This is a genomic window from Mucilaginibacter sp. PPCGB 2223 (genome assembly GCF_001705515.1).
Lineage (GTDB): Bacteria > Bacteroidota > Bacteroidia > Sphingobacteriales > Sphingobacteriaceae > Mucilaginibacter.
Genome location: NZ_MDJS01000003.1, coordinates 173,015 through 230,685 on the forward strand (window position 1 = coordinate 173,015; position 57,671 = coordinate 230,685).

At 46.6% G+C, this 57,671-nt stretch carries 51 protein-coding genes (2 of these 51 running past the window's edge); 20 read left to right on the plus strand and 31 right to left on the minus strand.

Annotation, left to right across the window (positions count from 1 at the left end):
- Positions 1–52, plus strand: the end of a protein-coding gene (locus tag BEL04_RS15560) for an amino acid permease (protein ID WP_066005710.1). 1,505 nt of this gene lie to the left of the window's left edge; only the last 52 of its 1,557 coding nucleotides appear in the window; the start codon falls outside the window, past its left edge; its stop codon occupies positions 50–52.
- 84 nt (positions 53–136) lie between these two features.
- The gene (locus BEL04_RS15565; RefSeq protein WP_066005711.1) at positions 137–733 is read left to right on the plus strand and encodes a MarC family protein; all 597 of its coding nucleotides are present in this window, start codon (positions 137–139) and stop codon (positions 731–733) included.
- A gap of 26 nt (positions 734–759) precedes the next feature.
- Here BEL04_RS15565 and BEL04_RS15570 read toward each other — a convergent pair whose 3' ends face one another.
- From BEL04_RS15570 to guaA, 4 genes are read right to left on the minus strand one after another with little or no spacing between them, the layout of a single operon-like run.
- On the minus strand, positions 760–1,110 hold the full coding sequence (locus tag BEL04_RS15570; RefSeq protein WP_066005712.1) for a DKNYY domain-containing protein: 351 nt from the start codon (positions 1,108–1,110) through the stop codon (positions 760–762).
- 11 nt (positions 1,111–1,121) lie between these two features.
- On the minus strand, positions 1,122–2,285 hold the full coding sequence (locus BEL04_RS15575; protein WP_066005713.1) for an RsmB/NOP family class I SAM-dependent RNA methyltransferase: 1,164 nt from the start codon (positions 2,283–2,285) through the stop codon (positions 1,122–1,124).
- A complete protein-coding gene (locus BEL04_RS15580) occupies positions 2,282–3,526 on the minus strand; it encodes an ABC transporter substrate-binding protein (protein ID WP_139113067.1) in 1,245 nt (414 codons plus the stop codon). Before BEL04_RS15580 ends, BEL04_RS15575 begins: the two co-directional genes overlap by 4 nt.
- Positions 3,483–5,012, minus strand: coding sequence for a glutamine-hydrolyzing GMP synthase (guaA, locus tag BEL04_RS15585; RefSeq protein WP_066005715.1), 1,530 nt, complete (start codon positions 5,010–5,012; stop codon positions 3,483–3,485). Before guaA ends, BEL04_RS15580 begins: the two co-directional genes overlap by 44 nt.
- Before the next feature lie 694 nt (positions 5,013–5,706).
- Between guaA and BEL04_RS15590 the strand changes: the two genes are divergently transcribed.
- The 4 genes from BEL04_RS15590 to BEL04_RS15605 all read left to right on the plus strand — a co-directional run bounded on the left by BEL04_RS15590 (position 5,707) and on the right by BEL04_RS15605 (position 9,538).
- Positions 5,707–6,675, plus strand: coding sequence for a transposase (locus tag BEL04_RS15590; protein ID WP_066005364.1), 969 nt, complete (start codon positions 5,707–5,709; stop codon positions 6,673–6,675).
- A 280-nt stretch (positions 6,676–6,955) separates the two neighbouring features.
- Positions 6,956–8,203, plus strand: a complete 1,248-nt coding sequence (locus tag BEL04_RS15595) for a multidrug effflux MFS transporter (protein ID WP_066005716.1) — start codon at positions 6,956–6,958, stop codon at positions 8,201–8,203.
- 130 nt (positions 8,204–8,333) lie between these two features.
- On the plus strand, positions 8,334–8,861 hold the full coding sequence (locus BEL04_RS15600) for a hypothetical protein (protein ID WP_175404092.1): 528 nt from the start codon (positions 8,334–8,336) through the stop codon (positions 8,859–8,861).
- 128 nt (positions 8,862–8,989) lie between these two features.
- On the plus strand, positions 8,990–9,538 hold the full coding sequence (locus BEL04_RS15605) for a transposase (RefSeq protein WP_066005718.1): 549 nt from the start codon (positions 8,990–8,992) through the stop codon (positions 9,536–9,538).
- Positions 9,539–9,658: 120 nt separating this feature from the next.
- On the opposite strand, the gene BEL04_RS15610 is transcribed toward BEL04_RS15605, so the two are convergent.
- Positions 9,659–11,197 carry a glycoside hydrolase family 28 protein gene (locus BEL04_RS15610; RefSeq protein ID WP_066005719.1) on the minus strand — a complete coding sequence of 513 codons (1,539 nt, stop codon included), beginning with the start codon at positions 11,195–11,197 and terminating at the stop codon, positions 9,659–9,661.
- A gap of 326 nt (positions 11,198–11,523) precedes the next feature.
- On the opposite strand from BEL04_RS15610, the gene BEL04_RS15615 reads away from it, so the two are divergent.
- Positions 11,524–12,168 carry a CatB-related O-acetyltransferase gene (locus tag BEL04_RS15615; RefSeq protein WP_066005720.1) on the plus strand — a complete coding sequence of 215 codons (645 nt, stop codon included), beginning with the start codon at positions 11,524–11,526 and terminating at the stop codon, positions 12,166–12,168.
- 58 nt (positions 12,169–12,226) lie between these two features.
- A complete protein-coding gene (locus BEL04_RS24400; RefSeq protein WP_175404093.1) occupies positions 12,227–12,400 on the plus strand; it encodes a DUF6496 domain-containing protein in 174 nt (57 codons plus the stop codon).
- Between the two features lie 91 nt (positions 12,401–12,491).
- Here BEL04_RS24400 and BEL04_RS15625 read toward each other — a convergent pair whose 3' ends face one another.
- From BEL04_RS15625 to mgrA, 5 genes are all read right to left on the minus strand, one after another.
- Complete coding sequence (locus tag BEL04_RS15625; protein WP_066005722.1) at positions 12,492–14,423, minus strand: SPFH domain-containing protein; 1,932 nt, start codon at positions 14,421–14,423, stop codon at positions 12,492–12,494.
- Between the two features lie 280 nt (positions 14,424–14,703).
- Positions 14,704–15,240, minus strand: coding sequence for a DUF2911 domain-containing protein (locus BEL04_RS15630; protein ID WP_066005723.1), 537 nt, complete (start codon positions 15,238–15,240; stop codon positions 14,704–14,706).
- A gap of 30 nt (positions 15,241–15,270) precedes the next feature.
- Positions 15,271–17,364, minus strand: a complete 2,094-nt coding sequence (locus BEL04_RS15635; protein WP_066005724.1) for a M48 family metallopeptidase — start codon at positions 17,362–17,364, stop codon at positions 15,271–15,273.
- Positions 17,365–17,369: 5 nt separating this feature from the next.
- A complete protein-coding gene (locus BEL04_RS15640) occupies positions 17,370–18,386 on the minus strand; it encodes a Gfo/Idh/MocA family protein (protein WP_066005725.1) in 1,017 nt (338 codons plus the stop codon).
- Positions 18,387–18,436: 50 nt separating this feature from the next.
- On the minus strand, positions 18,437–19,432 hold the full coding sequence (gene mgrA, locus BEL04_RS15645; RefSeq protein WP_066005726.1) for an L-glyceraldehyde 3-phosphate reductase: 996 nt from the start codon (positions 19,430–19,432) through the stop codon (positions 18,437–18,439).
- 441 nt (positions 19,433–19,873) lie between these two features.
- On the opposite strand from mgrA, the gene BEL04_RS15650 reads away from it, so the two are divergent.
- The 5 genes from BEL04_RS15650 to smc all read left to right on the plus strand — a co-directional run bounded on the left by BEL04_RS15650 (position 19,874) and on the right by smc (position 26,280).
- On the plus strand, positions 19,874–20,734 hold the full coding sequence (locus BEL04_RS15650; RefSeq protein ID WP_066005727.1) for an RNA polymerase sigma factor RpoD/SigA: 861 nt from the start codon (positions 19,874–19,876) through the stop codon (positions 20,732–20,734).
- 49 nt (positions 20,735–20,783) lie between these two features.
- Positions 20,784–21,086 carry a hypothetical protein gene (locus BEL04_RS15655; RefSeq protein ID WP_066005728.1) on the plus strand — a complete coding sequence of 101 codons (303 nt, stop codon included), beginning with the start codon at positions 20,784–20,786 and terminating at the stop codon, positions 21,084–21,086.
- Positions 21,086–21,742 (plus strand): ATP-binding cassette domain-containing protein, encoded by a 657-nt coding sequence (locus BEL04_RS15660; RefSeq protein WP_066005729.1) that lies wholly within the window; start codon positions 21,086–21,088, stop codon positions 21,740–21,742. Before BEL04_RS15655 ends, BEL04_RS15660 begins: the two co-directional genes overlap by 1 nt.
- A 16-nt stretch (positions 21,743–21,758) precedes the next feature.
- A complete protein-coding gene (locus BEL04_RS15665; RefSeq protein WP_066005730.1) occupies positions 21,759–22,544 on the plus strand; it encodes a PhzF family phenazine biosynthesis protein in 786 nt (261 codons plus the stop codon).
- A gap of 196 nt (positions 22,545–22,740) precedes the next feature.
- Positions 22,741–26,280, plus strand: coding sequence for a chromosome segregation protein SMC (smc, locus tag BEL04_RS15670; RefSeq protein ID WP_066005731.1), 3,540 nt, complete (start codon positions 22,741–22,743; stop codon positions 26,278–26,280).
- Positions 26,281–26,366: 86 nt separating this feature from the next.
- Here the strand turns inward: smc and BEL04_RS15675 are convergent, their stop codons facing one another.
- The 4 genes from BEL04_RS15675 to BEL04_RS15690 all read right to left on the minus strand — a co-directional run bounded on the left by BEL04_RS15675 (position 26,367) and on the right by BEL04_RS15690 (position 30,708).
- Complete coding sequence (locus BEL04_RS15675) at positions 26,367–26,972, minus strand: HAD family hydrolase (protein ID WP_066005732.1); 606 nt, start codon at positions 26,970–26,972, stop codon at positions 26,367–26,369.
- Positions 26,973–27,293 (minus strand): hypothetical protein, encoded by a 321-nt coding sequence (locus tag BEL04_RS15680; RefSeq protein WP_066005733.1) that lies wholly within the window; start codon positions 27,291–27,293, stop codon positions 26,973–26,975. It lies immediately after the preceding gene.
- Positions 27,290–27,949: an ABC transporter ATP-binding protein gene (locus BEL04_RS15685; RefSeq protein WP_066005734.1), complete on the minus strand. Its 660-nt coding sequence runs from the start codon at positions 27,947–27,949 to the stop codon at positions 27,290–27,292. Before BEL04_RS15685 ends, BEL04_RS15680 begins: the two co-directional genes overlap by 4 nt.
- 188 nt (positions 27,950–28,137) lie before the next feature.
- Positions 28,138–30,708 carry a M1 family aminopeptidase gene (locus BEL04_RS15690; protein WP_066005735.1) on the minus strand — a complete coding sequence of 857 codons (2,571 nt, stop codon included), beginning with the start codon at positions 30,706–30,708 and terminating at the stop codon, positions 28,138–28,140.
- A gap of 479 nt (positions 30,709–31,187) precedes the next feature.
- On the opposite strand from BEL04_RS15690, the gene sucC reads away from it, so the two are divergent.
- From sucC to BEL04_RS15710, 5 genes are all read left to right on the plus strand, one after another.
- Entirely contained in the window at positions 31,188–32,381 is a 1,194-nt protein-coding gene (gene sucC / locus BEL04_RS15695; RefSeq protein WP_066005736.1) for an ADP-forming succinate--CoA ligase subunit beta, read from the plus strand.
- A gap of 140 nt (positions 32,382–32,521) precedes the next feature.
- On the plus strand, positions 32,522–33,088 hold the full coding sequence (locus BEL04_RS15700; protein ID WP_066005737.1) for a hypothetical protein: 567 nt from the start codon (positions 32,522–32,524) through the stop codon (positions 33,086–33,088).
- Positions 33,089–33,100: 12 nt separating this feature from the next.
- Positions 33,101–33,373 (plus strand): hypothetical protein, encoded by a 273-nt coding sequence (locus tag BEL04_RS15705; RefSeq protein ID WP_066005738.1) that lies wholly within the window; start codon positions 33,101–33,103, stop codon positions 33,371–33,373.
- 54 nt (positions 33,374–33,427) lie between these two features.
- Complete coding sequence (locus tag BEL04_RS24405) at positions 33,428–33,604, plus strand: hypothetical protein (RefSeq protein WP_175404094.1); 177 nt, start codon at positions 33,428–33,430, stop codon at positions 33,602–33,604.
- A gap of 72 nt (positions 33,605–33,676) precedes the next feature.
- Positions 33,677–34,228, plus strand: a complete 552-nt coding sequence (locus BEL04_RS15710) for a S9 family peptidase (RefSeq protein WP_066005739.1) — start codon at positions 33,677–33,679, stop codon at positions 34,226–34,228.
- A gap of 24 nt (positions 34,229–34,252) precedes the next feature.
- Here BEL04_RS15710 and BEL04_RS15715 read toward each other — a convergent pair whose 3' ends face one another.
- Positions 34,253–34,912 carry a hypothetical protein gene (locus BEL04_RS15715; protein WP_066005740.1) on the minus strand — a complete coding sequence of 220 codons (660 nt, stop codon included), beginning with the start codon at positions 34,910–34,912 and terminating at the stop codon, positions 34,253–34,255.
- Between the two features lie 327 nt (positions 34,913–35,239).
- Here BEL04_RS15715 and ligA point away from each other — a divergent pair, with 327 nt between their 5' ends.
- Both ligA and dapA read left to right on the plus strand, forming a co-directional pair.
- Positions 35,240–37,258: an NAD-dependent DNA ligase LigA gene (gene ligA, locus BEL04_RS15720; RefSeq protein ID WP_066005741.1), complete on the plus strand. Its 2,019-nt coding sequence runs from the start codon at positions 35,240–35,242 to the stop codon at positions 37,256–37,258.
- Positions 37,259–37,376: 118 nt separating this feature from the next.
- The gene (gene dapA, locus BEL04_RS15725) at positions 37,377–38,255 is read left to right on the plus strand and encodes a 4-hydroxy-tetrahydrodipicolinate synthase (RefSeq protein WP_066005742.1); all 879 of its coding nucleotides are present in this window, start codon (positions 37,377–37,379) and stop codon (positions 38,253–38,255) included.
- A gap of 61 nt (positions 38,256–38,316) precedes the next feature.
- On the opposite strand, the gene BEL04_RS15730 is transcribed toward dapA, so the two are convergent.
- The 16 genes from BEL04_RS15730 to BEL04_RS15805 all read right to left on the minus strand — a co-directional run.
- The gene (locus tag BEL04_RS15730; protein WP_066005743.1) at positions 38,317–38,493 is read right to left on the minus strand and encodes a histone H1; all 177 of its coding nucleotides are present in this window, start codon (positions 38,491–38,493) and stop codon (positions 38,317–38,319) included.
- 384 nt (positions 38,494–38,877) lie between these two features.
- Positions 38,878–40,119, minus strand: a complete 1,242-nt coding sequence (locus BEL04_RS15735; RefSeq protein WP_066005744.1) for an aminotransferase class I/II-fold pyridoxal phosphate-dependent enzyme — start codon at positions 40,117–40,119, stop codon at positions 38,878–38,880.
- A gap of 145 nt (positions 40,120–40,264) precedes the next feature.
- A complete protein-coding gene (gene ftsZ, locus BEL04_RS15740) occupies positions 40,265–41,881 on the minus strand; it encodes a cell division protein FtsZ (RefSeq protein WP_066005745.1) in 1,617 nt (538 codons plus the stop codon).
- 128 nt (positions 41,882–42,009) lie between these two features.
- Positions 42,010–43,350, minus strand: a complete 1,341-nt coding sequence (ftsA, locus tag BEL04_RS15745; RefSeq protein ID WP_066005746.1) for a cell division protein FtsA — start codon at positions 43,348–43,350, stop codon at positions 42,010–42,012.
- Position 43,351: 1 nt separating this feature from the next.
- A complete protein-coding gene (locus BEL04_RS15750; protein WP_066005747.1) occupies positions 43,352–44,218 on the minus strand; it encodes a cell division protein FtsQ/DivIB in 867 nt (288 codons plus the stop codon).
- Complete coding sequence (gene murC, locus BEL04_RS15755; protein WP_066005748.1) at positions 44,211–45,566, minus strand: UDP-N-acetylmuramate--L-alanine ligase; 1,356 nt, start codon at positions 45,564–45,566, stop codon at positions 44,211–44,213. Before murC ends, BEL04_RS15750 begins: the two co-directional genes overlap by 8 nt.
- Positions 45,567–45,616: 50 nt before the next feature.
- On the minus strand, positions 45,617–46,720 hold the full coding sequence (gene murG / locus BEL04_RS15760) for an undecaprenyldiphospho-muramoylpentapeptide beta-N-acetylglucosaminyltransferase (RefSeq protein WP_066005749.1): 1,104 nt from the start codon (positions 46,718–46,720) through the stop codon (positions 45,617–45,619).
- Between the two features lie 66 nt (positions 46,721–46,786).
- Entirely contained in the window at positions 46,787–47,947 is a 1,161-nt protein-coding gene (locus BEL04_RS15765; protein ID WP_066005750.1) for an FtsW/RodA/SpoVE family cell cycle protein, read from the minus strand.
- 94 nt (positions 47,948–48,041) lie between these two features.
- Entirely contained in the window at positions 48,042–49,433 is a 1,392-nt protein-coding gene (gene murD, locus BEL04_RS15770) for a UDP-N-acetylmuramoyl-L-alanine--D-glutamate ligase (protein ID WP_083227954.1), read from the minus strand.
- Positions 49,434–49,506: 73 nt separating this feature from the next.
- Positions 49,507–50,748 (minus strand): phospho-N-acetylmuramoyl-pentapeptide-transferase, encoded by a 1,242-nt coding sequence (gene mraY / locus BEL04_RS15775; RefSeq protein ID WP_066005751.1) that lies wholly within the window; start codon positions 50,746–50,748, stop codon positions 49,507–49,509.
- Between the two features lie 3 nt (positions 50,749–50,751).
- Positions 50,752–52,215 carry a UDP-N-acetylmuramoyl-L-alanyl-D-glutamate--2,6-diaminopimelate ligase gene (locus tag BEL04_RS15780; protein ID WP_066005752.1) on the minus strand — a complete coding sequence of 488 codons (1,464 nt, stop codon included), beginning with the start codon at positions 52,213–52,215 and terminating at the stop codon, positions 50,752–50,754.
- On the minus strand, positions 52,212–54,317 hold the full coding sequence (locus tag BEL04_RS15785; RefSeq protein ID WP_066005753.1) for a penicillin-binding protein: 2,106 nt from the start codon (positions 54,315–54,317) through the stop codon (positions 52,212–52,214). The genes BEL04_RS15780 and BEL04_RS15785 overlap by 4 nt, the downstream gene beginning before the upstream one ends.
- Positions 54,314–54,727 (minus strand): FtsL-like putative cell division protein, encoded by a 414-nt coding sequence (locus BEL04_RS15790; protein WP_066005754.1) that lies wholly within the window; start codon positions 54,725–54,727, stop codon positions 54,314–54,316. The genes BEL04_RS15785 and BEL04_RS15790 overlap by 4 nt, the downstream gene beginning before the upstream one ends.
- A complete protein-coding gene (rsmH, locus tag BEL04_RS15795) occupies positions 54,724–55,626 on the minus strand; it encodes a 16S rRNA (cytosine(1402)-N(4))-methyltransferase RsmH (protein WP_066006240.1) in 903 nt (300 codons plus the stop codon). The genes BEL04_RS15790 and rsmH overlap by 4 nt, the downstream gene beginning before the upstream one ends.
- Positions 55,619–56,083 (minus strand): division/cell wall cluster transcriptional repressor MraZ, encoded by a 465-nt coding sequence (mraZ, locus tag BEL04_RS15800; protein WP_066005755.1) that lies wholly within the window; start codon positions 56,081–56,083, stop codon positions 55,619–55,621. Before mraZ ends, rsmH begins: the two co-directional genes overlap by 8 nt.
- Before the next feature lie 258 nt (positions 56,084–56,341).
- Positions 56,342–57,671 carry the 3' portion of a glycoside hydrolase family 10 protein gene (locus tag BEL04_RS15805; protein WP_066005756.1) on the minus strand. 218 nt of this gene lie beyond the right edge of the window, so 1,330 of the gene's 1,548 nt are visible here — the last part of the coding sequence; its start codon lies off the right edge, out of view — the gene reads right to left on this strand; its stop codon occupies positions 56,342–56,344.

A 57,671-nucleotide genomic window follows, 5' to 3' on the forward strand; every position in this document is an offset into this window, starting at 1 on the left:
AGGTAAGACCGAAACCCCGAACGACCCGCCTAATCCACATTTTGTAGAATAATGAAATTCAAAATCCCGGAGCAACTATCCGGGATTTTTTTTGTTCATTATTTTGTAGCTTTAACCTAACCAAACCCTCAAACCTATGAGCGAATATTTTACTTTCGACCCCAGGGAGATACTTTCGGTAACGCTGATCCTGTTTGCCATCATTGATATCGTTGGTACCATACCTGTTATTATCGAACTGCAGCGCAAAGCGGGTTCGATAGCGGCCGAAAAGGCCTCACTTGCAGTAGTATTCCTGATGGTGGTATTCCTGTTCGTGGGTAAGGAATTGCTGGGTATTATCGGCATCGATATCCCTTCGTTTGCTATAGCCGGTTCGCTGGTCATCTTCTTTATTGCTTTGGAGATGATCTTAGGGCACAAATTCTTCAAAGAAGCAGAGGATGCGGAATCAGCCGAAACTACCTCGATGTCGATAGTCCCGCTCGCCTTTCCGCTCATCGCAGGCGCAGGTACCATGACCACCCTGCTTTCACTCAAATCGCAGTATCAGACGCAGAACATTTTGATCGGTATTTTTTTGAATACGCTGTTTGTATACCTGGTGCTCAAAAACACCTACCGTATCGAAAAACTCTTAGGTAAAACCGGGCTTGAAGTGTTACGCAAGGCCTTTGGTATTATCCTGCTGGCAATAGCTATCAAACTATTCAGGAGTAATACGCATTTGTAAAAAATCAAGAGTTAGAAGGTAAGATGCTATCTGCTTCTTACAAACCTTTTTTCAAAACCATAAGTCGCATATTTGTCTGTTGCTGAATCTGGATTAATGATGTAAAAGCTCAAAGGATCTGCTCCATATATTCTGTATTGCTTATAGTAGACAGAATTTTTATCAACAGCATAATTAGAGTGTCCTAATTCTTTAAAAGTTGCTGCATCTGCGCTATCTATGTAATTTATCCTTCCCTCGTCAGAATCTCTTAGCCACACATTATAATTATAGTATACTTTGCCGTTGTCTATTTCGTAACCATCCTGGCAACTTTTAAAACATAGACCAACAACGATCAATAGTACTCCGATAATAGTTATTGTCGATCTTTTCACTCAGCTCTAAACTACGTTTTTATCATCCTCGCCACAAACATCGTATCTGCCTTATGTTCGTAACCTTTTAACACGCTCGTCTTCTCCAACTTCAACCCAAACTCTTTGATCAAAAAATCAACCATATCCTCATTCTCGGCCTTGAATGCCGAGCAGGTAATATAGATCAGAGGCTTACCAGGTTTAAGATATTTGATTACATTGGGTACAATACTGCGCTGCAGGTTTTGGAACGACTGTATCTTAAAATCCTGGAACTGGCTGATCATCTCGGGCGTTCGCCCCCAGGTGCCCGAGCCGCTGCAGGGTGCATCCAGGATAATGCCATCGAACTCGTAATCGTGCAGCTCCGGGTCGACGTTTTTAGTCAGGTCGACCAGCTTTTTCTGATACTTACGCAAACCTGCCTGTTGAAAGCGCTCATCGAGGTTAGCTAAGATGGATTCGCGGATGTCGGATACCACGAGTTTCAGATCGGGCTGCAGTTCGTGCAGCAGCAATGATTTGCCGCCTGAGGCTGCACAGGCATCCCACCAGTGCTCCCATTTTTGCGGTTTGAAGAATTGGGCGGTTTGTTGCGACGACCTGTCCTGCACCTCAAACCAGTGCTTATCCGGGAAGATCAATTCGAGCCGGGTACCGTTTGGCAAAGCCAGGCATTGCTCCTCCTCTTCCCTGAACACTATTTCGGCTTTAGCCAAAGTGGCCTTTACCTGCGTTTCGAAACCTTTTAAAACACGGATATACAGATCGGGTTGTACAAAAAAAGATTTTAGAAAAACCTGTTTGTCGATGGATGGTGAAAGCTCGCCCGTCCACGGGAAAACATCTTCGAGTTTAAAGCCGGGATGTGCTTTTTTTACCATGGCCAGCTTCTCATCCAAACCAAAATGGATGCAGGCCGCCCATTCGGGTTTAAAGTGCGCAATGAAGGAGTTGGTTTGCGTATTGCATAAAAACTCGGCAACAAAAAGGCGTTCTTCGCTGGAAGTATTAAACAGCGCCTTGCCTAAACGGAAATAATTATAGATCAACCGGCCGGCGATACGCCTGTCGGTAGAGCCCATTTGTTTATTGAGCCTGTAAAAGCCAGGTAAAAACTTACCTAAGGGTGTATCGGCTGGGTATTCGCCCAATATACGCTCAAAAGTTTTTAGCTGGTTCAGGGCCTTCATTCTGCTTTCTTCAGTTCAAAATTCTGGTATCGCAGTACCGTCACACGGGTATTCACCCATCCATATGCGGCAGTTTTTATAAAGCCAAAATGGTTATTCAGCCCCTTGTACATTGCCTTATCCAGGTGAGCTAACGAATCGGCGTTTGCGCCAAGCAAATTACCAAAATAATACCCTTCATCAAAACCTTTAATGGCGTAATCGCCGGGCGGCGTATGATAAACCCTTTTGTAATCGCGGATAAAGTTAACCGTAGCCTGGGCCTTGTAATCGATGTTATCCGATGTGGTGATGTGTGTTTTTAAGTTCTGTAAAAGCTCTGGCTTCAGGTAATCGAACTTGCTCCAGTTGGGGTGCCCGAATACGGTTACCGGGTAATTTTGCGCCACTTTTTCGAGCGAACGCAAAGTAGTTACCAAAAACAGTTCGTCCGTTGCCGGGATGATAAATATGTTCTCTTCCGAAGTCGACATCTGCGGAAGCAAAGCATCGAAATTACCGCGGCTGATAATCGTACTGATCACCTGCACACGCTTTTTACCCAGGCTATCGATCGCCTTGTGAAAGGGCGTAATATATTTATTCTCATCGCTATAGCCCGATTTGAGGATAAACACCTTTTTAGGTTTGATGCGATCGGTAATAAACCTCGCCGCAGCCCAGGCATGATACTCTAACGGCGGGATAACCGTAACCAGCTTATTACTTTTAAACTGTGCCGGTGGCGCGGGCGATAAGGGCGAAACGATCAGTTTGTTGGCGGTAAAGTTCGAAGCAAATGCTGTGATACCTTCCGGGAAAACCGGCCCCACGATCAGATCACTGGTACGCACTTTAGGATTGAAAGCCAGCAGGCGCGACTGTGTACCCGACTCTTTCGAATCGAAAACCAGCAATTTATAATTGTTGCCTTTCGCCGTCAACGAATCGAGCGCGAATTTAAAACCCTGGTAATAATCCACCGCCAGATCGGCTTTGCTCAGGTTATCACGACTGGCGCTTGCACCTAATTCAAGTTCATCAAGGTTAAATGGCAGGATCAGCGCAATGGTCGACGTTTTGGCAACGACCGGTTTTGGCTGTACAAGGGGCTGTACCGGCTTAGCCTCGACATGTTTAGCTGCAGCTTTTTCCGTCGGGCGTATCTTGGGCGAACAGGCAGCCAGTAAAAGCCCTGCAAGCGCAAATACTACCCACCTATTCCCACTCAATGGTAGCCGGTGGCTTCGAGCTGATGTCATAAACTACACGGTTAATACCTTTAACATTGTTGATGATCTCGTTTGATATTTTGGCCAGTACGTCGTAAGGCAAATGGCACCAATCGGCTGTCATACCGTCCAGCGACTCTACAGCACGTAAGCATACCACATTTTCGTAAGTACGCTCATCGCCCATCACCCCTACCGATTGTACCGGCAGGAAGATGGTTCCGGCCTGCCAAACTTTATCATATAACCCGGCAGCCTTTAAATTGTTGATATAAATCGCATCGGCTTCCTGTAAAATAGCCACCTTCTCGGGCGTAACGTCACCCAAAATGCGGATAGCCAATCCCGGACCAGGGAAAGGGTGCCTGCCCAGTATATTATTATCTATTTTTAAGGTGCGGCCAACGCGGCGCACTTCGTCTTTAAACAAAGTTTTAAGCGGCTCAACCACTTTCAGTTTCATAAAATCGGGCAACCCGCCAACGTTGTGGTGCGATTTAATGGTTGCCGATGGCCCTTTTACCGAAACCGACTCGATCACATCGGGGTAAATGGTACCCTGGCCCAGCCATTTCACATCGCTGATGGCATGTGCCTCGTCGTCGAACACCTCGATAAATACACGGCCAATCGCTTTACGTTTCTTTTCAGGGTCGGATAGTTCCGCCAGAGCATCGTAAAAGCGCTGTTTGGCATCAACGCCTTTTACGTTAAGGCCCATGTGTTGGTACGAATCCAATACCGACTGAAACTCATCCTTACGCAGCAGGCCGTTATCTACAAAAATACAATGCAGGTTTTTGCCGATAGCATGGTGCAGCAATACCGCCGCTACCGACGAATCCACACCTCCCGAAAGGCCAAGTACCACTTTATCATCACCTAATTGCGCTTTCAGTTGAGCAATAGTCGTTTCCACGAACGAATCCGGCGTCCAATCCTGCACACAACCGCAAATATCCACCAAAAAGTTTTGCAGCAATTGCTTGCCATCTAAACTATGGGTAACCTCAGGGTGGAACTGGATACCATAAGTCCGCGAGCCGCTAACCTGGTAAGCCGCCACTCGTACGCTATCAGTACTGGCGATGATCTCAAAATCGTCAGCAATGGTTATAATCGTATCACCATGGCTCATCCACACCTGCGAGCCCGCGCCTATGCCTTTGAACAAGGGATTGCCGGGTTTGATATAGTGCAGGTTAGCCCGTCCGTATTCGCGGGTGCTTGATGCCTGCACTTCGCCGCCATAGTTATGGGCCAGGTATTGTGCGCCATAGCATACCGCTAAGATGGGGTACTGTGCCTTGTATCTGGCATAATCAAATTGCGGTGCCTCTTCCTGCCGTACCGAATACGGGCTTCCCGAAAGGATAATACCTTTCACACTATCATCAAACTCGGGGATGTGGTTAAAGGGGTGAATCTCGCAGTAAATATTGAGCTCTCTTACTCTCCGGGCAATGAGTTGGGTAAATTGCGACCCGAAGTCAAGAATGATGATTTTTTCTTGCATGGGCAAAGATAGTTTTTTGTGATGACAGGTTAAAGGAGAAGTTATTAAGGTTTGCGATGTTAATAACTGGTTTTTGATTTCGAATTTATTAAAGAAACGAAACGGATAGCTATCAGCTTCGCGCTCCGAGCTTCCTGCTCAAAACGGGGTGGTATTTGTCGGTATTTTACCATAGTTGAAGTTTGAATGTCGTAATGTTTAAAAGCTTATCCTCGCAATTTAACACATGGGTATTTATGGGTATTTATGGGTATTTATGGGTATTTTAACTATTTGTTTTTGTCTTGCTTCCTGATTATTCACTATGTGTTTATTTTTTCACGGTGTGAATGGGCTCGCTAAAGCTCGGTCTTATATCTTGATTCTATTTTGGGCGCTCCCTGCGGGCCGGGCTATCCCTGCCCGCCCGGCAGGCGGGCGCTCATACTGCACCGGCCTTAGCCACAGGGCCGGTATCCCTGCCTGCCGGCAGGCAGGCGCTGCTATCCATTAGGTTTGTTTTAGATTTGAAAGATATCGCAAGCCAGAGGTGAACCATGTTCTATCGTAGGTGTAGAGACCTAATTAGGGATTCGGTCCTCTGACTCTGCTATGCTCAGGGCTTTAATAGAAATTCAGGCATCAGGGCCTATTATCATGGATATAAGCGATAAGCATAACTGCGATACTCTCTAACAACTCAAAATTAAACATTATGAAGCAGTTTTCTTTTTTTACAGGTATCGATGTGTCTAAACTATGGCTGGATATTGCAGTTCTAAGCGCTACCGATGGTATCGTTTATCAGGCCAAGATCAATAATAACGCAAAAGATATCCGAATCTTTCTCAGAGAACTTAAAAAGCTCTTGAAAACCGAAATAACCCAACATCTTTTCTGCATGGAACATACCGGTAAATATGGCAACGCTTTTCTTGCTGTAGCTGCAGTTGCCGGTGCGGAAGTTTGGGTAGAACTACCTCTCCAGATCAAGAGAAGCCAGGGACTGGTCAGAGGTAAGACAGACCAGTGGGACGCAGTTCGCATTGCCAAATATGCACTCCGGTTTGCTGATAAAGCAGTCTTTTGGAAACCTGCCGATCAAACCATTCTGGACATCAAGGAGCTTCAGGTAAAAAGGAACCGGCTGGTCAAAGCACATTCACAACTTGTTCAGGAGAACAAGAACGATCCTTTGTTCAAAAAGCCTTTACTGGCCCTGAAACAAGCCATTGAAGCTATTGAACTAAAGATGGAACAGCAACTTGAACAAAATGAAGATGCCTGCCATCAATACAAATTACTAAAAACAGTACCAGGCATCGGTAAACAAACAGCGCTGGCATTGATCGCCGTTACCAATGGCTTTACCAGGTTAACCGAGAGCAGAAAGCTAAGCTGTTATGCCGGTCTTGCTCCATTTCCTTATAGTTCGGGAAGCTCTGTTAAAGGCAGAACCAAAGTCTCTAAAATGGGAGATATGAAGCTCAAGGTATTGCTAAACCTTTCAGCATGGAACGCTATTCGTTCCATCAGTGCTTTTAAAGATTATTTCAAAAGAAAGGTCGGCGAGGGTAAACATAAAATGTCCGTTATCAATGCTATTCGAAACAAACTGCTTGCACTGGCTTTAGCTGTCATTAAAAGAAACAGTCCTTTTGAAAAAAACTACACTTTTTCTTGATTATGCCATAGAAATCCCTAACGCATTTTTAGCCAAAGCCCGAAGTCAGGAGTCTTTTGGGGCTCAGGGCTCCAGACTCACGACTTCCTTCACCAGGGGGGAAATTGTAAGAAATTTTTACGATCTTTTTGCTTTCTGCTTCGCGCTTCAAACTTCAAGCTCTATGTTACAATATACCAAAAATCGGTGGATTATCCAAGTCAGAATATCTTCACCGCAGCATTAATTCTCAAATAAAATCTTCCCACGGCGACGTTCCTGCCTATCTTTGCAACATTAGATGAACACCCCTGATATCAAACGATACTTCCTGCTGATCCTCATATTGGGCCTCGTAACAGCGCTGAGCCCGTTCTCGATCGATATGTACCTGCCGGCTTTCCCGGCCATTGCCGCCGACCTGCATTGCCCTGTATCGCGCGTACAACTATCGCTCACCAGCTATTTCATTGGTATTGCTTTGGGGCAGCTTATTTATGGCCCGCTGCTCGACAGGTTTGGCAGAAAGAAGCCTTTGTATATCGGCTTGTGCATCTATGTGCTGGCATCGCTGGGTTGTTCGGTTACCCGGTCGGCCAATATGCTCATCGGCATGCGCCTGTTACAGGCATTGGGCAGTTGCGGCGGCATGGTGGCTGCCCGCGCCCTGGTACGTGATCTGTTCCCTGTTAACGAAATTGCTAAGGTATTCTCCCTGCTACTGCTGGTAATCGCTGTTTCGCCGCTGTTGGCGCCAACCATCGGCAGCTATGTAAGCGCAGCCCTCGGATGGCATGCGGTATTTATCATTTTAACAGCCATATCTGTGTTTATTTTACTGGCCAGTTGGTTCTGGCTTCCCGAAGGGCGCGGACCAAATATTGAACACTCTCTAAAGCCTAAACCCATTATCGAGAGCTTTTACAGCGTATTTAAACATCCGCAGTTTTATACTTATGCTATTACAGGCGGCATTGCATCGGCAAGCCAGTACGCTTACTTATCCGGCTCGTCGGATGTGTTTATTGATGTATTTCATTTCAGCCAGCACCAGTACGGGTGGACGTTTGCCTGTATCGCTGCCGGACTGATCGGCTGCAGCCAGATCAACAGCCTGTTTTTAAGATATTTCACCAGCAGGCAGATCATTAAAGTAGCGCAAGCCATGCAATGCCTTATCGGGGTAACCTTGTTCGCGTTAACCTATTACGGCATTATCAACGCAGCCGGGATGATCGCACTGATCTTTCTGTTTCTAAGTGCGCAGGGATTTATATCACCCAACGCTTCGGCGCTGTCGTTAACGCCATTCCCGCACAATGCCGGCACGGCATCTGCATTGATGGGCACCTTGCAAATGGGCATTGGTGCATTTGCATCAGCTATGGTAAGTGTACTAAACAATGGCACCGCTTTACCTATGACGGGCATCATGGCCGTTTGTACCGTATGCGCTTTGTTATTACTGTTTATTGGTGGCAGCCGCCTTACAAAAACAGAAACTGCAACAGGTTATCCGGATACAGTCAAAATGCCTTTGGAGCACTGAGATTTATTCTCTATATTTCCTCAAACATCAAAAAATGAAAAAAGCCTCCTTATTAGTTCTGTTCTCAGTCGTTTTTACGTCTTACACATTCGCTCAGACAGAAAGGGTTATAGGCCCGGCAGAGAAAAAAATGACGGATACTGTTTGCAATTGTCTGACCAGGCTCGACATGAAAAAGATCACCAATAAAGCAGAGGCAAATGCCGCAATGACTAACTGCATTACGCTGCATCTTGATATGTTTAAAAACGTGATAGACGAGCGGAATGTAGATATTAACGACAGGCAGGCCATGACAAAAGTTGGGATTGACATTGGCGCAAATATGATGAAGAATGGCTGTGAGGGCTTTATAAAAGTATCCAGCATATTGGCGCAGGACGAAGTAGACAACAAAGGCGAAACCGGAACCACATCCGGGGTACTTAAACGAATTGATAACAAAGGATTTAATTATTTCGCGATCACGGATATCAACAAATCCGAAAAATCGTTTATATGGTTGCGGGAGTTCCCCGGTTCGGAGAAATTTACCAATGGCCTTGGCGATTATGCGGGCAGGAAAGTCAAAATAAAATGGGATGAAATAGAAGTTTATTTGCCTGCCGCCAAAGGGTATTATAAAGTAAAAGAGATAGTAGAACTTACTTTGGAGTAAGAGCCCTTGCGCTCGTTTACAACGAGCGCTTAATATAAGTTCGCTTTATAATACGACTTCTTACACTCATTTGCGACGAGTGCTTAACAAGGCTTGCGTTTGTAACGCAAGCGTACTATCTTTAGTTCATGTCCGACCAATACCGTGTACGTAATCACGAAGCTATTCACTTCTTAACTTTCACAATAGTCGACTGGATAGACATTTTTACCCGGCCCGCTTACAAAAATCTGATTATCGAATCATTGGCCTATTGTCAACAACAAAAAGGATTAGAATTATATGCATATTGTTTAATGACCAATCATTTGCATCTGTTAGCTTCCGCAACAGAGCCAGGCAAGCTCTCTGATATTGTACGCGACTTTAAAAAGCATACCAATAAAAAGATCATTCAATTAATCGGCGAAGAAAACGAAAGCCGGCGTGATTGGATGCTATATCGTTTTGAATACCATGCTAAATACAATAACCGCATTCAAGATTATAAAGTTTGGCAGGATGGTTACCATGCCATTGAATGCAGCACTAATCAAATAATAGATCAAAAGTTGAACTATATCCATCAAAATCCAGTCAGAGCACAGATTGTTAGTGAACCCGAGCACTATATCTATAGTTCGGCTATTGATTATGCCGGCGGCAAGGGATTGTTAGATATAATTCTGCTTTCTTAGCGGCGTTACAAACGCCTGAACACGTTAAGCGCTCGCTATAAGCGAGCGCAAGAAATAATAATATTGCGCTCGTTTGCAACGAGCGCTTAACCTGGCTTCGCGTTTGTAACGCGTCACGACCTAATTTATCACTACCGCGCCTTTAGCCGCCTTAACCGCATCACTTTTCACATTTGTGCCGCTAACGGCAATACCTGTCGATTTCGCTCCTTCGGCCGAAATGAACGTTTTAGCAGTTGCATCAAAACCCATATTGCTGATGTGGATATTGCCGGCATTATTTAAGGTAAACACCGTTTTATCAGGCGAAATGATCTTTACATTTTTTAAGGTAAGGTCGCTTGCTTCGGTGGCATAAATGGCTTTATCTGCGGAGATCGTCACATCGGTAAGGTCGATCCTGCTTACCGGCATTTGTGGTAAACCGATGATCGATACCGCGATCTTAGCATTGGTACAATACAGGTTACTGATGTGAAAATCCTGGAAGACGGGCGTCTTATCGGTAGCTGCCGGGGCTGGCGCATTACTGCCGCCGGGGCGCTTATCCTCGTAATAGCTGCTGAACAGGATTGCTTCGTTCAATATATCGCGCATAAAGATATGATCGATATACACGTTGTGTACCAGGCCGCCCCTGCCCTCGTTACTTTTTACACGGATGCCTATATCTGTATTTACAAAATTATTGTTGGTTACCCAGATGTTGTTCATCCCGGCATCGGTATTGCTGCCGATCACAAAGCCGCCGTGAGCATGATAAACGATATTTTCGGCAATGATCACATTCTCTAAACCGGCTGTACCCTTTTCGGTTGTCCCGCTCGATTTCATGCAGATCCCGTCATCGCCTGCATGCACTGTGCAGTGGTAAACGATGGCATTTTTACAACTCGAAAGATCGATAGCATCGCCATTCTGCGCGTAATACTCGTTTTCGATCTTTACATTACGAACAATCAGGTTGGTGATATTTTTAGGGTTGAAGGCAAAATTGGGCGAGTTTTTAAAGGTCGGCCCGTCGATCAGTACATTTTTGCTGCTGGCTATGCTAACTTCAATAGGGCGCAGGCGGTCGTTCTCCGATCCTTCTTTGGTCGGGTACCACATATCACCGGCCGGGGTTAATACACCACCCGATTTGGTCAGGTCGTTCCACAAGGTAGGCGCGGCTTTGCTCTTTTTTAACGGGCGCCAGGTATCGCCGGCACCATCAAAAATACCGTTCCCGGTTATGGCTACGTTCTCCAGTTTTTCGCCGTACAGTTGCGGTTTGCCGCGGCCGCCTGTCATCACGAACAACGAATGATCGCTGCTGAACATCACCAGCGTCCCCCACTCGGTATGCAGGTTTACGTTGCTTTTCATCTCGATCGGCCCGGTCAACCACGCGCCGGAAGGGATGAGCACTGTACCGCCACCTGCTGCCGAACAGGCATCTATAGCTTTGGCGATGGCCTGTGTTGCAAGGGTATGCCCGTCGCCTACCGCGCCATAGTCTTTGATATTAAAGGTACGATCGGCAAATTTTGGCTCGGCAATGGTGCCCATTTTAAAAGGTGCGTTGGCTACGTACCAGGCCATATCATGCTGTTGCTGCGCTGCCACAGTTAGTCCGGCAAGCATCAGCAATGCGGATAAAATCGGTTTGATATTCATAAAGCAGTATGTTTTTAATGTGGTTTATATTGAGGCAAATACCTCTGCGGAACAATGCTAACGAGTTTTTGCCTTTTAACGAATGAATAAGACCGATTTATTTATGCAATCGTTCCCGGTAACGATTCCAATAACATATTCTTTTATTTAACAGCAATTTGTACTTTTGCATACCAAATCCACTGTCAGTCATGGTAGTATAAACGGTCTGCTTTTTTGTTTTTGAAGTCAACCCCGACTTTGCAGACCTGCGATCTTACCATCTCATGGCCATTCGGCCAGCTATGTTTCATTCTATTTTATTAACATAAATAAATTCAGGCTTTATGACAGCACCTAACCCTGCGGAACTATATCCGTTAGCAAACTATAACAAACTTGTATTTCTTAAAAACATCATCTCAAACCCAAACATTATGGTTGGCGATTATACCTATTACGATGATTTCACCGATCCGCATAATTTCGAAAAGAACGTACTGTATCATTTCGATTTCATCGGCGACAAGCTCATTATCGGTAAGTTTTGCGCCATAGCAAGCGGTGTTAAATTTATGATGAACGGCGGCAATCACGAAACTTCACCTATCTCTACCTACCCTTTCGGGATTTTTGGCCATGGTTGGGACAAAGTAAACGAAGGGTTTACTCTTACAGAAAAATACAAAAGCAAAGGTGATACCATCATCGGTAACGATGTATGGATAGGACACGATGCACTAATCATGCCCGGAGTAAAAATCGGCAACGGCGCCATCATTGCCACACGCGCAGTTGTCACTAAAAATGTACCCGATTACGCTATTGCAGGCGGCAACCCGGCAATAGCGATCCGTACCCGTTTTACAGATGCGGATATTGCGCGTTTGCTGGACATTGCCTGGTGGGACTGGCCGGTTGAAAAGATAACGGAGCATTTGCACCTCATCAACTCGGCCGATATTGATGCGCTCGAAAAGGTGAGCCGGTAGTTATTGGCAGGTATTTTGCTTGATGTTTGATTATTTACATCCACCAATTACAAACATCATGGCAAAATATTCAGAAAAAGCGGGCGAAAAGGTCGAGAAAACCATGCACGAAATGAAAGAGGGCAAGTTAAAAAGCGGCAGCGGAAAAAAAGTAACCAGCCGCAAACAGGCTGTTGCGATAGGCTTATCCGAAGCGCGTAAGGAAGGCGCCAAGGTGCCTAAGAAGAAATAGCCCCCTCTAAATCTCCCCCAGAAGGGGAGACTTAAAGAAGACTATTCAACTAATTTAAAGCCCTCCCTGCTAGGGAGGGTTTGGGTGGGGCTTACTTATCCGTTTTAGCGGCTGGTAATTCTTTTACCTCTTTCGAAGCCTTTTCTGTATCCATCATCTCCATCAGTTTTAAGCCTAACAAACCGCTTATCGGGCCGTCGGTACCATTGGCCCCGCCAATCAGTACATCAGGCATTACTTTGATCTGGCCCTTACCAATTTCTTCGGTGATCTTGAATTTGGTAAAGTTATCGCCGCCCATGGCCTTAACCTGTAACTCGTAAGCTTCGGCAGTTGATTTACCCACGGCCATGATCTTTTCGGCTTCAGCCAAACCTGTTTTTGAAATCCTTTCGGCATCGGCAGCAGCATTCAGCTTGGTCGATTCGGCTTGTGCGGCAGCCCTTACACGGGTAGCCTCACCTTCGGCTTCAGCCCTCATCTTGGTGGCAGCAGCTTCGGCAGATACCTGTAACTTTAAGCTGGTAGCTTCACCTTCCGATTTTTTAACAGCGGCATCGGCAGTACGTTGGGCAATTTCCACGCTTTGTTGTGCCTTTACAATTTCTTTTTGTATCTCGGCAATAGCGGTTTCTTTTTCCACGCCCTGGCGTTGTACCTGTGCCATCCGTTGTGTTTCGTAAGTTTTTTCTTCTTCCTGGGCTATTTTACGGTCGGTTAAGGTCTTCATCAGCGCTTCCGGCGGAACGATATCACCTATCAGCGTGTCCACAGCGTTCACGTTATACTCTTCCAACACCACCGAGATATGTTGTTTGGCCGATTCCTGCCTTTCCTTACGGGTGATCAGGAAGGAGATCACATCGCTGTCCTGGGCCGAGTTACGGAAGTAGTTGCCGATAGTTGGCTCCAGCACCTGCGATACCAGGTTGAGCATACTACCAAACCTTGCAATTACCTTTGGCGCTTCGTTTGCCGGGATATGAATGATCTGTGCCACATCCAGGTTAAAAGGGAAACCATCTTTAGACCGCACCGTAATGGTACACAAGTTTTTATCCAAATTGTGCGACTCGCTCCGGGCATTAGCCCAGTTTAACACCAGGTTAGTGGTTGGCACCAGTTCTACCTTCATGGTAAAGGTATTGATAGGGTACCTGCCAGGGCCAAGCGGTTCCATCCACACGCCACGGAAGCCTTTGCCAACAATGTTACCATGTTTAAAGTGCTCACCGGTCAAATCTTTACCATCCTCACCAATGTAGGATATTACCACGCCTACATAACCAATAGGTACTTCAGTCATAGGTATCTCCTCAATCTGTACGGCCCATTTGTTAACGTTATACGAGCCTGCCAGGATGATCTGAGGTTGCAGACCGCGGTTACCGCCATTATTTAAAAAGGCGTCGATATCCTGAAAGTTATTATGACCCTCAATGTTTTTACCGGCTATCTGGCCTATAGTGATGGGCAAACCATCAAGCACCGTGATCACACCTACCATGCTCTCTTTGATCGTGGTCATATCGGCAACTGTCACCTCAAACGCATAGGTATTGATGCGGTAGGTACCGGCGGTAATAATGGTAGTTTGACGGCCTTTCTGACCGCCATTGGCCAAAAACTGCTCAGCATCCTGGAAGTTATCGCACTCCACTTTACGGCCCAGGATGTTGCCGGTTGGTATTTCGGCGCCGTCCTTGGCCATTACCAAACCTATTTTCCCTACCGGGATAACCGTGAACGGCTCCAGCACAATGGTGTATTGCCACGGGAACAAACGCCAGTACATACCCGGCGCCAGCGTACGGGCCTGGTAGCCGGCCTCGCCTTTAGTGGCGATAAAGTGGCCGTCGGGCAAGGCTTTGTTCTCGCCGTAGAGCACGAATTTTTTGGTCACCAAACCAATGCGGTCCTCCGGAATGATCACCATACCGAAGATGATCCGCAAAATGGTTTTGTACAATACTAAACACAATACGGGTATTACTACCCACCAATAAGATTCAAAATAGTTCATATGATTTCTTGATTTAAGTTGGCACCAAATTCGGTACAGAAACCGCTTTCAGCAAGTAAAATCAATCAAAAACACATAAACCGTCTGCATCACACTTCGATATAAAATATTCGGAAAAACAGCCTTAAACTTTAAAACCTATACCCTTAACACAAAAAAAAGCCGATAATTACAAATTTTGCAATTATCGGCTTTAGGTTATTTTTCGCCTGAATTTTCAGCGTCGCTTTCGCGGATAAAAATCAAGCTGTTTTCTGCCCAAAACAGGGCTTATGGCAAATTATTTTACATTGAAGGCTACCAAATAATCGCCCCAAACAAACGATACTTTACCCGATTTTTCAATGCTGAATTTCAATTTTTCGGATGTTTCGGGAGCCTTGGCCGTTTTAACGGTAATACGCAAAACATCGGTTTTACTGCCCGTTGCCTCATCGAGGGTATAATTAAGCCCCCATATCTTCCATACGCTGTTAAATATCACTACACATTCCTTTTCGCCCGGAATGGTGTACAAGCCGTATTTACCTGCGGGCAGCTCTTTACCTTCAATTTTAACGGCCTTGCTGAATTCGATAGTAGTGGCTTCATTAGCGCCTGTGCGCCATACTTTACCATTAAACGGCGCTATCTCGTTACCAACAGTACGGCCTTTCAGGCTTGGCTGGCTGTAAGCGATGGTAATATCCACACCGTTTTTGGTTACTGCCTTAACAGTATCAGGCGGACTTGGCCTTGGCCCCTTTTTCTGTGCTGAGGCATTGAACGCGGTGAATACTCCCGCGATGATGAGCATACATAATAATAACTTTTTCATCTGTATTGATTTTAAATTGATACTCCGAATTTATGGATAAATACGACTTGTTTTTAACTGTACGGCCAGCAAATTCTTTTTTATGACAAAATTACGATCAGCCATGGCCGCCGCAAACGCGTGCATAGCCTTATTAAATACCGCTATGGCCTGATTATCGAAGTTGGGCTTAGTAAAATATGTCCTGTCGCTTTTCAGGTATTTGTCAATACATTCGATTTGATATTCTGTCAGGTCAAATTTTTCGGCTTTTTCCAAAACCTCTGTTAATCGCGGGAGCATCTTATCTTCAAAAAATTTTACATTCAACAGTATCGAATATATTTCGTTAAACCGCCTCTCGCCATAAATAGGGTTCATCGCATTCATGACCTCATTGTACAATTGCAGGTCATGCCGGGTTTCGGCTTCAGCGGCAAACATATCCAGGTAATGTTTTTCGAGTTCGGCCTGCTTTTCGGCCGGGCTTACATTGTGGTAAAAAAATGCGAACACCTTTTTATCAAGTTCCTTCAGTTCGTGCTCAGCGGCCTTCAGTTCGGGTGTAAGCTGCCCCTGTATATCTAAGGCACGCTTATATGAGTATTTCACACCGTCAAAATCAAACGACCGGATACCCGTTGCTTTATCACTTATCTTAATCAGTGTTTCGATATCGGCTTTCAAACTGTTTATCCTTGCCGGGAGTCCGCAGTTCGCGTCGCTAAAGAGCTCGTTAAAAGTATAACCGCCCTGATCGCTTTTTATCACCTCGCCGGTATCAAACGGCCCTATCTCACGGCTATCATAATACCCTTTGTACTCTTCGGCAAACCTGCCGGCGGCAAGGTTATCAAATTCCTTTATAAATACGTCCGGATCGATCATTTGCGGCTTGGCTTTAAAGGTCACCGTTTCGTACATCTTATCCGTCATACTGGTCTGTAGCTGTTCAGCTTCTGCGAAAAGCGTCCACGCACTATCTGTAATAGTGTTTGTTGCTAAATTCAACTCTTTCAACCTCTTTTCCCTGTCGTGTAATGAAGGGTGCGATGCCCATTGATCTTTGATGGTTATGCGGCTCCGGCTTAAAAACATGGTGCCATCTTCGGACATCTGTAGATCGTCATTTTTAACGGTAATATTATGCTCCCCGGCAAACAATTTAAGCAGCATACGCTGCTGCAGATAAAAGTTAGCCGACCTTAAATTGGCCGGTACGCTATTGTGGCAATAATTCAATACATTATTATAACATACCTGACCGATGTTGAGTTTTTTTAATGAAGTAACGAGTGGCACCGTGCCACTTACTGAAGCCGCAACGGCATCGGCATTATACTCCATTTCGATAGATAATGCTGAATAGGATTTATTGATAACGATATAAACCTGCCGCAATATGGCTTGTATGCCGCTAATGATATGTGTTGTTAAGTAGGCGAATATGCGAAAGTAAGAGCTAACCCGAGCCCAGGAATCAAGAGTATCAGCATAACTTTGATTATCATAAAGCATTTTGTAGATGACGTTGTTTACGTTATATACGTAAACGCCAAACTTCATGCTCTGCTGCGAAAAATGTCCAAACTCGTGCGCCAGCACAGCTTTAAATTCGCTTACGTTAATGACGTTGACCAGTCCAAGGCCGATGCGTAAATTCTTTTTGACGGGCAAAAACATGCTCCAGAAATTCGAATCGTAGAAGACACTGGCGTTCACATCGTCAGACAGATATATTTTTTTAGGGAATGGTGCTTGGGTTTCCTGGCTTATCCTGCGTACAAAAGCAAAAAGCCCTGGCTGTTCGCTCTCAGCGACTTCAATAAAACGGCTGGTGTCGGTTTTGGCATATGTAAATACAAACCGTAGTAAAAAATAGATCACCATTACTCCAACACCCGCCATACCCAAACCTAATATCGCAGTTATAAACTGTGGTGCCATGCGGTAAAACGCCAAGCCGGCATATCCACATAGTATCGCTAAACAGACTGCCAACGCTAACAGAACAATGTAAGTTATCACAAAAAGTACAATGGTAGCAGTAGTCTTTAAAACACCTGCGCGGAAGGCCGGCGTAGTATCAAATATTTTTTCATCAACACCTTGCGGGGCTAAAGGATATGCAAATTGCGGTTCCATGGCATTTACTTCCCGGTAAAAGTATCGATCATCTTCATTACGATAATGGCATCTTTAATGGAGCACAGGTTTTCGGCCTCACCCCTGAAATACTGCACCATGCGTTCTATCATCGGTTGCTGGATGTGCTCCGGGTGATCAAAATCAACTACCTGCACCTCTTCTTCGTCCTCATTGTGCCAAACTACGGTTTTACCGAAGAACGGGAAACTGATGCTGCCCTCGCTGCCTACGATCATGCATTCGTCTATCTCCTCATTTTCGTCCACATTAAAGCTCCACGAACCGTTCAGCACCACGCTGTTCGGGAACAAGGCAAGCCCGGCCACATGATCATCGGCAGTGGTGTTTTTGGATTGGTTGAGCGAGAAGCCGTACATTTTTTCGGGCACGCCGAAGAAATACAGCATCAGGTCGAGCTGGTGCGGCGCCAGGTCGTGGAAATAGCCACCGCCCGAAACAGCAGGGTTAACACGCCAGTTATCCTTGGTTTGGGTAATCAGGTTGGGTTTGCGGCTTTGCCACATCCTGATCTGCACGGTACGCACATCGCCTATGGCTTTTTTATCCAGCAAATCTTTCACAAACAAAAACATCGGCACCGCGCGGCGGTAGTGTGCCACGGTCAGTTTAGCTGTCGATTGTTTTAACGCTACAGCGATATCTTCTGCTTCTGCCCTGTTTAAAGTAACAGGCTTTTCAATGTAAACATTTAAACCACGTTTTAAAGCATCAATAGCGTAATCCTTATGATTCAACGGCGGTGTAGCAATGTATACCGAATTGATCTCAGGATCGTCCATCAGTTCATCGGCATTGCTATACCATTTGCTTACACCATGGCGGCTGGCATAATCGGCAGCCTTTCCGGCATCGCGGCGCATTACGGCTATCAATTTACTATTGGGCACTTTATTAAATGCCGGGCCGCTCTTTTTTTCGGTTACATCGCCGCAGCCGATGATGCCCCATGTTATTAGCCCACCAGCCCCCTGAAGGGGGAGTTTATTGTCCTCTTTCATTTTGTTTTTTTAGGTAATGGCACCTTGCTTATAAGTTCCCCCTTAGGGGGTTAGGGGGTTAATATTTTCTCTATCTGCTGTAATTCCTCTGCGCTAAAGCTAATGTTCTCCAGGCATTTCAGCGAATCGGTTAATTGCTCGGGGCGGCTTGCGCCGATAAGCACACTGGTTACGCGTTCGTCTTTCAATATCCAGGCCAGGGCCATTTGTGCCAGGCTTTGGCCTCGGTTGATGGCGATATCATTCAGCTTCCTGATTTGCGCCAGGCGCTCTTCGGTGATATTGTTTTCGGTTAAAAAGCCAACGCCTTTGGCTACGCGCGAGTCGGCCGGTATACCGGATAAATACTTATTTGTTAACAAGCCCTGAGCCAGCGGCGAAAATGGTATACAACCTACGCCTTCGCTACCCAACAGATCGAGCAAACCTTCGGTCTCTACCCAGCGTTCAAACATGGAGTATTTGGGTTGGTGGATCAGGCATGGTGTACCTAAACGCTTTAATATACTGAAAGCTTCGGCAGCTTCTTTTGGGCGATAATTGGAGATGCCCACATACAAAGCTTTGCCCTGGCGAACGATCAGGTCGAGCGCGGCCATGGTTTCTTCGAGCGGGGTATCGGGGTCGGGGCGGTGATGGTAGAAGATATCTACATAATCCAGGCCCATACGCTTCAAACTTTGGTCGAGGCTGGCTACGAGGTTTTTCTTCGACCCCCATTCGCCGTAAGGCCCCGGCCACATATAATAACCGGCTTTGGTAGAGATGATCAGTTCATCGCGGTACGCTGCAAAGTCCTCTTTCAATATCCTGCCAAAATTGATCTCGGCCGAACCCGGCGGCGGGCCGTAATTGTTGGCCAGGTCGAAATGGGTTACGCCCGCATCGAAAGCAGTATGCAGGGTTTTGCGATAGGTGGACATGGTGTCCACATCGCCGAAGTTATGCCACAGGCCCAGTGAAACGGCCGAGAGCCGGATGCCGCTTTTACCGCAGCGGCGGTAGATCATCTTTGAATATCTTTCGGTAGATGCAATATAAGTCATAGTATACTTTACGGGTTTTGGTTGCAGTAAAAATAGTGTTTAAGTCGGAAGTCAGAAATACTGAAAGAAACGAAAATGGAAGAATTAACAGACCAAAACTGCACATTAACTATAGCGATGGGTTTCAAACCCATCGCTACGAAGAAGCCTGCGCTAATAATTGCACCAGAACCGACCCGATAACCATCGGGCCGACAAGGTACCACCGCTTAAAAATAGGCCATCCGATGTTGCCGAACGCAGCTGTTTTGGCAATAAAATTTTCTACAATTGTAACTAACAGGGTATTATATTCGTCAAAAAACAAACATTGCGGCACTGTTAATAACTTTTTTTAAAAAATATGTCAACAGAGTTTCAAATGTGGTTTTTTAGCAACATTTTTATATGTTTGCTCGTTCTATCCTGAATAAATCATAGAATCGAGGTATATATACATAGATGAGACAACTCAAGATAACACAATCCATTACCAACCGTGAGTCGCAGTCTTTAGACAAATATCTACACGAGATCGGTAAGGTTGACCTGATTACAGCAGAAGAAGAAGTAATACTTGCACAGAAAATAAGAGAAGGCGACCAGGCCGCTCTCGAACGTCTAACCAAAACCAACCTGCGTTTTGTGGTATCTGTTGCAAAACAATACCAGAACCAGGGTTTAACACTGGGCGATCTGATTAACGAGGGTAACCTCGGCTTGATCAAAGCTGCCAAACGTTTCGACGAGACCAAGGGTTTCAAATTCATTTCGTACGCCGTATGGTGGATACGCCAGAGCATTTTGCAGGCCATTGCCGAGCAAAGCCGTATAGTACGTTTGCCATTGAACCAGGTGGGCTCGCTGAGCAAGATCAGTAAGGCTTTCAGTAAACTGGAGCAGGAATACGAACGCGAACCATCGCCCGAAGAACTGGCCGATATACTGGAAACTACCGTTGATAAAATATCCGACACGCTGAGCAACTCGGGCCGCCATGTGAGTATGGACGCGCCGTTTGTACAGGGCGAAGAAAATACATTGCTGGACGTATTGGAAAACCATGAGCCAAATACCGACTCGAACCTGATCAACGAATCGCTGTCCGAAGAGATCAAACGTTCGCTCTCGACTTTAACCGAACGCGAAAAGGAGATCATTGTGCTGTTCTTTGGCTTGGGTACCAATCACCAGCTATCGCTCGAAGAGATCGGTGAGAAATTTAACCTGACACGCGAACGTGTTCGCCAGATAAAAGATAAGGCTTTGCAGCGATTGAGGCATACATCGAGAAGTAAGATCTTAAAATCGTACTTAGGATAAAAAAAGACAAAGCCCCGGATTGCCGGGGCTTTTTTATTACATTAGTTTAATGTGGAACAACCGCCATCTTATCCGGATATTTTATAAACCTATCTTTATTATCAGCATCCTGTTCAGTTGCGGGTCGGTACGGCTGGTGCAGTTGGCCGGCTGGAGTTTCCTGTTGATGGCTTTGCTGCTTAAAATTTCCGGGTATGGCCTTATTATGGGTTATCAGTATTTAATGTCGCAAAAAACATTTTACTATTACCGCAACGCCGGCGTTAGTATGCGGATGATGTACCTGCAAACCTATACTTTCGACTTTGCCATTTATACAATAATGCTCATCCTCTTATACTTGTTTAAATAATGGCGTCCGTCCTTAAGGCCGATAGCATCGAGATCAGTTTTGATGAGCGTAAAATACTACAAGGCATTTACCTGCAATGCAGCCAGGGAGAAGTATTGGGTTTACTGGGCCGCAACGGCTGTGGGAAATCGACCATGCTCAAAGTGATATTCGGCAGTGTCACACCATCGCACAAGTATGTAGCTATAGATAATGTATTTGTAGCCAAAGGGTATTTAAACAACCGGGTAGCTTATTTACCGCAACATCATTACCTGCCTTCGGGCGTAAAGTTTTCCAAACTGGCCAAACCGGTAGTCGACCCGCTGTTGTGGGATGAGTTCAGCAGTTTCCCGGTCTATCAACATTATCACGATAAAACTACAGACGATGTTTCGGGCGGCGAATGGCGCCAGCTCGAAATGCTGATGGTATTGTACAGCAGAGCCAGCTTTATTTTGCTGGATGAACCTTTCACACACATATCCCCAATGCAGATTGACGAGTTCAAATTAATCATCAGGGAGCGTGCCAAAACCCGCGGAATCATCGTTACCGATCATTACTACAAGCACATACTCGAGGTAAGCGACAGGCTGATGCTCATCAGCAATGGTTACACTGAGATGATAAATAACCGCGAAGATTTAGTGAAATACGGCTACCTTAGCGTATAAACATCTATACTTTATCATGACGATACCTATTTACCAGGCCGATGCTTTTACCGATCAGCTTTTTGGCGGTAACCCGGCCGCTATTTGCCCCTTAACCGAATGGCTCCCTGCCGAAACTATGCAAAAAATTGCAGCCGAAAATAATATCGCCGAAACCGCTTATTTTGTAAAGCAGGATGACGGCTATGGCCTGCGCTGGTTTACACCTGAACTGGAAATTGACCTTTGCGGCCACGCTACCTTAGCTACGGCACATATTTTATTTACCGAACTGGGGTATTCAGGCGCATCAATTAACTTTTACACCCAAAAGGCCGGGATTTTAGTGGTAACAAAACACGGCGATAAGTACACCCTCGATTTTCCTTCGCGGCCACCGCAAACTGCCATAGCACCTGCCGAACTGCTTACCGCACTTGGCGGTAAAACACCCGTCGAAGTTTTAAAATCGCGCGATTACTTTTTGGTTTACGAAACCGAGCAGGACATCCGCGATATTAAACCCGATTTTAACTTACTGGCAAAGGTTGATACCATAGGTGTTGTGGTAACCGCTGTTGGAGATGAGGCTGATTTTGTATCCCGCTTTTTTGCGCCGGCGGCCGGTATTAATGAGGACCCTGTAACCGGTTCGGCGCACTGCAACCTCATACCCTACTGGGCCGGTAAATTGGGCAAGGATAAGCTGCATGCTTACCAGATATCATCCCGCAGGGGTGAGCTGTGGTGCGAAAATAAAGCCGACAGGGTGTTGATGGCCGGCAAGGCTGTTACTTATTTGAAGGGGGAGATTCACGTTTGAGCTAAAAGCCTAAGGCTGAAAGCAGAAAGCTGGATGTACATTAATTAAAAGCTTTGAGCGTTCTGCTTTTAGCTTTAAGCTCCTTTTTTCACAAAAACGCCCCTCTCATTTCGAAAATCCATTTTTTTGTCCTTTATTTAAGGTTCAAATTTTGATGCCTTTGTTGGTGTTGTCACCAGCGATACAATGTACGTAAATGCAGCTTACAAGTTTAGAGGTTAAGGGTTTTAAAAGCTTTGGTGATAAGATCACCATTAATTTCAACGAGGGCATAACCGCCATTGTTGGCCCTAACGGCTGCGGTAAATCAAACGTTGTCGACTCCATCCGCTGGGTGCTGGGCGAGCAAAGCACCCGTATGCTGCGCAGCGAAAAGATGGAGAACGTGATCTTCAACGGAAGCAAAAGCCGCAAGCCCGGTAACCTGGCCGAGGTATCGCTCACGTTCGATAATACCAAGAACATCCTGCCTACCGAGTTTTCGCAGGTAACTATTACCCGCAAGCTGTACCGCACCGGCGAAAGCGAATACCGCCTCAACGATGTACAGTGCCGTTTAAAGGATATCACTGATTTGTTTTTGGATACCGGTATCGGGGCCGACTCGTACTCCATCATCGAGCTGCGGATGATCGAAGAGATCATCACCAACAAGGAAGGTTCGCGGCGCAACCTGTTCGAAGAGGCATCGGGCATATCCAAATACAAACTCCGCAAAAAGCAAACTTTTAACAAACTGAAGGATACCGAGGCTGATCTGGCCCGCGTAGATGACTTGCTGTTCGAGATCGAAAAGAACCTGAAAAGCCTGGAAAGCCAGGCCCGTAAAACGGAACGCTTCTATAAAATGCGCGACCAGTACAAGGAACTGAGCGTTAAGCTGGCCTCGTTCAGGATAGCGTCGTTCAGCGAGTCGCTTGCGCGGATCGAGGACGACGAACAAAAAGCGAAGGAAGGTAAAAGCGGTATCGTAGCCATCATCGATAAAATGGAAGCTTCCGTTCAGCAGCAAAAACTGGATAGCCTTACCAAAGAGAAAAACCTTTCCATCCAACAAAAAGCCACCAACGAATATGTGGCCAGGATACGCGCTTACGAAAGCGATAAAAAGATCAAGAACGAGCAGCTTAAATTTCAGCAGGATAAAGAGGCCCGCTTAAGTGAAGAACTGGAGCGCGATACCAACCAGTTGAATCACGTAAAATATAACATTAAAAGGCTAAGTGAAGAAAAACTGCAGGAAGAAGAAAGCCTGGAAAATATCCGCCGCGCTGTTGCCGAACTCAAAGATGCAGTTGACGAGTTACGGGCCGAGCAAGCCAGCGCTAAAGCCGAAGCTGACGAGATCACAGCCATCAACAACCGCCTGCAAAACCAGATCTATAAAGCCGAGAAAGACCTCGATATTTTACAGATACAGCAGCAGGCCCTGGAGCAGGAAAGCCAGCGCAACCTGGAAGATGCCGGTAACAAAGAAGCCGAGCTGACGCAATTTAACGAGGTGATAACCGAAATTGAAGGCCAGGCCGAAATAGTACAACAGGAGCACGATGCGTTGATTGAATTTGAGAACAGGCTCAAAAACCAGATAACCGATACCGAAGCCGAACTAAACAAGGTTAAAGAAACCCTCACACAGGATGGCCGTAAGCTCGACGCCAGGCAAAACGAATACAACCTGACCAAAAGTTTGGTGGATAACCTGGAAGGCTTCCCCGAGTCGATCAGGTTTTTGAAAAAGAATACCGAATGGGCCAAAAATGCACCGCTTTTCAGCGATGTTTTGTTTTGCCGCGAAGAATACCGCGTTGCCATCGAAAATTACCTGGAACCTCTGATGAACCACTACGTGGTGGAAAATTACGAGGAAGCTATACGCGCTATTAACCTGCTGAGTAAATCATCACGCGGCAGGGCGCAGTTTTTTGTACTGAGCAATTATCCCGCTGCAGCGGAACAAAATAAACCGGAGATTGAAAGCGGTATAGCCGCGCTGGATGTGATCGAGGTCGAAGCCCGTTACCGCCCGCTTTGTAACCATTTATTAAACGGTGTTTACCTGGTTAACGATCAGGCCGAGAACGACATCAACACCCGGCAATTACCCGAAGGCACTGTTGTTTTGGGCAAGAGCGGCAAATTCAGCAAATCGCGGTATACTATGGCCGGTGGTTCGGTAGGCTTATTTGAAGGTAAGCGTATCGGCCGCGCCAAAAACCTCGAGAATCTGAGCAAAGAGATCAAAACGCTCGAAAATAAGGTCGCGAAACTCAAAACCGAATCGGAGGCTTTACAGGAGCGCTTAACTGTTTTAAAGGGCTCGGGTAAGGCTGCCGAATTGTATCAAAAGCAGCAGGATCTGAACCGCCTGAATACCGAGCTGGTAACTGTTAAAACCCGGCGTGAGCAGTATCAAACTTTTATCGAGAACAGCCGCAACCGCAAAGAAGATATTGCCCGCAAGATAGCCAGCATACAGGAAGAAATGACGAAGCTCAACCCCGAGCTATCGCAACTGAAAGAACAAAAACTGGCACAGGGTGAGCTACTGGCCGAAAAACAAGCAGCCTTTAACGAACTGACGGAGCATGTATCGGTACAATCAAACCGTTACAACCAGGAGAACATCCGTTTTCATCAGCAGCAAAATAAAGTATCTGGCTTGGTTAAAGATCTGGACTACCGCGATACGCAGCTGGAAAACCTCGATCAGCGCATTACGCAAAACAGCGCCGAACTCTCTAAAGTAAAAGCTGCGATATTGGAAATATTGCAGCATACCGATCATAGCGATGAAGACCTGCTGGCCATGTACAGCCAGCGCGAAGAACTGGAAAAAGCTACCCAGCAGGCCGAACAGGAATATTATCAGTCGCGCGGGGCGATTACCGAGGTGGAGAACGAGATCAGCGAGCTGCGTAAGAAAAAGGATCAGTCGGAACTGATCGAAAACGAACTGCGCGATCGTAAAACCAATTTGAAACTCGAACTGAATGCTTTAAAAGAGCGCCTGTCGGTAGAGTTCAATATCGATATACAGGACCTTTTGGATACCGGTGCACCTGCTGACGAAAGCGAAGGCGAACTACGCGAAAAAACCGAAAAGCTAAAAAGGCAACTCGATGATTTCGGCGCCATTAACCCGATGGCCGTTGAGGCTTACCAGGAAATGAACGAGCGTTATACGTTTATTCAAGGTCAGAAAAAAGACCTGAACGAAGCTAAAGCATCTTTACTGGCTACTATACAAGAGATTGACGATACCGCCCGAGGAAAATTTATGGACGCCTTTACCCAGGTACGCGAAAACTTTATTAAAGTGTTCCGCTCGCTGTTTAACGAAGAGGATAGCTGCGACCTGATATTGAGCGACCCGAACAACCCGCTCGAATCGGATATCGACATCATTGCCAAACCCAAAGGTAAAAGACCGTTGTCCATTAACCAGCTATCGGGTGGCGAAAAAACGCTGACGGCTACGGCCATCCTGTTCTCGCTTTACCTGTTAAAACCCGCGCCTTTCTGTATTTTTGACGAGGTTGACGCACCGTTGGATGATACCAACATTGATAAATTCAACAACATTATCCGCAAGTTCTCGACGGATTCGCAGTTTATCATCGTATCGCACAACAAACGCACCATTGCCAGCACCGATATCATTTACGGCGTTACCATGGTTGAGCAGGGTATCTCACGGGTTGTGCCGGTGGATTTGAGGGAACTGGCTGATTAAAGCCCCCTACGCCCCCTAAAGGGGGGATTTTAATGAGACAATAACAATAAAGCCGGTCATTTAAAATTAAACGCTAAGTCTCCCCTTTAGGGGGCGGAGGGGGTATAGTCCACTCCCGCCGCTTCAGCGCAAAGCTCATCGGCTTCGCTGTTACCGATCATTACCACATCCCGGCGTTCGAGGCTATGGGTTTTCAGGATATGATGCAGCGCATCCGGCTCGGGTTTGGGCTTGATCTCGTCGGCAAAATAGCAGGTGAGGTATTGCTCCAGTCCGTGCCATTCGGTTTGACGGATCTTGTTGAGCTGTTGTTCGGGGTTACCATTGGTGAGGATAAATATCTGCTTACGGTCGACCACGATATCCTGCAGCAGGGTCAGCATATCTTTATACAGCAGCAGCTTCAAAGGCAGCCGGGCAGTAATATGTAGCAGATCGAAATTATAACGGTACTCGTCGCTGATCTTGAAACGTTCTTTTACTACATCAAAAATATGCGCGCTTCCCTCCTTTTGGTAAGTATCGGTCATGAGTTTGGTAAGCACTTTACCATCCAGCAGTTCCTTATATTCTAAAAAAGCGCCGAACAGATAATAAACCTGGAACAGGTAATCCTTTTCGGGATAGAGCACATTATCCAGCTCAAACACAAAGGCTTTTTTACGTGGATCGATATCGGTGTAACTGAACATTTAATCTGCAATAAATTCTTTCCCGGGTGTGCAAAGTTCTATATCAAACTCGGCAAATAGCGTTTCGGCTTCCTGTAATAACGCTCGTTCGGTATGGCGTAGTGCATAAATCCGGCTAATCCCGTTATCCAGCGCAAGCGTCAGCATCAAATGCGCAAATGATGGGTTTTCGGGGCCTGGCGTTTTAACCATCGTGCCGTTTTGTACCATAAGCTGCGGCAGTTCGAGATAATCTCCCAGCAGTATTGTTTCGCCTGTATTAAGCGCCGCCTTTAATTTATAAGCCTGCGCTGATGTTGCCGCAGTGATCAGTATACTCATAAGTGCTCTACAATCAGGCCGTCCTTCATCAGCACTTTACGGTCAGAAAGATTGGCCAGCTCTTCGTTATGGGTTACGATGATAAAGGTTTGATTAAACTCGCGGCGCAGATCAATAAACAACTGGTGCAACTCACGTGCGTTGTGCGAGTCGAGGTTGCCCGATGGCTCGTCAGCCAGTATTAAGGCAGGTTTATTAACGAGGGCACGGGCCACGGCTACGCGCTGCTGCTCGCCGCCGGAGAGCTGACCGGGTTTATGATCGAGCCTGTCGCCCAGGCCTAAAAGGTCCAATAATTCGATAGCACGTTTTTCGGCGTCTTTTTTTGATGTGCCGGCGATATAAGCCGGGATACACACATTCTCGAGCGCACTAAACTCGGCCAGTAAATGGTGAAACTGAAATATAAACCCGATATGCTTATTGCGGAAAGCGCTCAGTTGCTTGCTTTTCAGGTTATTTAATTCGGCCTCCCTGATCAGTATCGAGCCTGAATCGGGTTTATCCAGTGTGCCGATGATATTAAGCAAAGTGCTTTTACCGGCGCCGGATGCACCTACGATAGACACGATCTCTCCGTGCGCAACGTCGAGGTCGACACCTTTCAGGATATCTAATTTACCGTACGATTTTTTGATGGAGCGGGCTTTGAGCATGGGGCAAAACTACTGTTTTTTTGGATTACACCGATTTGTTTTTGATTTCACCGAATATTAAAACCATTGTCATTTCGATAGAGCCGGGGCTGGGAATGTATAAAGGCGCGAAAGAGAAATCTTCTGCTACCTGCAAGTTTACGAGCGTACAGTAGAAGATCTCTCCCGTTGGTCGAGATGACAAGGGTTTATTCAACAGCTGCATTCTTCGGCAACAGCTTAATGGCGCGGTTCAGGTTATCTGTAGCCTGTAATATCTTGTCTTTCAGCTTCTCGTTATAGCTGGGGTGTTTGGCTAAAAATTCGTTCACTATGCGGGCAGCTTCAGGGCTTTGGTACGAGCCGAAAGTACTGGCCAGCCACGATTGCGGGAAAAAGATATCGCCTGTTACCTGGATGGTTTGCAGCATCTCCAAACTCCTGGGCAGGTATTTAATGGATGCAGCCTGCCGCAGCGGGTGATGAAGGTAGTTGAGAGCCGTTAGCACATTGGCCTCTTTGGCGCGGTTCTTCAGGTCAGTCAGGCTGGCAAAAAACTCATCGCGCACTTTTGCATCGGGCGATAAAGCCGGACGGATAAATTCAAAGCGCTTTTTACGGTCGGGATTGGTGATACGGTTGTATTGCTGGGTTAAGATTGTGGTATCCGCATTATCGCGCAAAGCAAGCGAAAAAGCCATCCCGGTATAATCCTCTTCGGAGAGTTTTACACCCGCAGGCGGTTGCCGGTCTTTCCAAACATTATAAACGGTACTGGTTGCCTGCTGGCTTAAATAAATGCTTTGGTAGGCATTGAACAGTATCTTTTTATTGTTGGCCGATGTTTGGTTCTGCATGGCGGTCCATAAACTACTTTCGAGCGCAGGGTTAACTTTTTCGCGAAGTTTTGGTGTGATGAACTGCCAGTAAATGCTACTGATATAACCGGATATCAGCCGCAGGCTCATTTCTTCTTTCTCGATATCCAGGGCTTTGATGAATGTGTTCAGCAAGGCGCCGGGTTTGGTGTAGCGGCCTGCCAGCATGTTTTCGTACATGGCGATATAGGCCGAGGTGCGCTGCAGCGGGCTCTGGATATCAGCCAGTGAATTATACAGATCGGGGTCGGTTGGGAACAGGCCGTAGCCTTCGCCTCCGGAATTAAATACGATGAACGACGGCGCCTTTTGGCCGATAAATTCTTTTAGAGCAGCCACACCGCTGTTCATATTCACGGTGACGGTTTTGCTGGTTAGCCCCCAGTACAAAGTAACCTCGAAGCTTTGCGGCCAGGTGCGGGTTAGGCCGTGCTCGGCATGTTGGATCAGTACAAAATGGCTGATCTTCCCGTTCCGCAGCGACATGCTGTAATTGAACACCGGCCTGCCGGGCAGGTTTACCCAGATGTCGTTCCAGGTGCGGAGGTCCTGCGTGGTGTATTTGCCCAGTATTTTGATGAGATCGGGCCAGGTGGCGTTGCTGTAGGCGTAGGTTTTGAGGTATTCGCGCACGCCTTTCTGAAAGGCGTCTGCTCCCATCAGTAGTTCAAGCTGGCGCATCATGATGGGCGCTTTGTGGTAGATGATATTGCCGTACATAGAGCCTGCATCTTTCAGATTTGCCAGGTTTTGACGGATGGGATTTGCGCCGGGAGTACGGTCGACGCCATAGGCTGCGGGGAAATGATCGGTCAAAAATTTCAGGTCGAAAGTTTCCTTACCCATCAGTGAGCCGGTAATTTTATCGGCCATAAAATTGGCGAATACTTCTTTCATCCATACATCGTTAAACCAATCCATGGTCACCAGGTCGCCAAACCACATATGGCTGGTTTCGTGGGCGATGAGGTTGAGCCGGGCGATGATCTGCTCCTGTGTAGCGCTGGCATCCAAAAACAAGCTTGAGGCTTTGTACAGCACCACCCCCGGATGCTCCATCCCACCGAACTGGAAATCGGGTATACCTGCAAAGCCCATTTTTTGGAAAGGGAACGGGATCGTTGTCCAATTCTCTAAAAAGTTTACGGCGTCGGTATGGGCTTTGAAGATGGCATCAGTACTTTGGTTGATTTTGGCCGGGTCGGTTTCGCGATAGAGAAATTCAGGGTGTAATTTACCAGCATCCGCCGTAACCGATCTGTACTTCCCAGCGGCAAAGGAAAATAAATAAGTACTAAGCGTATCAGTCGGGGCAAAAACGTGGTAGCCTTTAACCGGTGAACTCACCGTCTTGCCGTTTGCCAGGCTTGTCCACCCTTCGGGCACTTTCAACGACAGGGTAAAAACTGCCTTGAGGTTTGGCTGATCGAAGCAGGGAAAAACAGTACGGGCCCGATCAGGCACGAACAGGGCGTACAGGTAATCGTCATTACGGTTAAGGGCGCCGTTGCCGGCGAGGAAAATAAATGATATGGTGTTGCCGCCTGCAAACAGTTGTTTTGGATCGATGATGATGTGCTCTTTGGAAAAATTCAGCACCGTTTCTTTGCCGTTAACGGTGATGGTTTTTATCCGCGCAGGGTCTTCTTTAAAATCTATCTGCAAAGGCTGCCCGGCGGGGGTGTATTTAAAGGCGAGTGTTTCGGTAGCGGAAATATCTTCGGTTTTGTTTTCGGGGATAACCAGATCAAGGTTGTAAGTTACGCCGCTGATGTGTTCTTTACGGTAATCAGCCAGCGCGCGGGATACGCCGGTTTCGACGGGGGTTTGGGCGCGGGTTTTGAAGGTTAGTAGCAGTGGCAGTAGCAGCAGTATTTGGGCAATGGGCTTAGGTAAGTGCATAGGGATGTATTGAAGTTGCAAAATAGTTATTTTTTAGGGATTGCACCGATTGGTTTTTGATTGCACGGATTGCCCGTGTTAGGGATTGCAGCGGATACCGGCCATGCGTTGGACTCAGGGCAGGCCGTGGCTAATGCCTTGCGCAGTATGAGCGAAAAGCCCGGGCCGCAGGCAACACCCCGATAAAAATTCAAAAATCAAAAGTTAAATTTCAAAACAACCAGATACATTAAGTCAATAACACCATTTTTGAATTTTGAATTTTTAATTTTGACTTCACAACGCAAATGTTATTATTTTATACCTATCGGTATATTTTAAATCTGGAAATCATCGCGGAATTTAATAATCTCACAGATTTCTGCCCTGCTTTGTCGCAGTTTATTTACATTTCGCCTATAAAATATCTGCTAAAAAAGCATTTGAAGTTTTATAAGTACGACTGAAATTGTAGCTTTACCGCAAATTACTTCAAACACATGAATATTCACGAATACCAGGGTAAAGCTATACTAAAGAGTTTTGGTGTACGAGTTCAGGAAGGCATTGTTGCCGATAACGTTGAGGAGGCTGTTGCCGCCGCTAAAAAATTAAAGGAAGACTTTGGGTCGGACTGGGTGGTTGTTAAGGCGCAGATACACGCCGGCGGCCGCGGCAAAGGCGGTGGTGTTAAGCTTGCCAAAAACATTGATGAGGTAAAAGAAAAAGCCGGCGCTATTTTAGGTATGCAGCTGGTTACCCCGCAAACCGGCCCCGAAGGCAAGCTGGTAAGCAAGGTTTTAATTGCGCAGGATGTTTATTACCCCGGCCCAAGCGAGACCAAAGAATTTTACATGAGCGTGCTGCTCGACCGTGCCAAAGGCCGCAACATTATTATGTACAGCACCGAAGGCGGTATGGATATTGAAGAGGTTGCCGAACACACGCCGCACCTGATATTTAAAGAAGAGATCGATCCGAAAGTTGGCCTGCAGGGCTTCCAGGCGCGTAAAATTGCCTTTAACCTGGGCCTTAGCGGCGATGCTTTTAAAGATATGGTGAAATTTGTGGCCGCGTTATATAAAGCTTACGATGCTACCGATTCGGCTATGTTTGAGATCAACCCGGTTTTAAAAACCAGCGATAATAAAATTTTAGCGGTCGACGCGAAAGTGAACCTGGATGATAACGGCTTGTTCCGCCACCCGGATTATGCTGCTTTGCGCGATACCAGCGAAGAGGACCCGATGGAGGTTGAAGCCAGCAAAAGCAACCTGAACTATGTAAAGCTCGACGGTAACGTAGGCTGTATGGTGAACGGTGCCGGTTTGGCCATGGCCACCATGGACATCATCAAAATTGCCGGCGGCGAGCCTGCCAACTTTTTGGACGTAGGCGGTACTGCCAACGCGCAAACCGTTAAGGCTGCCTTCAACATCATTTTGCAGGACCCTAACGTTAAAGCCATCCTGATCAACATCTTCGGCGGTATCGTTCGCTGCGACCGTGTGGCCCAGGGTGTTATCGACGCTTACAAAGAGATCGGCAATATCCCGGTACCGATCATTGTGCGTTTACAAGGCACCAACGCTGTTGAAGCCAAAAAACTGATCGACGAAAGCGGTTTGCAGGTTAAATCGGCTATCTTGCTGAAAGAGGCTGCCGACAGGGTGAAAGAGGTTTTTGCGGCGTAGTTGTTTGTTGGTGACAACACCAACAAAGGGCTTAGAGGTTTTTGCGGCATAAGCCACGTTAGTAAAATATATTTGCAAATAGCGATGGGTTTGAAACCCATCGCTATTTTTGTTTGACATATGTCATTATCTTTAGAGTGATGACCAAAGAAGAATTAGCCCCATTCGTTGACTATGATAACAGCATAGCAAAACAACGACTTGTCTACAAATTTAATAGCTGGTATATTATCGACAGATTTCTCCTTACATCACTCTTTGTTTTAATTGCTGCAGGTATGCTATACGCGGGATATGAAGAATGCTCGCGTGACAACAATTACGCGTATCTAATAGTCGGCATCTTGATTAGCATTTGGCTCATAAGCAGTTTGGTTTTTCTTAACAAGTTAGTTGTCGTTAATGGAACCAAAACTATGTTGAAGAACAGGGAAGATGTACGTAAAGTCTTTGCTCATTTTTATAATGACTTAACATATAATTATAATAGCAAAAACGTCATTCGCGATGTGGTACCAACAAAATGGACAAACGGCAGGATACTGACAGTTATTTTTGACGATAGTAACAATAAAATATATTTCCATAGAGCTACGCTAATTCGAGGCAGCTCAATCTCGCCTATGTCTGGTTGGATAAATTATTGGAAATGTAAAAACCTCGCTAAATATTTTCAAGAACTTCAGGCAAAAATTGAAACAGCTTAACTATCTTTAACCATGCCCACCCTCCCACTCACCAACAACTACACCTTCGCTATTGAGCCCATCACCGCCCGGCGTATGCGACTGGTTGTGTATCAAAACGGCAAAGAACTGGTTTGCCGCAAGGAAAACCTCAAGCAATTAAACGAGTTTTTAAACGTTGATGAAGCCAGAGCCTTTAAGGGCCGCCTCCAATTGCTGAAGCATGGCGATGACATCGCTGTGGAAGTAAAGGGCGAACCTGTCGGCAATATCAGCAAAGCCGATTTGCTTGCCCAACTTAGTTAATAAATTGCTTACTGCACATAGTGTTCCGCTGGGCTTTTGCAGTACCTTGAAGCTATGAAGATCAGGAACCTGTTTGCTGTTATCACACTCTTATTAACGGCATCTTATCAATTATATGCGCAAACCGATACGCTTTGGAAGGGCTTTAAACGCCACGACTTTATGGTTGCCGAAAGGAAGTGCATCCTGGTTAGTCCGCAAAGTGATGCGCCCGGCAAACCCTGGATATGACGCACGGAGTTTTTTGGTAACGAGCCGCATGCAGATAGTGCGCTGCTCGTCAAAGGTTATCACCTGGTGTACATGAATATGCAGGATATGTACGGCGCGCCTGTGGCCATGAACCTGATGGACCGGTTCTATGCTTATCTCGCCAAAAACTATCAGCTCAACAAAAAAACAGTGCTGGAAGGTTTTAGCCGCGGTGGTTTGTTTGCCTTTAACTGGGCGGCATTGCACCCCGACAAGGTAGCTGTAATTTATGGCGACGCGCCGGTATGCGATTTTAAAAGCTGGCCGGGTGGCAAGGGCCGCGGGCCGGGCTCGGCTAAGGATTGGCAAAAGTTATTGAAAGTTTACGGCTTTACCGAAGAAGAGGCCCCGGCTTATAAATTGAACCCCGTTGATAACCTGGCGCCATTGGCCAAGGCGCATATCCCGGTAATTATTGTGTGCGGCGATGCAGATAAAACAGTACCTGTTGAGGAAAATGCTTTTTTGGTAGAGAAACGGTATAAAGAACTGGGCGGCGAAATTAAAGTGATCGTCAAACCCGGTGCCGACCATCACCCGCACAGCCTGAAAGACCCGGCGCCTATTGTGGATTTTATTTTGGCACACCAGCAAGCTAAGTAGCTTTTTTTCCGGGAAATCAATAAATCAAAACTGTTCGGTGGTAATGATATTGAGGTTCGGCGTATCGCCTTTGAGCGATTTAAGCTTGCCGATGTTCTGGCGGCCATCGAAACGATCTGTCCAGGCAAGTTGGGTGTTCCCTATCGATTTGAGTTTGCCGATGTTATCGCCACCATCAAACCTGTCGTAATAAGTGATCTTCGTATCGCCAATGCCGCTTAGCTTACCAATGTTATCGAAACCATTATAAGATTCGTTATAGGTAAAATTGATATTGCCGATAGATTTTACCTTGCCGACATTTTTATCCGAACTGCTGAACTGGTCGCAATAGGTAATAGAAATATTATTGATGGATTTAAGCTTGCCGGTGTTTTTATCGTTAGCGAAACCATCATAATAGTCGAGCGCAGCAGTACCCAGGGTTTTGAGCTTGCCCTGGCGGTATTCGCCATCAAAACTGGTATAGTACTCGATATTACCATGTACTTCCGACCGGATATTGATCCGGCCGTTGGTATCGATACGCAGCAGGATGCTATCGCACATGATCTCGATAGAACGGATAGAAGCTTTATAATCAGAAACGCGGAGGTTGATACTTTGGAGCGTTTGCGCTTTGCCAGTAAATGTTGCAGCCAATAAAATGGCCGAAAGTAGGGTATATCGGGATAATGTTTTCATAAAGGTTGATAGTTGTTAAACGTAGTAAAAGGCCTATTAATTGCAGCACTTTAATAATATTATGACGGTGATTTTTCTGCAAAGTTTAATTAAGTTAAAAAACGTTGGATGCGTTAAGGATGGCAGCGGATACCGGCCCTTCGACGGGCTCGGGGCAGGCCGCGGCTAAGGCCAGTGCAGTATGAGCGTACAGCCTGGGCCGCAGGCAACGCCCAAGTTACAATGATAGGTTGATTGCATGATTAATTTATTGAATACTGATTTTTCTCAGCTTTTCAATCAATAATTCAATCACTCAATAAATCAATAAATAATTATCTTCGTTGCATGTCGTTCGCACCAGCCCAAAAACGTATACAGGCCTTAGTTGCCGAGCTTAAACAGCATAATTACAATTATTATGTGTTAGCCATGCCTACCATCAGCGATCATGATTTTGATATGAAGCTGGAAGAGCTGGCGGCACTGGAAAAGCAATTCCCGGAGTTTGCCGAGCCCGATTCGCCCACACAGCAGGTTGGGGGCGAGATCACCAAGGAGTTTGAAACCGTGCGGCACAAATGGCCGATGATGAGCCTGGGCAACACCTACAGCGAGCAGGAACTGGCCGACTTTGACCAGCGCATCCGCAAAGCCATTGGCGATGATTTTGAGTACGTGTGCGAGCTTAAGTTCGACGGGCTGTCCATGAGTGTCACCTACGAGCAGGGTAAGCTTACAAGGGCCGTAACGCGCGGCAACGGCGTCGAGGGCGACGATGTAACTACCAACGTAAAAACCATACACAGCATCCCTAAAAAACTGGATGCGGATGGCGGCTATCCCGACCATTTTGAGATACGCGGCGAGGTTTTTATGCACCGCAAAGCGTTCGACCGTTTGAACGACGAGCGGGTTGAGCAGGGCGAAGTGCCGTACGCCAACCCGCGCAATTTTGCTTCGGGGACGATCAAGCTGCAGGATTCGGGCGAGGTAGCGAGGCGCCCGCTGGATGCTTTTATGTATTTTTTGTATACCGACAAGCAGGTATTTAAAACTCATTGGGAAAGCATCAACGCGGTAAAGAGCTGGGGCTTTCATGTGTGCGAGCATACCCGGCTTTGCAAAAACCTGGCCGAGGTAATGGAGTTTATCGCCATGTGGGATGAAAAGCGTTTCGGCCTGAGCTATGATATCGACGGTATTGTATTGAAGGTGAATAATTATTCACAGCAGCAGGAACTGGGTTTTACGGCCAAATCACCACGCTGGGCCATAGCCTACAAATACAAGGCACAGCAAACCGAAACTATCCTTGAAAGCGTAAGCTACCAGGTTGGCCGTACCGGTTCGGTTACGCCGGTAGCGAACTTAAAACCGGTGCTGCTTGCCGGCACAACGGTAAAACGTGCCTCGCTGCATAATGCCAACGAGATATTGCGGCTCGACCTGCACGAGGGCGACAGTGTTTTTGTGGAGAAAGGCGGCGAGATCATCCCAAAGATAACCGGGGTAAACCTGCAAAAGCGCCCTCCTGGTGCCAGGTCTATCGAATATATTACCCGTTGCCCCGAATGCGGTACAGAGTTGATCCGCAAGGAAGGCGAGGCTAATCACTACTGCCCGAACGATGAAGGCTGCCCGCCGCAGATCGTCGGCAAAATGCAGCATTATGTTGGCCGTAAGGCGATGAATATCGACGGCCTGGGAGATGAAACAATCGAAACCCTGTACCGAAAAGGTTTATTGAACCACATCAGCGATATCTACGAATTGAAAGACCATGATGCCGAGTTGAAGCAGATGGACAGGTTCGGCGAGAAATCGATCAGCAACATGCTGGATGGTATCGAAAAATCGAAACAGATGCCGTTTGAGAAAGTGCTGTTTGGCTTGGGCATCCGTTATGTGGGCGAAACAGTCGCTAAAAAGTTAGTGGCGCATTTTAAAAACATTGATAATTTGATCAAAGCCTCGTTGGAAGAACTGACCGCAGTCGACGAAATAGGCACCCGCATTGCCGAAAGCCTGCTTGAGTATTGGGCCGACCCCAAACATATCGAACAGATAGAAAAACTGCGTGCGGCCGGCCTGCAGTTTGTAAGCGAAGAAAAAGAAGTGGTATTGGCCAGCGACAAACTATCGGGGCAAAGTTTTATTATATCGGGCGTATTCGAAAAGTATTCGCGCGATGAACTGAAAGATATCATCGAACAGAACGGCGGCAAAATATTGAGCAGCATTTCGGCCAAGCTAAACTACCTGGTGGCCGGCGATAATATGGGGCCAAGCAAGCTGGAAAAGGCGCAGAAGCTGAATATCCCGATCATTAGTGATGAACAACTGATTTCACTGATCAAGGACTGATTACTTTGATTTTTTGATTAGATCGGTGCAATCTCTTTCTGTCGGTGAAATCCTTTTTGTTGCTTTAAATCGTTTAAACACATATTTTTCCTATCTTAGCGCCCTTATCAAATATTTAATGAGCACATTTAACGGGACTGGGGTTGCAGTGATAACTCCTTTTCATCCAAACGGAGAAGTTGATTTTGGTGGCCTCGAAGCGGTAATTAATCATATTATCGGGGGCGGAGTTGAGTACGTGGTATCGCTGGGTACAACCGGCGAAAGCGCCACTTTAAACAAGGATGAGAAGAAGCAGGTTTGGAAGCGCACCGTTGAATTTAACAATGGCCGTGTGCCTTTGGTTGCCGGTATTGGTGGCAACAATACCTACGAGGTTTTAAGAGCTATCGAAGAGTTTGATACCACCGGTTACTCGGCTATTTTATCGGTTAGTCCGTATTACAGCAAACCAACCCAGGAAGGTATTTACCAGCACTATAAAGCTATTGCCGAAAAATCGCCCCTGCCGGTGATTCTGTACAACGTGCCGAGCCGTACAGGCAGCACCATCAGCGCCGAGACTACTTTGCGTCTGGCCCACGATTTTAAAAACATTATCGCCACCAAGGAAGCGTCGGGCAGTTTTGATATCTTCAACCAGATTATGCGCGATAAACCTGCTGATTTTAAGCTCATCTCGGGCGACGACCCGGTTACTTTGCCGATGATGGCGATGGGTTGCTCGGGCGTTATCTCAGTGATTGCGAATGCAGTACCGAAGGTGATGTCGGATATGGTTCGGCTATGCCTTAAAGGCGATTTTGCAACTGCACAGCCTTTGCACTACAGCACCATAGAGTTTACCCGTTTAATGTTTGCCGAAGGCAATCCGGGTGGTGTTAAAGAAGCGTTAAAGCAATTGGGAGTTTGCGGGAATACAGTAAGGCTGCCATTGGTTGGCGTCAGCCGGTCGACAGCAGATCAGATAGGTATTCAGCTTAAGCAACTCGCTTAAATAAAAAAACCCGGCTGTTGACCGGGTTTTTTTATTCATCGTGTAAAATTTACTTTGATGCTTAAGCTTTGTTTTTAGCTTCTTGTACTTCAAGGCGGATAGCTTGAGCAAGGTTTTTCAAATCCTGCATGCCTTTACGTACGCGAGTGCCAGCAGCGCTGTTGCCTTTGTTGTAGAATTTGTCAGCATCAGCTTCTAAGCCTGCGATCAGGTCTTTTACTTCTTGAAATTTTTTCATTGTAAGTTACTCCTTTAAATAAATGAGGTTAAAATTGTTTTAAACTGTTGCTAAAGTAAAATGTTTTTTAATCAAAAAAAAACATTTAAAGCAGTAAATAAGGCCATAAAAGGGGTTTTTTTCCACATTTTAGGTATATGTGGCCTCCTCCAAAATATGCGAAAAACCTTATTATTAACAGTCTGACATTAAAACGCTAAAAATATAGCAATTATGCAGGCATAATACTAAAAACATTATAAATATCGCATTTACGGCCATAAAAGGGGCTGTAATGGTGTTATTCACATTTATCCGCAGAAAAACACTAAAATTTGATATTCAGCGAGATAAAACTTATGCAATAAAAAAACCGCTGACGCGGCTTTTCATATCTATTCTCAATTATGCAAATTCGAGTTTCTGCTCTCTGTAATAGCCTACTTTAAGCTTCTCCCCCACTTCGGTAAAGGCATCTAAGGTACGCTGCACATCTTCGAGCGAATGAGTAGCCGTTGGGATGAGACGCAATTGAATCAATCCTTTCGGGATAACCGGGTACATCACTATCGAGCAGAATATACCGTAGTTTTTACGCAGGTCCATAGTAAGCAAAGTGGCCTCATTCAGATCCCCCTTCAGGAATACCGGGGTTACCATGGTTTCGGTAATGCCGGTATCAAAGCCCCGCTCCCTTAAGCCGCTTTGCAGGGCATCGGCAATTTCCCACAATTTTTCCCGCAACTGAGGTTGCGATTTCAGCAATTCGAAACGTTTATGTAAACCCATTACCATTGGCATTGGCAATGCCTTGGCAAAGGTTTGCGAACGCATATTATAGCGCAGATAATTGATGATCTCTTCGGTTGAGGCCACAAATGCGCCAATGCCAGCCATTGATTTGGCAAAGGTGCCAAAGTACACATCTACTCCATCAATGCAGTTCTGATGTTCGTGTGTACCTGCACCGGTTTTGCCCATGGTACCAAAACCGTGTGCATCATCAATCAGCAGGCGGAACTCGTATTTATCTTTTAGTTTGATGATCTCTTTTAACCTGCCCATCGCTCCCGACATACCGAATACGCCTTCGGTGATCACCAGGATACCGCCGCCTGTTTCTTCGGTTAGTTTGGTTGCACGCTCCAGCTGCTTTTCACAGCTTTCAACATCGTTGTGTTTGTACACAAAGCGCTTGCCCATGTGCAGGCGTACGCCGTCGACAATACAGGCGTGCGATTCGGCATCGTATACAATCACATCATTACGATCAACCAGCGTATCGATGATCGATACCATGCCCTGGTAACCATAATTCAGCAAAAAACCGCTTTCTTTTCCCACAAAATCAGCCAGACTTTGCTCGAGCGACTCGTGGTGACGGGTATTACCCGACATCATCCTGGCCCCCATCGGGTAAGCCATACCATAGTCGGCAGCAGCCTGGGCGTCGGCTTCACGTACTTCAGGGTGATTAGCCAGACCCAGGTAGTTATTCAAACTCCAGACTAAATGTTCCTTACCCTGAAACTGCATGTGAGGTGCAATTTCACCTTCTAAACGCGGAAACGAAAAATATCCGTGCGACCATTTTTGGTGCTGGCCCAGCGGGCCCATATTTTTTGAAATCTTTTTAAATAAATCCAAAACGAAAAGAAATTTTAATGCTGTATTTAACTACAAAGATAAGGTTAACACTAAGATAAACAATCATTATTACTTTTTATCATAGCTTATAACGAAAAAGCCCCTTGTAAAAATACAAAGGGCTTTTGTTTATTTTTCAATATCGTTAATCCACATTGTCATGCAGGAAAGAGTTGTTGTTCCTGATCTCGGTTTTACCTTCATCATCTGTCAGCAGCGAGAATTTGGATACCTGGCTTTCAGACGACGCCGGCGTTTGCTGTAAAGCGATCTCTTTACGTTTGTAGGCCGGTACATTCTCCAGCTCCTGGATACCGCCGTTGCGCAGTTTCATGCTCAGGTCTTTTAAGCGCATGATACGCTCGCGCGATTTACGCAACTGCTCTTCGATCGATTCATCAGTTTTATGGTCGTCGGCACCTGCAACCGGCTGAGGCTCCGGTTCGGGCTCGGGCACAACTACCTGCTCCATTACCGGTACACTAAACTCGATCTCGGTTTCTTCGCTCAGTTTAAAGGTCATTTCGGGCATCTCAGAAACTTCCTCTTCCTCCTCTTTTGCCTCTGGTTCTTCAAATGTGTATTTAATTACTGCCGGCTCTTCTTCTTTAGGAGCGAACAAATCAAACAAACCGGCTTGCGGTTGTTCTTCTTTCTGGCTCTTCATGTAAGGCTCGGTAGCAAAATCTTCCTTTTTAACGGCAACAGTATTGATAAACTCGTTCACCGGTTTTACCAGGGGCTTGTTCTCGGGTACCAGCATCGAAATTACTTTCTTGCTGCTTTGCTCTTTTTCGCGTTCGTCTTTAGTTTGGAACCCGGTAGCGATGATCGTAACCGAAATCTGCTCGCCTAACGATTCATCACGGCAGTTACCCCAGATCAGATCGGCCGAAAGGCCTGCCTCCTGCTGGATAAAATCGGTAATGATGCTCACCTCATCCATCGTTACCTCGGTTGTGCCCGAAGTAATGTTTAGCAGGATGTAGCGTGCACCTTCGATCTCGTTATCTTTCAATAATGGTGATAACAATGCGCCTTCAACTGCTCTTAAAGCACGGCCCTCGCCTTCGGCTGCGCAGCTACCCATGATAGCCACACCGCTGTCTTTCATCACAGTGCGCACATCTTTAAAGTCGACGTTGATATAACCCGGCAAGGTAATGATCTCGGCGATGCCTTTGGCGGCAGTAGTCAAAATATTATCGGCCTGTGCAAATGCCGAGCCTAAGGTTAAATTACCGAATATTTCGCGCAAGCGATCGTTCGAGATCACCAGGAACGAATCGACATGCTTTTTAAACTCTTCCAAACCTTCTTCGGCCTGCATTTTACGGCGCTTGCCTTCAAAAGAGAATGGTGTGGTGATAATACCCACGGTTAATATATCCAGCTCACGGGCTGCTTTGGCAATGATCGGGCTTGCACCGGTACCGGTACCGCCGCCCATACCTGCTGTAATGAACAGCATTTTGGTATTGGAGCCCAGCATTTGTTTAATATCGTCGATATTTTCGATAGCCGAGTTTTTACCTACTTCGGGGATAGAACCTGCGCCCATTCCTTCGGTTAAACTTGCGCCTAATTGTACCTTGTTTGGTATAGGGCTCAGCTCGAGCGCCTGGGCGTCTGTATTACAGATAATGAAGTCGACACCCGTTATCCCCTGCTTGTACATGTGGTTAACAGCATTGCCACCACCGCCGCCAACACCAATAACTTTGATGATGGACGACTTTTCTTTTAACATCTCAAACTGCATAATCCTTGTTTTTCAGCTATATGTGATTTGACGATCTTTCGATTTTACCTCATGTAATATTAGTACTTTTTCAACAGAGTTTATCCACAATTGTGTATAATGTGGATAAGTCATACATTGTTGAAAAGTTATTTCAAAAAGTCCTCATCTTTGATATCGTCCTTAATAAATCTCTTTCCTGTTTCTAAAATCTTACCAAACAAACCGAACCTTTTTTCTTCGGTAAACTTGGGTTTTTCGGTGCGTACTTCGGGTTTTGCGGGCATATCCATATCTTCCATTTTCTGGATGCCCTTGATCAGCAAGCCGATACCTGTTGCAAACGTCGGGCTTTGCAGCTCTTCGTAAACGTTCTTAGGCAATACCTCGTTCTTGGCCAGGTGCTCGTTGGGGTAACCCACGCGGCAATCCAGCCCTGTTACAAACTCAACCAGTTGCGACAGGTGTTTCAACTGCGCACCGCCACCGGTGATCACAATACCGGCGATCAGTTTTTTCTCATAACCCGACGATTTGATCTCGTAGTAAACATGCTCAATGATCTCTTCCATACGGGCCTGGATAACAAAAGCCAGGTTTTTGATGGAGATCTCCTTGGGCTCGCGGCCACGCAAGCCCGGCACACATACAATTTCGTTGTCCTTGTTCTCATCAGCCAAAGCCGAGCCGAAACGGGTTTTCAGTTGCTCGGCTATGTTGCGCATTACCGAACAACCCTCGCGGATATCTTCGGTGATGCTGTTACCGCCGAAGGGGATAACGGCTGTGTGACGGATGATACCTTCGTGGAATATGGCCACATCGGTAGTACCGCCGCCTATATCAACCAGCACAACGCCGGCCTCTTTTTCCTCTTCGCTCAAAACCGATTCCGATGATGCCAGTGGCTCGAGGATCAGGTCCTGGCTTTCCAGGTCGGCCTTGTTAACACATTTAACGATGTTTTTGATAGCGGTAACCTGGCCCGAAATGATATGGAAATTTGCTTCGAGCCTTACACCTGCCATGCCGATCGGGTCTTTGATACCGGGTTCGTTATCCACGGTAAACTCCTGCGGCAGCACATGGATGATCTCCTCGCCCGGAGGCATCACCAGGTTATACATGTCTTCTATCAGTTTCTCGATATCCTTGCGCGATATCTCGGTGCCCAGGTCGCGGCGGGTTATTAAACCGCGGTGCTGTAAGCTTTTAATATGCTGGCCGGCTATACCTACGTTAACTACTTTGATCTCCACGTTCGATTGCGTTCCGGCAATATCAACTGCCTGGGTTATGCCGGTTACGGTTTTATCGATATTCGATACCATACCACGGGTAACCCCTGCCGATTCTGCTTTACCTATGCCTAATACCTCGATCTTGCCGTTTTTACTGCGGCGACCAACAATGGCGCAGATTTTTGTAGTGCCGATGTCCAGGCCAACTACAATAGGTGAACTTTTTTCGTTTGTACTCATCATTTCCATATCAATGTTGTGTTAAAATTGTATTCGTTGTGTTTGTCTTTATCGAATCGGGTTTAAGGGTTTTAGTCTTAGCCGAATCTGTTTTAGTTAGGATTTCTCTTTTGACCCCGATAACCTGGTTCGCGTATTTAATATTGATGATCTTGTAAGCATCCTCGCCAACTTTTGGCAGCGCCTGCCTGTAAAACACCAGCAGGTTATCAAACTTGGTTTTAAGCGAATCGGCATTACCCAGCAATATGCGCTGGTTGCCCACGCGTGGTATCAGTTCCATTTCGTGCTGCTCGTTAACATACACCTGCACAATCTGCGCACTCCATAACGAGTCGCGGCGGATAAAGTCGGCGGTTTTGTACAAATCCTTCGCCATATCGGTGTGCAGCGAGTCGACACGGTTGCTGAACAACTCATCGATATTACCGGTAGCCACTAATACCTTTGCGGTAAAGTTTTGCGACAGGGGGATCTTCAACCCGTGCTGATCGATATAAAAATCCTGGTCGAACTTATTTACCACCCGCATAATCGGCTGGCGCTGGCTGATCTCAACCTGTATCACGCCATCCATATCGGCATAAACCTTGGCAAACTCGATAAAAGGGTTGGCCTTTAGCTTGTTTTCCAGCTCATGGATATTGATATCCTCCAGCTTATGACCGATCAATGCGTTGCTCTTTACCTGCAAAATGTTATCCACCTCATCCTTATCGATAAAATACTGGTTGCCGGGAATGTAAACCTTTACGTCCTTGCAAACCACCTCGTCCTTTTTCACTTCGATGAAGCTCATCAGCACGACGATGCCGCTTAACACGGCCACCCATGTAAAACCAATTAAAATATGTCTCCAGATCGGTTTTTTAAACATGTTGCATCGCCTGTTTTAAAGGTTCAACCAAAGTATCAATGTCGCCCGCGCCTACGGTTAACAGCAGCTCAGGCTTTTCATTTTTGATAATTTCCACACTCTCCTGCTTACCGCTGATGCGTTTATTGGCCAGTTTCATCCGGCTCAGTATCATATTGCTGTCCACACCGGGTATCGGCAATTCGCGCGCCGGGTAAATATCCAGGAGTAACAGTTCATCGCTCATATCCAGCACCTCGGCAAAGCCGTCCACAAAATCGCGCGTACGGGTAAACAGGTGCGGCTGGAAGATCGTCGTCAGCTTTTTATCAGGATACAGCCTTTTTACCGATGATATGGCGGCACGTAACTCTTCCGGATGGTGCGCGTAATCATCAATGTAAATACGTTTATCCGTTTTTACGATATACTCGAACCTGCGCTTTACCCCGCGGAAAGAGGTTAGCGCGGCATGTATCTCTTCAGGATCGATATTGAGGTACAATGCTGCCTGTATGGCTGCTACCGCGTTCTCGATGTTATGCGTTCCTGCGATGCCTAACTCGATATTTTTTATCTCTGTTTTGTTATTCTTAAAATCGAAAAAGAACGAGCCGTTTTCCACGCGGATGTTTTCGGCATAAGCATCTGCCAGGCCATGTATCGTATAAGTATCGCCTGTCTCAAGCTCTAAACCCTTACGGTGAATCAGTTTACCGCCCGGTTTCAACTGCGAGGCAAACTGTTTGAACGAATCCGTCAGGTGCGAATGATCGCCGTAGATATCCAGATGATCGGCATCCATCGACGTGATGATGCTGATATCGGGATGTAATGTTAGAAACGAACGATCGTACTCATCGGCTTCAACCACCATCACATCGCTTTTGCCAAACAATACATTGGTATTGTAATTAGACGCTATTCCACCCAAAAACGCCGAGCAGTCAATACCCGAAGCTTTGAGAATGTGCGCCACCATGGTCGACGTGGTGGTTTTACCATGCGTACCCGCCACCGCAACGCAAAACATGCCTTTACTGATAATACCCAGCACCTGCGAGCGCTTTTGCAGGTCGAAACCTTTATCCTTAAAAAAATTCAATATCGCCGAATCTTTAGGGATGGCAGGCGTAAAGATCACCAGCGTAGCCGCATCCTCCGTGTGGAACTCAGCAGGTATCAATTCGACCTTATCCTCAAAAACAATCTGCATGCCTTCGCTTTGCAGGCCGCTGGTAAGGGTAGTCGGCGTTTTATCGTAACCGCAAACGGTACAGCCCAAATGGTTAAAATACCGGGCAAGGCCACTCATACCGATGCCCCCGATACCTACCAGATAAACCCGCTGTATGTTGCGTAACTCCATTGTGCTCTTTTTAAAAAAGCCCCTCTCTTTTGGGAAAAGAGGGGCCCGATTTAATTGTTAATTGTTATTTGGATAACCTCTTTTGCGATCACCTCATCGGCATTTAAAATGGCCAGTTTGCTGATGTTTTCGCTTAATATTCTCTGTTTGTCTTTATCGTTCAATAATTCGAGCGCTTTGTCAACCAATTTCTCTTCTGCATCCCTGTCGGCCACAAATACCGCGGCGTTCTTTTCAATCAGCGCCAAAGCATTTTTGGTTTGATGATCTTCGGCCACATTTGGCGAAGGCACCAGGATAGCCGGTTTACCAACCACGCATAGCTCGGATATCGTTCCACCCGCGCGGGATATAATGATATCCGCAGCGGCATAAGCCAGGTCCATCCGCTCCAAAAAGCCCATTATCTTGATGTTAGGATGATAGTCTTCGCCCAGCTTGTCAATAATGCCCTGATAATATAACTTCCCCGTTTGCCAGATCACCTGCACATCGGCAGCGATCAGCTTATCCAGCCCGCTCATGATGGCGTTGTTCAAAGTGCGTGCACCTAAGCTTGCCCCGGTCACAAAAATGGTTGGCTTATCAGCCGAAAGCTTGAACAGCTCCAAAGCCTGCAAACGCTTCCCTTCAATATTCACCGACTCGCGGCGGATAGGGTTACCGGTTTTGATGATCCTGTCGGCCGGGAAAAACTTCTCCATGCCATCATAAGCCACACATATTTTTTTGGCCTTTTTGCCCAACCATTTATTGGTAATGCCTGCGTAGCCGTTTTGCTCCTGTATCAGCGTAGGCACACCTTTTAAACTTGCCGCGTACAGCAACGGTCCCGAAGCATAACCACCCACACCTACCGCAGCATCGGGTTTAAACTCTTTGATAATACTCATCGACTTAAATACGCTTTTGATGAGCTTTACCGGGAACATCAGGTTCTTCACGATCGAGCTGCGCTGTATGCCCTGGATATCCAGACCAATAATTTTATAACCCGCCGCCGGCACTTTCTCCATCTCCATCCTACCCAAAGCGCCCACAAATAGTATCTCGGTAGTGGGATCGAGCTTTTTTAAAGCATTGGCAATAGCAATAGCCGGGAAGATATGCCCTCCAGTACCGCCTCCGCTTATGATTATCCTCTTTGATTTCACTGATTCTATTTGATTACACCGATTTATTATTCATTTGCACATCTGCACATTTAATCATTTGCACATTTAAACTTCTCGTATCTCGCCTACTACTACTTTATTACCTTCGTCATTATCGCGGCTTACCGATAAAATAATACCGAAAGCTACGCTGGTGAACAGGATAGAGGTACCGCCCATACTAACCAGCGGCAGCGGCACACCTGTCACCGGCCCCATACCTGTCGCGATAGCCATATTGGCAAAAGCCTGTATGGTTAAGCTAAAGCTCAGCCCCGCCGCCAGCAAGGCCCCGAACGCTTTTGGTGCTTTTGTTACAATGCGGATGCAGCGATACAACAGGAACAAGTAAAGCCCTACCAGTGCAAAACCGCCTGCCAAACCATATTCCTCAACAATGATGGCGTATATCTCATCCGAGTACGACTCGGGCAGGATATTCTTCTCTGTACTTTTACCAGGGCCCTTACCAAACAACCCGCCGGTGGCAATGGCTATTTTAGCGTGGTCCGACTGGAAGTTTTTGTCCTTGCTTACCTTTTCGGGATGCATATACGAGTGGATACGCGATGCATAAGTTTTACGGCGCGGCCCGAACATTACCACACCCGTCAGCAATACCAAACCCGCCAGGCAGGTAACCGCAATTTGCTTGATACTGATACGGCCCATGATGAGCAGCAAAATGCTTACGCCGAACAACATCAGTGCCGTCGAAAGGTTAGCCAGCGCGATCAAAATAAACACCACGCAAACCGAACCCATGATCGGGATGAAAGATTGCTTTACATCTTTTATATTCTCCTGCTTGCGCGATAAGGTACGGGCCAGGTAAGTGATCAGTGCCAGCTTAGCCAAATCGGATGTCTGGAAGCTTAAGCCCGTCCCCGGGATAGCTATCCAGCGACTGGCGTCGTTAACATGACTACCGAATACCAGCGTATACATCAATAAAGGGATCGTCAGGATCATCAGCACTTTGGAGATACCCGCATAATACCGGTAATCCAGCTTGTGCGAGATATACATCAGTGCAATGCCGCCTACAACCATCGCCAGGTGCTTCATCAAAATTGATTCGGCCCCAACGCCGCGTTTGTAGGCCAGCGTGCCGATAGAACTATAAACCGCCAGCAGCGATATCATCGACAACAGCACGACAATGAGCCATATCCAGCGATCGCCCTTGGTTTTACTGAAAATATTATCTATTTGTATTGCCTGCATTTTGCTTTGATTTCACCGATCGTTATTTCTGATTACACCGATTAATTCTTTATTTCTTCATTTGCACATCTGCACATCCTCACATTTGCACATTTTATAATTCTTTCACAGCGCGTTTAAACTGGTTGCCCCTGTCCTCGTAATTCTTAAACAGATCAAAACTCGCACAGGCCGGCGACAGTAAAACAGTATCGCCTTTCTTAGCCAGATGGTATGCTACCATCGCAGCTTCCGAAGCGGAGGAAGTGTTTACGATAATATCCACATCATCTTCAAAAGCATCGTGGATGCGTTTGTTATCCTTACCCAGGCAAACAATGGCTTTTACCTTTTGGCGCACCAGGTCGCGCAGCATCGAGTAATCATTACCCTTGTCAACACCGCCCAATATCAAAACCACGTCGGTGCTCATGCTTTCCAGCGCGTACCAGGTCGAGTTAACGTTGGTGGCCTTCGAATCGTTGATAAAGCTGATGCCGGATATCTTGGCAACAAACTCCAAACGGTGTTCGATATTTTGAAAATCGGCCATACTATCGCGCAATGTTTTGCTGCGGATATCGAGCACTTTGGCTAAGATTCCCGAAGCCATCGAGTTGTAAATGTTGTGTTTACCCTGCAGGGCCAGCTCTGTGATTGACATTTTAAAATGTGCTTTTGAAGTGTTTATAATGATATCCTGGTTATCGAGATATGCTCCCGGTTCTACTATTTTTTCTATCGAGAATGGCAGCAACTGCGCCTTAAACTCTTTACCTTCCATGCCCTTGATCGTTTCGGGATCATCGGCACAGTAAATGAAATAGTCGTCGGCGGTCTGGTTTTGCGCAATGCGAAACTTCGAGGCCACGTAATTCTCCATTTTGTACTCGTACCTGTCGAGGTGGTCGGGCGTGATGTTTAACAACACCGCCATATCAGCTTTAAACCTGTACATATTATCGAGCATAAAGCTGCTGATCTCTAACACATAGTACTCAAAACTTTCGGTAGCCACCTGGTAAGCAAAACTTTTACCGATGTTGCCTGCCAGACCCACATTCAATCCTGCGTTTTTCAGGATGTGATAGGTGAGGCTGGTTGTGGTCGTCTTGCCGTTCGAACCGGTGATGCAGATCATCCTGGCATCGGTATACCTTGCCGCAAATTCGATCTCCGAAATAACGGGCACGCCTTTTTCGATCAGCTTCTTTACTATCGGGGCCTTATCGGGTATGCCCGGGCTTTTCACTACCTCGGTTGCCGATAAGATCTCATCCTCGGTATGCTGCTGCTCCTCGAAAGGAATACCCCATTGCTGCAGCTGCGATTTGTATTTGTCTGCTATCGCACCAAAATCCGACACAAAAACGTCATAGCCTTTTTGCTGCGCCAGGTATGCCGCACCGGCCCCGCTCTCTCCCGCGCCAAGCACAACCAAACGCACAGCCACCTCCGCCCCCTGAAGGGGGAACTTTTGATTAGGTTGTTGATTGGCGTTTGACATTTTTAATTCTTTTCTATTTCTCTATTATCTCTTTATGCTATTCAGTTCCCCCTTTAGGGGGTTAGGGGGCTTTTTACCTTAGTTTCAACGTTATCACAGTTATCACCGCCAGGATGATCCCGATGATCCAGAACCGGGTAACGATCTTAGCTTCATGAAAACCCCTTTTTTGAAAGTGATGGTGCAGCGGCGCCATCAGGAATACACGCCTGCCCTCGCCAAATTTCTTCTTGGTGTATTTGAACCACGAAACCTGTATCACCACCGAAAAATTTTCGACTACGAATATGCCTGCCAGTACAGGCAGCATCAGCTCCTTGCGGATCATGATAGCAAATGCAGCGATGATGCCACCTATGGCCAGGCTGCCGGTATCGCCCATAAACACCTGCGCCGGATACGAATTGTACCACAAAAAGCCCACACATGCGCCAACAAAAGCACCTGCAAATACCACCAGCTCGCCCGAATTGGGGATGTACATGATGTTGAGATAGTCGGCGATAACCGTGTTACCGGATACATAGGCCAGTATGGCCAGTGTTATCCCGATAATGGCCGACGTTCCCGTCGCGAGCCCGTCTATCCCGTCGGTAATGTTGGCCCCGTTCGATATAAAGGTGATAATGGTGATCACAAAGAACAGGAATACCACCAGGGTATAATTCTCGTATCCGTGGCCAAATATTTTAAGCACCTTGCCATAATCGAACTCGTTGTTCTTGTAAAACGGCATTGTGGTTTTGGTCGATTTTACATCCTGGGTATACACTGCATGATTACCGCGCAGGTGATAATCGACCACCAGGTCATTCTTTACCGGCAACTTTACTTCCTGGCGGATCAGGATGCTCTGGTTAAAATACATGGTATAACCAATGATCAATGCTAAACCCACCTGGCCAATAATTTTGAACTTACCTGCTAAACCTTCTTTATTCTTTTTAAATACTTTGATGTAATCATCTAAAAAGCCAATTGCGCCCAGCCAAACCGTGGTAATGATCATCAGGATCACATATACATTCTCCAGCTTAGCGAACAATAATGTTGGCACCAGTATACCCAGCAAAATGATGATACCCCCCATTGTCGGGGTACCTTGTTTTTGCATCTGGCCTTCCAAACCCAGGTTACGGATAGTTTCGCCCACCTGTTTGTAGCGGATATAATCGATCAGCCTGCGACCATACACTGTGGTAATAAACAACGAGAATATCACAGCCATTGCAGTGCGAAACGTAATGTACTGAAACACACCCGCGCCCGGTATGCTGAAATTGTGATCGATGTAGTTGAACAGGTAATACAGCATATCTTATTGGGCTAATTGGTTAAAAGCATTGGTCAACTCTTCTTTATCGTCAAAGTGATTTTTTACACCTTTTATTTCTTGATATTTTTCATGGCCTTTTCCTGCGAGAACGATAATATCACCCGGCTCGGCCAAATGGCAAGCAGTCCTGATTGCCTCTCGCCTGTCAGTTATGCTTAGCGTTTTACGCTGATCGGCCGGGCCGACACCTGCCTGCATGTCCCTGATGATCTGTTCCGGGTCTTCGCTTCGCGGGTTATCCGAAGTCAGGATCACTTTATCGCTCCACTGGCAGGCTGTTTTAGCCATTACCGGGCGTTTGGTTTTATCCCTGTCGCCGCCGCAGCCTATGATGGTGATCACTTTTTCATTGCCTTTGCGGATATCGTGCACAGTGCTCAATACATTCTGCACGGCATCAGGCGTGTGGGCATAATCGATGATCCCAACTATCTTGTTTGGCGAGATGATATAATCAAACCTGCCTTCGGCCCCTTTCAAATTGCTTAAAGCGGTTAATACCGATTGCTTATCCTGCCCCAGCAACCTTGCTGCCGAGTAAACTGCCAGCAGGTTATAAGCATTAAAGCTACCCACCATCTTAAACCAAACTTCTTCGTTATCGATAGTCAGTAACAGGCCGCCGAACTGGTTTTCAAGTATTTTAGCTTTGTAATCGGCCATGCTTTTTAAGGCATAGCTTTTCTTTTTGGCTCTGGTATTTTGCAGCATCACACTGCCGTTTTTATCGTCGGCGTTGGTTAATGCAAACGCGTTTTTTGGCAAGCCATCAAAGAATGTTTTTTTAGCCTTGAGATAGTTCTCAAAGGTTTTATGATAATCGAGATGATCGTGTGTCAGATTGGTAAAGATGCCACCGGCAAAAGTCACCCCGGTTACCCGGTGTTGTACCACAGCGTGCGAGCTTACTTCCATAAAGCAGTATTCGCAGCCTTTGTTCACCATGTCATCCAGCAAACGGTTCAGCTCAACCGGGTCGGGCGTGGTATGGGTCGACGGGATGATCTCGCCGTTGATCTGGTTCTCAACTGTCGATAACAACCCACACTTATAACCTAACTCGTGAAACAGCTGATATAGCAACGTAGCTACCGTAGTTTTACCGTTAGTGCCGGTAACGCCAACCAATTTTAGCTTTGCCGATGGCTGATCGTAAAAATTAGCGGCTAATTGCGCGAGCGCTACCGACGAATCGGCCACCATGATAAAATCAACCTCACCAGCGGTATGTCCCGGCAAGTCCTCACATACTACAGCTACGGCGCCATCTTTAACAGCTTGTTCAATATAATCGTGCCCATCAACCACGGTGCCACGTACCGCTACAAACAGCGAACCCTGTTTAACCTGGCGCGAATCGAACACAATAGACTCAATCTCCACGTCATACGCCCCCTGCAACTCGGTTGCGGGCACATTTTTTAATATGTCGCTCAGATATCTCATTGCAGTTCTATTAAAATTTTTGTCCCTTTGGGCATATAACTTCCGCCAATGGCCGACTGTTTCGTTACCGTTCCGCTTCCGCGAACGCCAACTTTGTAACCGGCATTGCCCAGCACATACAAGGCATCACTCAGGCCCATCCCGGTAACATCGGGCACGTATCCATTTTTATATTTTACATCGTCCATCGCGATACCGTTGCTGGTATCTACACCGGTAGTTGCTGCATTATTCGAGGCATAAAGCGGCTTGATACCCAGTTTGGTATAAACCTCTGCTGCAGCCTTACGGTCGCCCAACTTTGGTTTAGGCATTTGCGTATTGCCAACCAGGCGGAGCGTGCTATTTTGGTTAACATCCAGATCGCGGGCAAAAACCCTGTCGGCCAGTTCCCTGAAAACCGGGCCCGCAACCTCTGCACCGTAGTAAGCGCCCAGCGGCTTGTTGATCACCACGATGAGGCTGTATTTGGGATGATTGGCCGGGAAATACCCGCAGAACGACGACTGATAAACCTTATTCTTATATCCTAACTTACCATCGGCAACTTGCGCCGTGCCCGTTTTACCGGCCACTTTGTACAGATCGCTGCGAACGGTAGTTTTACCGCTGCCATACTCTACCACGTTGTTCAGCATCACTTTTACCTTGCTCAGGGTCACATCCGAACATATTTTATGATTGATCACCCTGGCCTGGAAATGCTCGACAGTATTACCCAGGTTCCTGATCTCCCGTACAAAAAGCGGCGCAATCATTTTACCGTTATTGGCAACCGCGTTATAAAAGGTAAGCGTTTGTAACGGCGTCAGCTTCGACTCGTAACCATAGGCTATCTGCGGAAGCGAAAGCGGCGACCAGCTTTTACTCTTTGGCGTTTTGATCAATGGCTGGCCTTCACCCGGTATCTGCAAACCCAGCTTGTCGTTCAGGTGATACGAGTATAACTGGTCGGTAAACTGCGACGGGTTATCTTTATAATGCTGATAGATCAGTTTGGCAGCTGCTACGTTGGATGATTTTTCGAACGCGGTCATCACTGTGATCACGTTATTACCCAGGTGCGAGTCGCGGATGATCTTGTTATATAACTTGGTTTGCCCGCCTTCGCAATCAACCAATGTGTTGGTATCGATCTTATGCTGCTCGATAGCCGTCATATAGGTTGCCAGCTTAAAGGTCGAGCCCGGCTCGGCCGATTCGCTGATGGCATAGTTCAACTTCTCGGCATATTCACCATCGGCAACTTTGGTATAGTTGGCAATCGCGCGAATTTCGCCTGTAGCAACTTCCATCAGTATCACACAACCATGGTCGGCCTGGCTTTTGATCAGTTGCTTTTTCAGGGCACGTTCGGCCACATCCTGAAAGTTTACATCAATAGTCGAGATAATATCCGAGCCATCCTTAGCAGTTATTTCTTCTTCTTCATCGTTATTTACCGGTATCCACACATTACCCGCAATGCGCTGCATCAGGCGTTTGCCGTTTTCGCCGTTGATATAGTTTGAGTAAGCACCTTCAAGGCCAACCGGGTTTTTAATATTCTCGTTTTTATAACCAATGGTACGCGCAGCCAGCGAGCGAAAAGGCAGAATGCGTTTGTTCTTGGCGACCACGATCAAGCCGCCCTTATATTTACCCATATTGAAAATAGGGAACTTGCGTATCTGCTTTAAGTCCTGGTAGCTCACCGTACGGCGGATCAGCTCGTAACGGGAACTATCGCTACGCGCATCGCGCAGCATGCGCGAATAGTAGGTGGCCGATTTATCGCCAAAAAACTGCGATAGCTTCATCGCCAGCGAGTCGACCTTTTGATAAAACACTTTATCCTCGGCAATACCGCCCGCCAGCATATCCATATGCAGTTCATACTCAGGCACCGATGTAGCCAATAAACTGCCATCAACCGAAAAAATATTACCGCGCGCCGCTTCTACATTAACATAACGGGTCGACATGCTATCGGCCATGGCCTTCCACTTTTTACCCTGCACAAACTGCACGCGGCACAGCTGCACAACAACGGCCGCGGCAAATATCACGATCAGCCCAAATGCAAGGTAAACCCGGAGCAATATGTTAGTTCTGATATTCATTTGTCGTCATCCTCCTCAACCGTTAGTTTTTGTGGTGGCGTAAGCGATTCTTTTATTCCCAATGTATCTACCCGTTTGGCCACCTCTGTTAATGTTGTTTTATAAGCGAGGTCGGCCTTGGTCGATTTAAAATCAAAATTCAGTTCCTTTACTTCTTTACCCAGCTTGTCAATCAGGCGCACATTTTTTTCGGCCAGGTGTTTATTAGCGATATAGATCATAGCCAATAAAGCCAGGTACAACATAAAAGGCAACGCCCGGGTAGCCGACTCGGTGGTAACAACCCCGTTTTTCAGAAACTGCGTAAAAAAGTTTTCCGGGGCGACCTTTGGCGCACGCTCCTCAACCACCAGCTCCTTCTCCTGCTGCTCCTCTTCTTCCCTGATCTCTTCGCGTAAACGGTTCGTCATCTTTTTACTGCTATGCGTAATTTGGCGCTGCGTGCCCTGTTATTGGTTTTTATTTCTTCATCCGTAGCGGTTATCGCCTTTCGCGACACCACGTCGAACGGACGGCTATCATTACCATAAATATCTTTTTCCAGCTCGCCGCTGAATTTGCCTTTGGCCATAAAGTTTTTCACGAGGCGATCCTCCAGCGAGTGGTACGACATTACTACCAACCGGCCGCCCTGCCCTAAAACATCAACCGACTGCTGCAAAAACTCCTGCAATGCTTCCAGTTCCTGGTTCACCTCGATACGCATGGCCTGAAAAACCTGCGCCAGATATTTATTTTCCTTACCACGCGGTACCAAACCGGCGATTGCACTTTTCAGATCAGCGATTGTATTGATCGGTTGGTTTAATCTTGCTGTAGCGATCACCCGTGCCAGCGATCTGGCATTCTGGATCTCGCCGTACATCCCGAAGATGCGGTGCAGATCAGCTTCATCGTAAGTATTCACCACTTCTTTGGCAGTGAGCTTTGCCGATTGATCCATGCGCATATCCAACTCCCCGTCAAACCGGGTCGAAAAACCACGCTCCGGAACATCAAACTGATGTGAGGAAACGCCCAGATCGGCCAGGATACCATCGGCAGGTATCGCACCATGCAAACGGCAAAAGTTTTTCAGGTACCTGAAGTTCTGATCAACCAGCTCAAACCGATCATCATCGATCATATTCTGCTGTGCATCGATATCCTGATCAAAGGCAACCAGTTTACCACCTGCGCCCAAATGCTTTAGTATCTCGCGCGAGTGGCCACCGCCACCAAACGTCACATCCACATAAGTACCGGCCGGTTTAATGGCCAAACCCTCGATACATTCGGCCAACATAACCGGGTTATGATACTCAGTCATCACTCCTCCTTCCTGCGCCACCCATCACCTCTTCGGCCAGGTTGGCAAAGTTTTCGGGCTCGTTATCCATCTGCGCTTCGTAAGCATCGGTAGCCCAAACCTCGATCTTGTTAAACTGGCAGGCCAGCGTTACATCGGAGCCAATGCCCGCATACTCGGTTAAAGCCTTCGGCAACAGTACACGGCCGGCGCTATCCAGCGTCAGCTCAGAAGCGCCACGGGTAAAATACCTGATGAACTCGCGGGTTTTCTTCTCGTATTGGTTCAACTTGCTCAAATCGTCGACTATTTTATCCCACTCTTTCCGGGTGTAGATCACCAGGTGCTTTTCAAATCCACGGTTGATCACAAGCCCCTCGTTTTCAGCTCCGGGGAGCTGTTTTTTGAGGCCCACGGGGATCATCATCCGCCCTTTGGCATCCAGTTTACAATCAAATTCACCTAAAAAATGGGACATAGATACAAGTCGGCATTATTTTGATATGTAAAAGTAAATACATTCTCCACTTATTACCACATTTTCCCACTAAAAGTTTTCAACATCTTGAAAATTAATTTTTTGTCCCACTTTAAGTCATTTCCAGGGATTTACAGCAACAAAAAACCCCCGGCTCAAAAATGAACCGGGGTTTAGTTTTAGATGTTTTTGTATGAAATTCCCACTTTGGTGGGAAGAAGTGGTAGTATCGAGCCGTTAAATGCTGTAAATTATCCGTCAGTGTAAGGTTATGAGGATAGGCGCCGAGTGTTCACTCTCGTTCTTCAGCCTATCAATGGCAGTAACCACATAGATATAACTATTGCCTTTTTGCGCTGTTTTATCCTCGTAAGCAACTTCGGTGCTGTATTGGATGTGTAAGATATACTTTGGATTGTCCACATTGATAGTATCCTTACCACTGTAGCGATAGATCACGTATCCATACACAGGTTCGCCATCCTTAGCCGGCAACGGGGCTTTCCAGTTCAGCTTAACACCACTGGTATCGGCCTTTGCGGTTAGCCCGCGCGGAGTTTTAGGTGCGATGGAATCGCGCCAGAGCATTACCGGCGGCAGGGCCGGGTAACGGTAGTAATTGTTCTTAAGCGAATCGCTAAAACCAAGCGGATTGGCCAGCAATGATTTTGAGCTAAAATACACGCTCCCCTGCACCCTCGGGTTGGCACGCAGGTACCTGATCTGGTACGGGAACTGCGTAGGCTCCTTAAAACCTTGCAGTTTATTTTCGATAATACGGTACGGCCCCATACCGATGTACAAATGGCGATTGTACGTGTGATCCGTCCACCAGTCCATCACCTTATCAAAAGCAACATCATCGGCGCCCAGCACACGGTATATCTGCGGGTTGATATAATCAACCCAGTTTTCCTGCACCCATTTTTTGGAGTCGGCGTAAAGCGCGTAATATGAATCACCGCCACGGGTATCCGAGCCTTCGGGGTTCTGGCTTTTGTTGGCCCACACGCCCGACGGGCTCAGGCCAAACTTCATACGCGGTTTATGTGCGTGGATACTGTCGTTCAGCATTTTTATGAGCTTGTTCACATTATCACGTCGCCAGTCGCCGATATCGGTAAAACCTGCACCGTATTTAGCAAAAGTTGCCGAGTCCTTAAGCGTTTGACCGGCTACATGGTACGGGTAAAAATAATCGTCCATGTGAACGCCGTCCACGTCGTAATTATCCACCACATCCAGTATCACTTTAACAATATACTCGCGCACCCCGGGTATACCCGGATCAAACAATTTCTGATTACCATAAATAAAAAACCATTCGGGATGCAGCCGGGTGATATGGTTAGCAGCCAGGCTATTGGTATCGAGGTTTTTGGTTGCCCGGTAAGGGTTAAACCAGGCGTGCAGTTCCATACCGCGCTTATGCGCTTCGTTAATGGCAAATTCCAGTGGGTCGTAAAACGGATCGGGGGCTTTGCCTTGTGTGCCGTTGAGGTATTTTGACCAGGGTTCGCGGCCCTTGGCATAAAAAGCATCGGCAGCCGGCCGCACCTGGAACATCACGGCGTTGATACCTTCCTTT

Coding starts and splice junctions, on each gene's coding strand:
- smc (WP_066005731.1), top strand. CDS start 22,741: ATGCAGCTTACAAGTTTAGAGGTTAAGGGTTTTAAAAGCTTTGGTGAT.
- BEL04_RS15565 (WP_066005711.1), top strand. CDS start 137: ATGAGCGAATATTTTACTTTCGACCCCAGGGAGATACTTTCGGTAACG.
- BEL04_RS15625 (WP_066005722.1), bottom strand. CDS start 14,423: ATGAACTATTTTGAATCTTATTGGTGGGTAGTAATACCCGTATTGTGT.
- mgrA (WP_066005726.1), bottom strand. CDS start 19,432: ATGACTTATATTGCATCTACCGAAAGATATTCAAAGATGATCTACCGC.
- BEL04_RS15630 (WP_066005723.1), bottom strand. CDS start 15,240: ATGAAAAAGTTATTATTATGTATGCTCATCATCGCGGGAGTATTCACC.
- BEL04_RS15595 (WP_066005716.1), top strand. CDS start 6,956: ATGAACACCCCTGATATCAAACGATACTTCCTGCTGATCCTCATATTG.
- BEL04_RS15575 (WP_066005713.1), bottom strand. CDS start 2,285: ATGAAGGCCCTGAACCAGCTAAAAACTTTTGAGCGTATATTGGGCGAA.
- BEL04_RS15660 (WP_066005729.1), top strand. CDS start 21,086: ATGGCGTCCGTCCTTAAGGCCGATAGCATCGAGATCAGTTTTGATGAG.
- BEL04_RS15705 (WP_066005738.1), top strand. CDS start 33,101: ATGCCCACCCTCCCACTCACCAACAACTACACCTTCGCTATTGAGCCC.
- BEL04_RS15605 (WP_066005718.1), top strand. CDS start 8,990: ATGTCCGACCAATACCGTGTACGTAATCACGAAGCTATTCACTTCTTA.
- murD (WP_083227954.1), bottom strand. CDS start 49,433: ATGTCAAACGCCAATCAACAACCTAATCAAAAGTTCCCCCTTCAGGGG.
- BEL04_RS24405 (WP_175404094.1), top strand. CDS start 33,428: ATGAAGATCAGGAACCTGTTTGCTGTTATCACACTCTTATTAACGGCA.
- BEL04_RS15785 (WP_066005753.1), bottom strand. CDS start 54,317: ATGAATATCAGAACTAACATATTGCTCCGGGTTTACCTTGCATTTGGG.
- sucC (WP_066005736.1), top strand. CDS start 31,188: ATGAATATTCACGAATACCAGGGTAAAGCTATACTAAAGAGTTTTGGT.
- BEL04_RS15690 (WP_066005735.1), bottom strand. CDS start 30,708: ATGCACTTACCTAAGCCCATTGCCCAAATACTGCTGCTACTGCCACTG.
- BEL04_RS15610 (WP_066005719.1), bottom strand. CDS start 11,197: ATGAATATCAAACCGATTTTATCCGCATTGCTGATGCTTGCCGGACTA.
- ligA (WP_066005741.1), top strand. CDS start 35,240: ATGTCGTTCGCACCAGCCCAAAAACGTATACAGGCCTTAGTTGCCGAG.
- BEL04_RS15750 (WP_066005747.1), bottom strand. CDS start 44,218: ATGTTTAAAAAACCGATCTGGAGACATATTTTAATTGGTTTTACATGG.
- BEL04_RS15655 (WP_066005728.1), top strand. CDS start 20,784: ATGTGGAACAACCGCCATCTTATCCGGATATTTTATAAACCTATCTTT.
- BEL04_RS15790 (WP_066005754.1), bottom strand. CDS start 54,727: ATGACGAACCGTTTACGCGAAGAGATCAGGGAAGAAGAGGAGCAGCAG.
- BEL04_RS15780 (WP_066005752.1), bottom strand. CDS start 52,215: ATGAGATATCTGAGCGACATATTAAAAAATGTGCCCGCAACCGAGTTG.
- BEL04_RS15590 (WP_066005364.1), top strand. CDS start 5,707: ATGAAGCAGTTTTCTTTTTTTACAGGTATCGATGTGTCTAAACTATGG.
- ftsA (WP_066005746.1), bottom strand. CDS start 43,350: ATGGAAATGATGAGTACAAACGAAAAAAGTTCACCTATTGTAGTTGGC.
- BEL04_RS15685 (WP_066005734.1), bottom strand. CDS start 27,949: ATGCTCAAAGCCCGCTCCATCAAAAAATCGTACGGTAAATTAGATATC.
- BEL04_RS15710 (WP_066005739.1), top strand. CDS start 33,677: ATGAATATGCAGGATATGTACGGCGCGCCTGTGGCCATGAACCTGATG.
- BEL04_RS15580 (WP_139113067.1), bottom strand. CDS start 3,526: ATGACATCAGCTCGAAGCCACCGGCTACCATTGAGTGGGAATAGGTGG.
- mraZ (WP_066005755.1), bottom strand. CDS start 56,083: ATGTCCCATTTTTTAGGTGAATTTGATTGTAAACTGGATGCCAAAGGG.
- murC (WP_066005748.1), bottom strand. CDS start 45,566: ATGGAGTTACGCAACATACAGCGGGTTTATCTGGTAGGTATCGGGGGC.
- BEL04_RS15600 (WP_175404092.1), top strand. CDS start 8,334: ATGACGGATACTGTTTGCAATTGTCTGACCAGGCTCGACATGAAAAAG.
- BEL04_RS15635 (WP_066005724.1), bottom strand. CDS start 17,364: ATGGAACCGCAATTTGCATATCCTTTAGCCCCGCAAGGTGTTGATGAA.
- BEL04_RS15730 (WP_066005743.1), bottom strand. CDS start 38,493: ATGAAAAAATTTCAAGAAGTAAAAGACCTGATCGCAGGCTTAGAAGCT.
- BEL04_RS15650 (WP_066005727.1), top strand. CDS start 19,874: ATGAGACAACTCAAGATAACACAATCCATTACCAACCGTGAGTCGCAG.
- BEL04_RS15640 (WP_066005725.1), bottom strand. CDS start 18,386: ATGAAAGAGGACAATAAACTCCCCCTTCAGGGGGCTGGTGGGCTAATA.
- guaA (WP_066005715.1), bottom strand. CDS start 5,012: ATGCAAGAAAAAATCATCATTCTTGACTTCGGGTCGCAATTTACCCAA.
- BEL04_RS15765 (WP_066005750.1), bottom strand. CDS start 47,947: ATGCAGGCAATACAAATAGATAATATTTTCAGTAAAACCAAGGGCGAT.
- rsmH (WP_066006240.1), bottom strand. CDS start 55,626: ATGACTGAGTATCATAACCCGGTTATGTTGGCCGAATGTATCGAGGGT.
- BEL04_RS15700 (WP_066005737.1), top strand. CDS start 32,522: ATGACCAAAGAAGAATTAGCCCCATTCGTTGACTATGATAACAGCATA.
- BEL04_RS15665 (WP_066005730.1), top strand. CDS start 21,759: ATGACGATACCTATTTACCAGGCCGATGCTTTTACCGATCAGCTTTTT.
- BEL04_RS24400 (WP_175404093.1), top strand. CDS start 12,227: ATGGCAAAATATTCAGAAAAAGCGGGCGAAAAGGTCGAGAAAACCATG.
- dapA (WP_066005742.1), top strand. CDS start 37,377: ATGAGCACATTTAACGGGACTGGGGTTGCAGTGATAACTCCTTTTCAT.
- BEL04_RS15675 (WP_066005732.1), bottom strand. CDS start 26,972: ATGTTCAGTTACACCGATATCGATCCACGTAAAAAAGCCTTTGTGTTT.
- mraY (WP_066005751.1), bottom strand. CDS start 50,748: ATGCTGTATTACCTGTTCAACTACATCGATCACAATTTCAGCATACCG.
- BEL04_RS15680 (WP_066005733.1), bottom strand. CDS start 27,293: ATGAGTATACTGATCACTGCGGCAACATCAGCGCAGGCTTATAAATTA.
- BEL04_RS15715 (WP_066005740.1), bottom strand. CDS start 34,912: ATGAAAACATTATCCCGATATACCCTACTTTCGGCCATTTTATTGGCT.
- ftsZ (WP_066005745.1), bottom strand. CDS start 41,881: ATGCAGTTTGAGATGTTAAAAGAAAAGTCGTCCATCATCAAAGTTATT.
- BEL04_RS15615 (WP_066005720.1), top strand. CDS start 11,524: ATGACAGCACCTAACCCTGCGGAACTATATCCGTTAGCAAACTATAAC.